Here is a 57,671-nt window from a genome sequence, read left to right as displayed (position 1 = left end):
AGGTCGCTTTCAGATCCCAGACGACATCCTTGCCGCTGGCCTCGCTCACGAACCGTACGGGCACCAGCGTATTGCCGCCCACCAATCGCGGAGCAAGCTCCAATCGGTTCAACTGGTCATTCACATAGGCGTCTGGATCGTCAATGACCAGACTTGATCGCCAGCCCTTCCTTCGCTCCCGTAACGGTTTGCGTGGCACCGTCCCAGCCACCGTCAGCCCCAGCTTCTCGAAGACCGGACGGAACGGGACCAGCGTCGTGCCTTCCTCAGAATCGGCTGCACCTCGAACTGCAGAATCTTTCCGTCTTAGGTTGATGGGCATGTGGCTCTCCCCCTTACACGAGTGCTGGTAATGCTTACTTCGTATATTTTTTATTTTTTTGAGAAACAATTCAGCTACGCCTCCGACGGGTACAACGATTTCAGATACTTTTTTATACTTAGTCTATATACATAACGCAACCAAATATAAATTCCGGTTCCTGCTTAAATCAAAATAAATGCAAAGCTGGATGACTGGCCTTGAAAAAACCATAACAAAGCGAATGTAACAGTTTTTTTGATTGATATTAGTACCTGGTACTAAATGTGTCATAACGCTTTTTACGCTCCGTGTCAAACATTCGTTTGTGTTTTCGAACAGTTGCCCTGTTATCATATTTTTCCACTTGGACGGTTGTTCCTTTCAAATGTTTCAAGTCTTGAATAATCTAAAACACGATGAACGAGATCCCCTGCTCAAATTTAGAATTAGAAAGGGACTGGCTAATGAATAACAATAAGATCATTTTTATATTTTGCGTGAACGATGAAAAAAAATATACCAAGTCTGCAGCTTACATCCAATCGCTTGATTTGCCGGAAGGCATGGAACTGGATGTGTTGTCCGTTACCGGCGCCGAAAGCATGACGTCCGGGTATAACTATGCCATGAACGCTTCCGACGCCAAATATAAAGTGTATCTGCATCAAGATGTATTTATCATAAACAAACACTTCATTTATGACGTACTGGCTTTGTTCCGGGCTCATCCCAAGCTTGGACTGCTAGGAATGGCCGGTGCGGCCCACTTGCCGGTAAACGGAGTTTGGTGGGAATCCAGAAACAAATTCGGCAAAATATATGGAAGCCTTACTGGAAACATTGAGCTGCTTTCTTTCCAAGAGGTGGAGTCTGATTACCGGCAGGTTGTTGCTGTGGATGGCTTTCTTATGGTCACTCAATACGATATCCCTTGGAGAGAGGACATCTTTCAGGGATGGCATTTCTATGATCTGTCTCAATCGATGGAGTTTATTAAGGCGGGATACGAAGTAGGAATACCGCCGCAGGAACAGCCTTGGTGCATTCATGATAGCGGTATCACCGACAACATGGATGGTTTCGAGGAAAATAGACATATTTTTCTGCGAGAATATTCTGCGGTTTACCCGATAGCCGAGCCGAATCCTCCGCAGTTCTCGAAAACTGATCATCAGAATATCTTGCAAAGTATTTCAACCAATCACCGTTTGTTTCAATTGTTGCTGGAACAAATGAAAAAATACTATATCGACAAACAGTTTGCCGAAGCGGTGAGTGTTGCTCAAATTGCCGCAGATTTCGCCTCCGGGAATCATTGCGGAATATTTACATGTCCGGAAATGGAAAACTTACTTATCGAAATTGGAAATTCCACAATCCGTCGCCGAAAGCCGGATAAAGTGACATCCGGGAAGGTTTTGCATATTTTAACGCAAGCCTATGATACAGGCGGACATACACGTTTGGCTTGGCGATGGATCGAACGGGATACGGAGAGAAAACCGGTCGTCGTATTAACGCATCAGCATAACTTACCGATTCCCCAGCCGCTTACCGAAAGTGTGAAGGCCAGAGGAGGGGTCATACACAAATTCCATGTCAACGCATCAACCTTAATGCAGCATGCGCAAATGCTCTATGACATCGCCGCAGAGGCCGATTATGTCGTATGTCATATTCATCCGTGGGATGTCATTCCGGTCCTGGCATTTGGAAATTCAGGCGAAATTCCTATTATTTTCGTTAATCATGCAGATCACATGTTCTTTATTGGTGCAAGTAGTTGCAATGTCGTAGTGAATCTCCGAAAATCGGCGGAACTGTTTTGCATCGAACGTCGCGGTATAGAGAAAATGCAATCAAAAATTTTGCCGATTCCTCTAGACGGGCTGTCCCGACAATATTCCCCGCAGGAAGCGAAGAAAAAATTAGGATTGCCGGAGCAAGAAATTCTGTTATTATCTGTTGCCGCCGGACACAAGTACTCACCGGTTGCAAAAATACATTTTATCGAAACGTTGCTTCCACTTATGATAAAACATCCGAATACAAGACTTCTTATCATCGGAACGAGGTCCATTGACCGTTTGCAGGACGCGCAAGCTTTGACAAACGGCCGCATTCAGGTGATCGATTTGCGACCTGATGTATCCTTATACCGGCAAGCGGCAGATATATATCTGGATTCATTTCCATTTTGTTCGAATACATCTTTACTGGAATCCGCCAGTTATGGAATCCCGGTAATCAGTTATGCACCTGCAATCTTTAATGGTGCAGTGTTATATGGCGACCACCCATCCATCGAAAATCACATGTTTCTTGCTACGAATATTGAAGAATACAAAAATATGGTTGAAAATTTAATTATTAATAATTTCGATTGCCGGGCGACTCTGGGTAAACAGCTGCAAGATAAGGTAGCTCAGGTACATGTGGACCGAACCTATTGGCATGAATGTTTGGAGCAAGTATACCAATCGGCAGAAGCTATAAAACCGCACTCCCTTCATGAGCATGATTACAAAGAACCTCAGGATATCGATATTTTGCTGACTGCCTTGCACGAAAAGGGAGGATTGGCCAAAGGACTTTTTTTTAGTATATGTCACCAGCTTAACTTTTTAAACAATCCTTCTATGTTTTCTTTTCTCTTGGATTTGGTTAAAGCGAATATGGTTAATAGGGATATTTATATCTGGGGGTTTCGCGACACTGTCATGCAGAATTTATTGACGGTTTTAAACTATGTGGAGACGAACGGCGCAAGGTTCAACGGTTTTATCGATGATGATCCGTCCCTTTATAACAAAGCTATATTTGGATTGCCTATCTATCCTCCGGATATTTTAAACGGAACAGCGTATGAACATAAAAAGCCTTTTGTGTTTATTTTTTCAATGAATTGGACTCTTACACGAGAGTATTTATCGAAATCGGGCTTTTCCGAAGTTTTCGATTACTGCATCAATTTTTCAATAAATTAAACGAGGGGTCGCTATGCCTTTGACTTTATTTGTCATGAATCAGAAGGGGTTGACTGTTTTAAAAGTTCTGCAATTTCATTTTGGCAATTCTTTTATATGCCAAGTAATCGGCAGCAGAGATCCGGCCGTTCAGAACGACTACTATGATGAAATTCACTCTTACTGCCGGGAGTGCGAGCTCCCTTTTATAGACCGTTTGGAGTTTGGCAATCGTCAACCGATTAGCGATACCGCGATAGCGGTCGGTTGGCGTTGGCTAATTCGCGGATATCCGTCTTTAATCGTTTTCCACGACTCACTCCTCCCGCGTTACCGGGGATTTGCGCCGCTCGTCTCTTGTTTAATCAATAAGGAACCGCAGATCGGCGTCACAGTTTTATTGGCATCGGAGGAGTACGACAAGGGACCGTTACTTGCGCAAGAAGCTATTGACGTGCAGTATCCCGTTAAAATTGCGGAAATGATTAACAAAATATCCGGGCTGTATGGCGAGCTGGCGCTTCGCATCGGAAGGATGATTATATCCGGAGAAGCATTGCAGGGAGTGCCGCAGGATGAGTCGGCGGCATCATACAGCTTGTGGCGCGATGAAGAGGACTATTGGATTGATTGGAACCAATCCGCTGGGACAATCAGGCGTTTTGTCGACAGTGTCGGCTACCCGTATCAAGGAGCGGCTGCAACAATCGGTGGCAAAAAGGTGGCTGTCCTGGATTGCGAAGTTGTATCTGACGTGCGGATTGAGAATCGTACGCCGGGAAAGATCATTTTTCTTCACGAAGGTATTCCGACAGTGGTTTGTGGGGAAGGGTTACTGAAATTACGGGAAGTTGTGGATTATGAGACACGGGAATCAAGGCTGCTGATAAGGAGACTTCGAAATCGGTTTAAATAATCTGCTGCCGAAAGGAGGCTCGAAAATATGATTAAATTTAATGTGCCTGCCGTGGCAGGAAAGGAAAAAAACTATCTGAAGATGGTCCTTCGGTCAAAGCTATTCGCAGGCGACAACGAATTTACGAAAAAGTGCTGTTCCTGGCTGCAGACCCGTCTCGGTTGTTTTAAAGTGCTTTTGACCCCTTCCTGTACGCATGCCCTGGAGATGAGCGCTATCCTTTCCGATATTCAACCGGGGGACGAGGTTATCATGCCGTCATTCACCTTTGTTTCTACCGCCAATGCGTTTTTGTTGCGGGGAGCCAAAATCGTCTTTGTCGATATCCGGCCGGATACGCAAAATATAGATGAGAAATTAATTGAAGATGCAATTACCGAGCGGACCAAGTGTATCGTTGTCGTGCACTATGCGGGTGTAGCTGCGGAGATGGACGCAATCTTGTCGATTGCCAAGCGATACTCTCTTGTTGTTGTTGAGGATGCAGCACAAGCTATTTTGTCTTCTTATAAAGGGAAACCGCTCGGTACGTTCGGGCAAATGGGTTGTCTGAGTTTTCATGAAACCAAAAACATTCATTGCGGTGAAGGGGGGGCGATTTTGCTCGGTGATCCGGAACTGTCGGAACGGGCAGAAATCATTCGGGAAAAGGGCACAAACCGGTCTTGCTTTTTCCGCGGACAGGTTGATAAATATTCCTGGGTGGATATCGGGTCTTCGTACCTTCTTGGCGAGCTGAGCGCGGCGTTTCTCTATGCACAGATGGAGATGGCGGAAAGGATCGTTCAAAACCGAATGTGTAATTGGAACCATTATTACGATGGACTGGCGGAAATGGAACAGCGAGGGTTTTTGGAGCGTCCGGTCATACCCGACGAATGCATCCAGAATGGCCACTTGTTCTATATAAAGGCGAAGAGCCTCGCAGAACGTACCGCTTTAATCGACTATCTTGCGGAAAAGGGCATCATGACTGTCTTCCATTATGTTCCCCTGCATTCTTCCAAAGCAGGACAATTATATACCTGTTTTCACGGAGAGGACCGTCATACGACAGATATAAGCGAACGGCTCCTGCGGCTTCCTTTGTACTATCAATTGCCGCGGGATCGCATTGAGTACATTGTGGAGGCCGTACGTCAGTTTTATCTTAACAACTAATTTATTCGGATAGGGCGGAATAAACTTACATGAAATACCTTTTGCTCGGTTTTTCGGAATTTACGTCTTAGGTAAAGTAAACTTTATTTTTTCCTCAGCCTTCGGTAAATTGAGAGGAATTCCCAGTTTACTCGCATCCCAGATATCTTTTTCAAACTGGGGTCCCGCCAATGGTTCCCCCCCAAGTCTGCTCAGACGAATATACAATATTCTACAAATTCTTTAGCCACCTTCTTGTACGCAGTCAGGATGAAGAGTGTTTGTTTCCTCAGGAAAGAAGTCCCTTTAACGCGAAAAAAGCCATCCCGATTAGACAGGATGACCTCTCGCCTTCTAGCGAAGCTTAGCCGGCCAAAAATTGCTTCAACCGCTCCTTCTGCTGCAGATGATGCCGGTAATGCATCTCGACGATCGTAAACCATTCAAGCGCATTCAACGCCCCGAAGCCCGGATGGTTCATCGTATAGCGCGGATCGCTGTCTTTCAGGGTTGGCTCGACTTCGGCCATGCGCCGCAGCACGGCATTCAATCCCTGGATGAGCTGCTCCTTGCTTGCCGGCTGCTGCGGCGTATACTGCGGGGACGGCGGGACTTGAATCCGAACGGGCGGGAAGCTGCCCTCGGCAAACGCCCATTTGCCTTTATTCGTTTTCTCTCCCGTCTCAAATACGGCATCCGCACTGTGCGTTACGCATTTGTCGGCATTACCGAGATGTAAATACAGCGCCGAATTGACCAAATGGACATACGGTTGTCCAAGCGACCATTCGTCCGGACCCGGCTGACGGGTTAATTGCTCCATGCTGAACTGATTCAATTCATTGACATAATGAGTCTGGATTTCTTCAAAACGTTTCAGCGTTTCAGTCGTGCTCATATCGGATCAACAGCTCCTTTATCGTTCTTAGCCTAACTATACAAAAACGCTACTGACAGCAGTATGTCAGTAGCGTTTTACTATTTTTTCGGCTTCTTCCCGGACCCGAAGGCGCAGCGATTCCGGCTCCAGCACGACGACTCCGGCCCCCCAGCCGAGGATCCAATGCAGCAGCCCCTCAGGACGGCGGACGCGGAACGTCACCCTCAGATCGCCGTCCGGAAGCTCCTCCATCCCGTCCAGGTAATAATTGTTCGTTTCCTCAATCTTATCGGCTATGCGGCGGTCAGCACGGATGCAGACCATGACGTTCCGGTCATCCGGCGGTACATATTTCTGCAGATCGAAATCCGGCGGATAAAGAAACGTTTCTTCCAGAAGCGCCAGACTATCCATTCGGGATAGCCGGAAATGGCGGAGCTCCCGCCTCAGCTCGCAGTGCGCGATCAGCATCCACGTTCCTTGAACGAGCGCAAGCCCGTAAGGCGCGCCACGCGCTCGCTATGGCGGCTGCCGTCCGTTTCCGGCAAGCTCTTGGAATAGCCGAATCTCACCTTCCGGCGTTCCAATATGGCTTGCCTCAGCAACTTCAGGCGCTCTCTCTCCTTATTCCCGCCCGCAGACCGTTCCACCGTCAGCAGCTTTACAGTCGTTCGCACCCGGGAAGCTTCCCGGCGCACCTCTTCGGGCAAGATCGCCTCGATCTTCCTCCGGGATGCCTGAGCTTGATGGCCGTAGCTACCGTCGAACCGCTGCTCCACGAAATCCGATCCGATCAGCAGCGTCACGGCCTCCTCGGCCGTAAAGCGGACCGGGGGCAGGAAATACCCCTTCGATCAAAGAATAGCCCTGCCCGGGGGCTCCGACGATCGGCACCCCCGCTTCACTAAGCGCCTGCATATCCCGGTATATCGTCCGCACGCTGGTCTCGAAGAGAGCGGCCAAATCCTCCCCCCGCAGCGTTCCCTTGCGCTGAAGCTCCAGCACGATCGCCAGCATCCGGTCGGTCTTGTTCACGTGCCGGGATCACCCCTCTTCGCCTACGATTAGCGCTTCATCGATCCGCTCGAGCAAAGCATCGGCGGTTTCCTCCGCCGTCCACCCGGACGAATCAAGCCACAGGCCGATCCGCGGCGTCTCCTGCCGCAGTACCTGGTCCAGTCCCTCTACGGTCCAGCTCCCGTATCCTTTCTTGGAACGGCCGGCTTCCCTCGCCTCCACCGATGGCACGTTCGGGCACAGCGCCACGACATAGAAGGGGCGGCTCTTGACCATGGAAATAAAATCGTTCAACACCCGGCCGACCACGACATCCTGCACGATGACATTAAAGCCCTCGGCGCAGTACGTATCCGCGGCTTGCGCGGCAAGCCGGTAGCGGAGCCGCAGCTGGCCCTGCTCCGCTTCCCCGGCGTCCGGCTTCACTTCTTTGCGGTCGTTCACGATCATCCTCCGGAACAGATCTCCCCGCAGATGAACCGACTTCTCCAGACGCTCAGCGAGCTGCTGCGCTACGGTCGATTTGCCGCTCGCCATGATACCGGTAATCAAGATAACGGACGGCGATTGTAAATGCATCGGCCGGGTCCTCCCTTCAGGACTGCTTTGCTGAAAATTATAAATCATGAGGAGGATTCAGGAAACGGCTAAAACGTTAAGGTGGCGGAAGCCCGCGAGCATGTGCCCAGCGGCACCACCGCATGGAAGGCTGCAGGCATTGAGGTCGAATCATTCGGGAGAACAGAAAAACCGCCTGGTTAGGCGGCCTTTCTGCTGACATTAATCGATGTAGCCTGCAAGTCCTTGCTCCGTCAAATAGTCCATCTCGGCATCCAAGACCGACTCGACCTTCAGCTCGTCCAGCTTGACGTCAGGACGGCTTACGACATAATCCACCAGCTCGTCGCTGTCGATGTCCACTTCGCCTTTGGCATTCGTCTTGGCGCTGTCAATGAACGCCTGCTCGTGCCTTAGCACCAGCTTAATGCTTGCAGGTTCGACGCCCGTCTTGCTTGCTATGTATTGTACCAGCTCTTGCTCGTTGATTTGCTCGCTCACGAATTGTCAGCTCCTTTATGGGTTCATACCGCCATTGTACCATAAGATCCCCTTTTGCCAGAAACGGGCAAGCCCCCCACTTAGATTGCCGCGCTTTCCTTTACGGAGCCTGCGTTTTGGCGCGACCGCTTGTACCATAGCAGCACGAGCAGGGAGCTCAGGCATACGCCGAGCAGCAGCTCATACACATGCTGATAGGCCATAACCGGCGGCGTATTCCTCTGCACCTCCAGCAGCAGCCCGCAGACGGCAACCGAAACCGAGCCGCCGAAAAACTGAATCAGCTGCAACAAGCCCATGCCGGAGCCAATCAGCGTTCTCGGAAGCAGCAGCGACGTTTCGTTGTTCAGCGACGCCATTGTGGCGGAGAAGGCCGGCGAGAAGATCAGGTACCCGCATAAAATGACAACCGGCGAAGAGGAAAGATTGAGCGAGAAGAAAAGCAATACGGCCGCCAGCAAACCGTGACCGATCAGGAGAAACCGTACATTGCCGTACCGGTCGATCCACTGCCCGACGAATCGCGTCATGATGGCCGAGAAGATGGCGCCCGGAGCGATCATGAGGCCGATATGCATAGCCGATTGGTGAAACAGGTTGGCAAGCACCAGCGGCATAAGAAACAGGTTGCCGAGGTTCAGCACCAGAATGCAAAACCCGACGGTCAGCAGCTTCCCGTAGCCGAACTTCTTCAGCAGCTCGGGGTTAATGAACGGGGCCTTCGCGCGTCTCAGGTGCCAAGCGTGCACGGCGAAGGATACAATGCTGATCGCGAGCCACAGGACCGATCGCTGCGTGACCGCTGTCAGCAAGGAGGCGGCATTGATCACGGTCAACGCCGCTCCCAGGGAATCAAAGCCGGAAGCCTTAGGCTTCTCCCGCGGCAGCAGGCGCAGCAGCACCGGCAGCACGACGAGCACAAGACAAGTGACGGCGAAGAGCCCGTTCCACCCGAAATATTCGCTGATCAAGCCGCCCACGATCGGACCGAGCCCGAACGCCATGGCGCTGCCCGCCGTAATCATCGCGATCGCCCGTCCGCGACGGTCCACTGGAATATACCGGCTGGCCAGAACGAGACCGAGTCCCGCCATCGCCCCTGCACCCGCCGACTGCAGAATTCTGGCAGCCAGCAGCGTATGGAAATCCCGTGCGAAGAGGCCGAGCACCGAGGAAAGCCCGAGGATCGTAAGACCAACGATAAGCAGGCGGCGAATCGATATGGCGTCCGACAGCCTGCTGTAAATCACGGTCGACAGCGCATAACCGATGGAATAGCTCGATATAATCCAAGAGCCGAGATCCGCGGTAATGCTCAGATCCCGAATGATGCTGGGAATGGATACATTAAACATCGTCGTATTCATTACGACAATAAACAAACCGAACGTCCACAAGGGCATCACTATTTTGTCATTCAACTCTGCTCATCCCTATCCGTTACTAGTACTTAAAACGAACTAATGCCCTAAGTATACTGTATTTCGGAACGCGGATAAAATCATTCGCACAATCCGGCGATCCCCTGTTCCACGTGAAACCCCTCCCTTGGCGGCCCAGTCAGCCACGCCATGTGCTTGATGCTCATGGATGCCGAGACATCTCCCATCCCCGCCTCATGCGAGAATAATAGGAAAACTCCTTATCGGAGCCTTTCAAAGCAGCCAGACCTTCGGTTTGCTCAGCAAACCCGCTTCGTAAGCAGGTAGTTTTTCTTAGTACAGAAGTTTCAATCCGCTTTCATGCTTTAGCGAACTTAAACTTCCTACATCGTTAAAAAACAGTCTCATGCCCACAGTATGAGACCTAATCATCTTTCATAAATTCGATAAAGCGTTCCGCGCTGGCCAGCTTTTACCGTCGGCAGCGCTACGGACGCTTCGTCCGATGCAAATTTTGTTAGGGTTCCATGCCCAAATCCACTTCCATCAAATCCCGGCCGACCGTAATCGGACCGTCGTAAATCTCCTTCATGCCCTCGGTATAGGCCGCTTCGGCTTCCGCCGTCTTGGCCGGGGCAGGGATATGGTGCGTCAGCAGCAAATGCTTCACGCCCGCTTTCGCGGCAATCTCCGCCGCCTGCAGCGTCGTCGTATGATATTTGGCCGGGTTGTTCAGGCCTACCGCTTGGTCCGGGTACATGGCGATCAGAGCATCCAGCCACGGCTTGTTATAGGCTTCATGAACGAGCAGGTCTGCACCAGCGGCATACATCGTAATCGGCGGAGATGGCGCCTTCCAGGAACATGTCCCGAGTGATGGCCGGCATCGTCGCCAATCGGGCGCCATGCGCCACCGCTTCCTTGCGCGCTTTCGTATGGGTCAGGGAGTGCTGTGTCGCACAGATGACGATATCCGCCTGCTTCATGGCTTCGGCGACCGGAGCAGGCGGTTCTTGCCCCGATTTCTCCCGCTCCTGCATGACCATCAGCATCGCCTCCGCGCCGAGCTGCTTGCCCGCCTCGTATAACGCCTCGCCGATGTCCTTCTTCCGGTCGTCGGCGACCACCAGAAGCTTCTCCTCCGGCTTCAAGCCCATACACCGCCGCAGCAGATTAGAGCTGATTGCGATCAAATCTGTATCCATAAGCTGATCTTCCTATTCCTGCGAATTTGCCTTGCATGTGCAACGAATTCACATTATATTATTTCCGAAACGATCTTCGCCATAAGCGCGTTGGTCAAGATGACGGGAAGCCCGGTATGGGCCGCGACGAACGCCCTCATCGATTCCGTGTACCCCATGCAGTCGACCGTTCATGTTAGTTAATGTGACACGAATTAATATTTTCCAGACAAATGCAAATAAAGCCTCGCACGTCAGTATGCAGGGCTTTTGGAAATATCCGGTTCATTGCTACGCCCGGGCAGCTCTGCGGCTTGCCGTGCCGTTCGCGTACGCAGGCTGAAGAACATCATTGCAAGACTGAAGGCAAAGCCCGCGCCGATCCCAATCAGCATAATCCACATAGGCCTCATGCCGCGAGGATGTCAATCCGGCCTGGAATTTGCCTGTGGAAGCAATAAGGAGCATGAGCAAGCTCCTGTTTTCTGAAAATGCTGCGGCCTCCTTCGGTATGGGCAAGCTTGCCTTGCAGCCATGATTCGAACGCTTGTTTTTGCCGATTGCCTAGATCTTCGTCTTGATGATACGATATTGCGGCGAGCACATGGAAATCATTGGAGCGGAGTGGTGTTTCATGAAAATGATCGTTTTTCAGCCGAAGCTTGAACAGGAAATGGAACAACTCGAGAACCTGCTGCAGCAGCACTCCTATGTGGATATGGTCCTCTTCCCGGAGGGGTATTTGAATGAACATGTCGAACGAGCGGCGCGATTGGCAAGACGCACAGGCACCATACTCATCGGCGGCTACAGAAACCCTCACGCCAGGCCCAAAGACAGGGCGGTTCTCATAGACCGTGCAGGCACTATTGCGGTGGACCGGATCAAATACAGCCCGACCTCGATTGCCGCAGTAGAGGGCCTAAGCATCGGACACCTTCTGTGCGATGAGCTCATCCTTCAAGGGCTGACAAGCGAAGAAGCGGTCCCTCCGGACTTGCTTGTCCATCCCATCGGCGTCGGCATGTTCAGTGAGGAGCAGTTTGAGGAGTGGATCAATGCGGCCCGGGAAATCGCCATAGCCCATCGCACCATGATCGTCGGAACAAGCCACGCCGACGGTTCTTACCGCGATTCGGACGTATCGATTCCTATCGCCTATTGCTTTGATGAGCGGGGAGAAGCGGTTTTTGTCTCCAAACGGGATGTCCGGGCGCGAATCCTCGATCTTGAAACCAAAGAAGTCACTATACTTGATTGAAGCAGCACGCCAAGCGGGCTCACTTCGAGATATCCAAGAATCCTTTTCCAAACACATCGCGTACGTCATGAATGGTGACGAATGCACCTTTGTCGATCGCTTTTATCATTTTCTTGAGCCGGCTGACTTCCTGCTTGCTTACGACGATATACAAAACCTCTTTGGACGCTTGGCTATAGTGTCCCCGGCCGTATAGGACGGTCACGCCTCTATCCAGGTCTACGTTCACCCGCTCGGCAATTCGGCTCTGCTCGTCGGAAATGATCATGACCGCCTTTTTCGTATCCACGCCCTCGATGATGAAGTCCATCACCTTCGTTGCGACATACAGCATCACGATCGTAAGCATCAGGCTCTGCGCCCCGATAATAAAGTACGAGGAAGCGGCCACGACCAAATCAAGCAGCAGCAGCGCGTAGCTGACATTCCAGTCCAAATATTTACTTGCAATCCGGGCCAGTATGGTCGAGCCCGCTGTCGTGCCTCCGGTCCGGATGATGAGGCCTAAGCCAATCCCGGCGAAGACGCCCCCGAAGATGGCATTAACCAGCAGCTCGCTGGAGGAGATGCGCCAGCCTTCGGTCAAATAGAGAAACAAAGAATTGCAGCATACCGCAATGACCGTGTAGACGATCGTGGTCTTGTCCAGCAGCTTGTAGCCGATAAGGAGCAACAAGGCGTTCAGGACCAGATTCACCAGCCCGGGAGACCACTGAAACAAGTAATAGGCAATGATCGTTATGCCCGTAACGCCGCCTTCGCCGAGATGATTGGGAATGATGAACAAATTGACGGCCAGCGCAAACATCAATGAGCCTGCCGCCAGAAATACGATATCCTTGACCCGTTGTTTCATCGGTCAACCCCCATTACAGCCGATTCTCGCTGCCCCGCCGTCCGAGGCAATAAGAGATAGTATACCACCGGCGGCCGGCCCGCGGGCAACCTTTTCCACCGTTGCGACCAGGCTCGGATCTTGGACGCCTTATTTTTTTGTTCCGAAGAAGTCTCCCGGGCCGATCCCAGGCGCCGACGCCATCCCGGACCCTTCGGGCGGGGGGCACCTGATCGTTCTGAGAATCGTTGTTCCGCCCGATGCGTAGGTACATATATTGTATGGAGCCCCTCGTTCGCGCCTATTGCCGAATGCTGCTCATTCTAACAAAGGAGAGACTTGCCTTGCCAAATGCTCAGAAGACTGTGATCCATTTACCGTTTCCGTCCAGATGGGGCATTAACGCTTATGCCGGCGGCCGGCCCGTCATCTGGGGGACCCTCATCATTACCTCAGTTGCCAATAACCGGGTAACCGGGACGGTGAACTTTCGGGGCACCCCGCTCCCCATTCAAGGTACCTGGGATGAAGGATCAAGACAAATCCGGTTCGATTCGCCCTATGCCCGATTCTCTGGCCGCTTGTCCCTATTCGACGATCGTACGATCCGTATACGGCATTTTACGCTTCAAGGCGATTTAATGATGAAGCCCCCTTCCCTCCAAGCCGGCGAGTACGGAACCTGGATCGCGACAACGGATATTTGCCTGAGCCAGCTCCCCCCCGGTACGGCCTCCTCGCCGTCCAGCAGCGAGCTGCCTCCTGTCGGCGTTTTTGTCACATCGGATTACCAAGGTAAGATATGCCCTTAAGCTCGACGAGAGCTTGAGCGGATGAAGCCGATTTTACAACTTGAACGGCGCGCAATAGCACACAGCAGGCGGCTCCAAGTCGCGGCTGTGTTTTTTGTTTCCGGAAAAGCTTGGGGGACCCCATGTTTGGATGGTGCGGTCATTACCGGGCTTATCATTGCATTGATCTTAAGCCCCGCCACTTCGTGGCTTATCGTTGGAGCCGCCTCGATCCTTTCCATCGTATTCAAGCATTGCTTGTCTACCGCAAAAAACCGATCTTCAATCCCGCGGCTCTGGGACTGCTCCTGTCCGTCCTGTTGTTTCGCGCAGCCTGGCTATTCACCCGAACATACCAATAAACCACTCCGGCTAGGGAGTGGTTTAGGGTAATACGCTTCCTTGACATCAGTTCGCTTTGATCTCGAGCAGCTCATACTGAAGGACGCCCATCGGGGCGTTCACATGAATGATGGCGCCCACCTTCTTGCCCAAAATCTCTTTTCCGAGCGGGCTCTCGTAAGAGATCTTGTTCTCGGCTACGTTCGCCTCGGCGGGACCGACAATCCGGTATTCGATCTTCTCTGCGAACTCGACATCATTCAGGATGACCACGGAGCCTACGCTCACTTGGTCCAGGCTCATGCTCTCCGCATCGACGACGCGGGCGTTCTTCAGCATCCGCTCCAGCGTAAGAATCCTTGTTTCCATAAACGCCTGATCGTCCTTCGCCGAATGATATTCGCTGTTTTCCTTGAGGTCGCCGTAGCTGATCGCCACCTTCAGCCTCTCCGCCAGCTCCTTGCGCTTGACCGTCTTGAGCTCGTGAAGCTCCTCCTCGATCTTCGCCAAACCTTCTTGCGTCAAAATAATGGGATCGTTGCTCATGGTTCCAGCTCCTATTTCATTATCGTTGTACCATTGTACCCTATCCGGCGACAATTCGTAATCGGTTTGATGAAAAAAGGGGTACGAAATACGTTTTTCTTAGTCGAAAGTCAACCCAATGTCAACCATTAGAATGGGGTCTCAACGGTTAGAATTATACATGAGGACTAAGACGCGCTAGAAATAAAGATTCCACCTGCTGCGTTGCAGCAGGTATGTCATGCGTTAAGGCGCGTTCTGTCCGAATGATTCGGAATTTGGTAAAGTAGAGCTAGCAGGGCGAATCATCTGTCATCTCAGAGCATGGAATAACCGGATTTTACGAACCGGCAATGATAAGATGATATCGAAGGAGATGAGGGTGTGGAGTGGCTTGTGAGGATGAAGGATGCGCTTGAGCTGATGGAGAGCCGAATGGACGAACAGCTGGATATCGAAGATATTGCCAAGGCTGCTTATTCCTCCCCGTTTCACTTTCAGCGCATGTTTCATATGTTAACCGGCGTCACGGTCGCGGAGTATATCCGCAAACGCAGGCTAACCTTAGCTGCGCAGGAGCTGGCCGTCTCGCCCGTGAGAGTGCTGGATGTGGCGCTGAAATACGGCTATGACACGCCGGAGGCCTTCTCCAAAGCGTTCCGTAAGGTTCACGGGATTACCCCTTCTGCCGCGCGTGAGCCGGGAGCCCGGCTCAAAGCCTTCCCTCGCATCTCGTTCCATCTATCACTGAAGGGAGACAAGGAGATGGATTACAGAATCGTAGAGAAAGGCCCGTTTACCGTTGTCGGCAAATCCATTCAATTATCGACCAGGGACGGGGAGAATACCCGGCGCATCCCGCAATTCTGGGCGGAATGCCACCAAGACGGCACCGTCGGCAGATTAAGCTCCATCGCGCCGGACAAGGAACTCTTGGGCATCTGTACGGATATGCAGCATGATAAAGAACAGTTCACCTACCTCATTGCCGTTGAAGCCGGTGCCGGAGCCGCGGAAGAGGGCTTGATCTCCAGGAGCATACCTGCCGCGAGCTGGGCTGTGTTCCCATCGGTCGGTCCGTTGCCCGGAGCCATACAGTCGGTTTGGGCGAGGATTTATCAAGAATGGTTTCCCGCCACCGGCTATGAGCATGGCGAAGGCCCCGAGCTGGAGGTTTATCCGCTTGGCGATATCGCTTCCGAGGACTACCGCTGCGAGGTATGGGTTCCGGTTGTGAAGCGATAAGGAAGCTAAGAGGCCGATTCTATCGTAATCGGCCTTTTTTGAATGCTCAGGAAGTATAAGTTTAAACCGGAGGTTCATTTCGCATGCATTAATCCCCTTTCAAAAATGCATGCATCTTCTCCAGCAGCCGATTCCATTCAACCGGTTTGGTATCGAAATCGTCGCAACCCGCTTGAATGGCCTTATCCCGATCGCTTGACATGGCGTGGGCGGTTAACGCAATCACGGGTATATGCTTCGTCTCATGCGATGCTTTCAGCTGCCGCGTGGCATCCCAGCCGTCCAGCACGGGCAAGCTCATATCCATCAGGATGAGATCCGGGGACTCCGCCTTCGCCAGTTCAATGCCTTGCTGTCCATCTGCCGCCATGACCACTTGATAGCCCTTGCGCAATAAACGGCGTGAGAGCATGTCCCTGTTCATCTCGTTATCTTCGACTAATAGAATCTTCTTCATCGTCTGTCCCCTTCTCTCGGGAAGTGGTTGTCTGCTCCATATTGGAGCTGGCAATCAAATGACGGACTTCCTGCAAGAGCGCTTCGCGATGCAGATCTCCCTTTTGCACAATTTTTTTCACATATCCGTTTAACCGCAGCCGGTCCTCTTCCGTTATATTTTTTGCGGTAACCACCACAATCGGAATGGAGCGCCATTCTTCCCGCTTCCGAAGCTCTGTCACAAACTCAAATCCGTCCATCTCCGGCATCATTAAATCGAGCAAAATCAATTGCGGCTTCGCTTGAGCCACATTCTGCAAGGCAAGATGCCCATTCCCGGCTCGGGTAACGCGATTCCCTTCTTTCTCAAGCATTTTGGTCATCATTTGACTTGTCGCCATATCATCCTCGATGACCAATACCGAATTGGATTGACGCTCGTCGATATACTTTTCCAGCACGGAGATGAGCCGCTCGCGATAAATCGGCTTGGTTAAAAATTCCGAAGCTCCCAAGGCATAGCCCAGATTCTTATCGTCGGTCATGGAGATCATCACAACAGGAATGTTTGCAAGTCCCGGATCATTCTTCAGCGTCGTTAATACGTTCCATCCATCCATTCCGGGCATGAGCACATCAAGGGAGATGACGGCAGGATGCAGCTTCTTCGCCAAGCGAATCCCTTCTTGCCCGTTTCTGGCAAGCACCACCGTCCAGTCCTCTTTGCCGAGATAACGCTGCATTAGCTGAAGCATGGCCGGATCGTCATCTATCACCAGAACCGTACTCGATCCCTCAGACCTCACGTCCGGACTTTCCGACAAGAGGGAGGCGCTTCCGGAGGGAGGATGGTCTACGAGCGGAAGCCAAATGGAGAACGTAGCGCCTTGGCCGTATTCGCTGCTGACGGTAATCTTGCCGGCCATGATTTGGCAAAGCCGTTGACTTATCGCCAGACCTAGTCCCGTACCGCCATATTTTCTTGTCGTTGATGAATCGGCCTGTTTAAAGGCTTGAAATAATTGAGCCAACTGCTCGGGAGTCATGCCGATTCCCGTATCTTTCACCCGAAATGAAATGCCATGTATGCCATCTTGGGCTTCATAGGCCGCCGAAACCCATATCGTGCCTTCTTTTGTAAATTTGCTGGCATTGCTAAGCACATTAAAGAGTATCTGCCTAAGCTTCGTTATGTCCGTCTTCATGGAGCCTTCGAGAATATCGACCTCCAAGCGATTCTTGTTGGCCTCTATTAACGGATAAGAGGTTGTCACGACCTCTTGAACGATGCCCGGAATATCGCAGTCCTCCAGATATAGTTCCGTCTTGCCCGCTTCAATCTTGGATAGATCGAGAATGTCGTTAATGAGTGCCAGAAGATGCTTGCCTGCGGCATTAATCTTTTCAAGATCGTCTGCAAACCTGATCTCGCCCAGCTCGTCAGCCTCTTCCTTCAGCATTTCGCTGTAACCGATAATGGCATTCAGCGGAGTGCGAAGCTCATGGCTCATATTGGCCAGGAACTGGCTTTTTATTTGATTGGCTTCCACGGCTTCGTCACGAGCTCTGGATAGTTCAAGGGTTCGCTCCTTGACCAATTCCTCCAGCTGATCGTTCAATTGACGCAGCTCCTGATTCACATGATAGATTTCACGGGTCTTCTGCTCGGCTATTTGCTCGGCTGCTTTGCGCGCCGATTTCTCGCGCTCAAGCTGTCTACGGAGAAGTTCAATTTCATTCACCGAGTTCTCACCCCACTTTCGTCAATGCAAAACGGGCAGACCTTCCATCTGACAAATCTTCTCGCCTGATGTCGATCTTCTCTCCATAATACGCGATGCAGCCGATAATAAGCCCCTCCGCCAAATCAGCAAATGGCCGCGTTGAACGATAGGTCATGACCAACGAATCCGGAGTAGAAATCTCATAATGGAAGGCAGGCAGTTCCGCGTCGGGATACAGCTTGCGTACTTCGACATGGATATAGCTATCCACTTTCTGTAAAAGCCCAAACGCCGAGCTATTCTCTTCCGCGAAATACGGGTGCATTTCGATGAGCTGGGTAAACAAGTATTCGCCAAAAGTTCGTACCAAATCGGATGCGGATATGCCTGTTCGGACGCTGAGCTGCATTACCAGCTTTATGATTTCGGCGTGGTCGTACGTACCGACCGTAGTGTAGCTGCCGCCTGACGGCAGTTCAGAAGTCTCAATGATTTCATCTGCCACTTTCAGAGAAAACTTGTTCTCGACCATCTCAAGAAAAGAAGTAAAAACGATTCCTTTCATAAGCGAATCCCATCCTATCTGATTATTGATTGTTGTTGCTTTGCATGATACTAATAAAAGCATCGACTACTCGCGGATCAAAATGGACTCCGTTCTGCTTCTGAATTTCAGCTACGGCTTCTTCCCTGGTCCAAGCTCGTTTATAAGGACGTTCGTGAGTCAGCGCGTCGAAGAAATCGGCAATGGCCACGATTCGTCCGGCCAGCGGAATATCCTCTCCGCTTAATCCGTTCGGATACCCGGTACCGTCCCATTTTTCATGGTGCGATAAAGCGATCGTCCTAGCCAAATGCAGTACCGGAAACAAACTCCCTTCGAGGATATTCGCCCCAATCTTGGTATGCATCTTCATTTGCTCAAATTCTTCGGGAGTAAATTTCCCCGGCTTCAATAAAATTCCGTCAGATATTCCAATTTTCCCTATATCATGCAAGGGGGATGCCTGTTGAATGAGGTCTGCTTCATGCTGCGGAAACCCCAGGGCATAAGCAATTTTCCCGGCCAACTGGGCCACCCGCTGCGTATGCTGGCCCGTCTCGTCATCACGGTATTCCGAGGTGCGTCCGAGCAGCTGCAGAATTTCAAGCTTGGCCTGTTCAAGCTCCTTGGTACGCTCTCTTACCCGCCGCTCCAAATGATCATTGTGGTCCTGAATCTGCAGATGGTAGTACCTCGTTCTCAGTAAATTATGTATGCGCAGGATCACTTCCGTTCGGTCGAACGGCTTCGTCAGGAAATCGTTGGCTCCCTCATGAAGCACCCTTTTCTTCGCGTCCGGAGTAACATCTGCAGTAAGCACCAGAATCGGAAGGTATTCTTCTTCCCGTTTCAGTTCCCTTAAACATTTTAGAGCCGTAAATCCGTCCATTGCCGGCATATGTAAATCCAACAAAATAATATCAGGCTGAATTTCATGATAGCGCGCTTCTAACTGAAGCGGCTCCGTGGTGCTCATTACATTGGAATAGCCCGCGCGGCGCAAGATGCGTTCTAACAGACTGATATTGTATTCCTGATCATCCACGATAAGAAACTTGGCTTGTTTAATCCACATCTCATGCATCGTTTTGCCTCATTCGATCACTGATTTGGATTGCTAATTGTTGACTGTCGGATACTTCGGAACGCTGATCTTACCAAATATATGTTTCTACAACATTTGACAATATTCCTTCAAAAACTGCGATTATTATTCATCCCCCGGAACGCGACTCATCACTCGACCGTTATGCAAAACGGTACCGGCTGCTGCCGTAGTCAGCCAAAAATAATAAGCGGTTGAGCAGGAAAGGAAATATCGCCTGTTCAACCGCTAATTTTATTACCGCCACATCCCATCGAAGGATAATCCTCCAGATCAACAAACCGATTTAGTGGATTTTCGTGAAAGCCTTGCTTCACTTCGGGTTTTCGTTAAGCTCCTGCTTGAGAAATTGATACAGCTTTGCGCTTGCCAGCTTCAAGGGATAATCTGAAGCTTTGCAGACAATTCCGAAGGTCATGTTGATCAGACTGCCGCTCATCATCCGTACAATCGTTCCCGGAGGTACAGGGTTTAGGACGATCCTCGGAACTAGCGTGATCCCTAATCCGCTTTGGACATAATGCTTCAAAGCGGTCATGCTCCCAATCTCCATCGTATCCAGCTGAATATTGCCCGATTCCTGTAGTAGCAGCTCCAGTTTTTTGCGGTAAGGACAGGTCGCAGATGTAATGAGCAGACGATACCCCCGGAAATCCTCCGGTGCAATCACGGCTTTGTCGGCAAGAGGATGATTGTCCGGCATCAGCACTGCAAACTCTTCCGTAAATAATGGTTCAAAATAGAGCTCGGAGCCCAGATGCGGTGCCGAACATAGGGCCATATCCAATTCTCCGCCTAGAAGGCGATGGCTCAATACCGGCGTGTTCGCAATGTCCAGGGAAATTCGTACTTTTGCATACTCGGATAAAAAACGCCCTAAAATGTCCGGCAGCCGGTAACTTGCGGTCGGCTCCGTCACCCCTAGACGGATATGGCCCGACACGCCCAGCTGCATATCCGACAAGTCGGTTTGCATCCGATCTATTCTTTGCACAATATCCATGCTTTGATCGTAAAACAGTCTTCCGGCGTCGGTTAACCGAATCTTTTTCCCTCGTTCAATGAGCTGCATCCCCAAATCCGTTTCTAGCTTCTGAATTTGCATCGTGACGGTGGATTGCGCATAATTCATCTCTTCGGCCGCACGGTGAAAGCTTCCGTATCTCACGATCCGATGAAAGGTTTTTAATGTTTTTAAATCCATCGCAGTTCTCCTCTATTTTGTTCAAAATTATTGAACGAACTAATCAATATATTCAATTATACAAATATTGATGGAGGATATACACTAATAAATATCAAGCTGCACCGAGGAGGATTACGATGGATTTAAAAAATAAAGCGGCTCTTGTGACAGGCGGCGGCACGGGAATCGGCAGGGCTGCATGCCTTGCGCTTGCTCGGCGAGGCGCATCCGTTGCGGTGAACTATTCGCGCTCGAAAGCCGATGCGGAAGAAACCGTACACTTCATCAATGACAACGGGGGGCATGCAATTGCCATACAAGCCGATGTTTCCCGGGACAATGAAGTCAAGAACATGGTAGATGACATCGTGCAGCGATTCGGCACGATAGATGTGCTTGTAAACAATGCCAGCATTACACGGCATATCCCTTTAAACGATTTGGAGTCGGTGACGGAGGACATATGGAATGAGCTTTATGATGTCAATGTCAAAGGCATGTTTTACTGTGCGCGGGCTGCTTCGGTCTTCATGAAAAAGAATAACCAAGCGGCGATCGTAAATGTCGGAAGCATAGCGGGACAAACCGGACTCGGCTCGTCGCTTCCATACGCGGTATCCAAAGCGGCGGTTCACGCCCTTACGAAATCGTTAGCACGCGCCTTAGCTCCGAAGATTAGAGTCAACTGCGTCGTGCCGGGAGCCGTGGCGACAAGATGGTGGGCCGGCAGGGAAGAACAAATGAACAAGCTGGCCCCTAATCTCCTTTTGCAGCATATTTCAACACCCGAAGATATTGCTCAAATGATCTGTGCAGCCTTGGAGCAAGAAGCAATGACGGGACAGATCATTACGGTAGACAGCGGTCAAACGTTGTAATTTTGTTTCCCCGAAAAAAATTCAGGGCACCCTCGGCGGGTGCCCCGCCGAATGCCTAGCCCGCGGAAATTACAGGACTCTCGCTGCGTTTCATTTTCCGCAAAGCCAGAGGCTGACGATCCAGCATACACGCATAAAGGAGCGGAATCACCACCAGGCTGATCAAGGTCGAGCTGATCATACCGCATACCACAACAATGCCTAGTGTCTGGGAAAAGACCGTATCCCCGCCTCCGGTCACACATAAGGGGAGCAGCGTCATAATGGTGGTTATGGCCGTCATCAGAACCGGACGCACTCTCGTGACGGTCCCTTGAAGGATCGCATCCTTCGGGCTGATTCCTGCATTCAAATTCCGTTCGATCTTGTCCACAAGTACGATCCCGTTGGTCGCTACGATACCGGAGAGCATCAACAGCCCGACCAGGGAGGCCAGGTTCCATTCCCCGCCCCAAACCAGCATGCCGAGTATGGAGCCGATAAACGCAAGTGGAATGCAGAGCAGAACCGTCAGCGGTGCTCTCCAGCCCCGGAAGACGATACTCAGGATGAAGAGCACGAGGATAATGGAAACGGACAAAGCGATTCCCATTTCCAGTATCATCTGATCCACTTGAGCGGAAATGCCGTTCATCGTGTAATGAACCCCGGGCGGCAATACCAATTCATCGAGGACCTTATTCACCTGGCCCGTCACCTTCTCCACATCTCTGGAAACGATGTTAGCCGTCACAACGGTGAAGGGACGTCCTTCCCGTTCCCGGATCACACTCGGCCCGCTGCTCGGATTTAAAGAAGCCAGCTCCTCCAGACGAACGGTCTTGCCGTCCAGGCCTTTGAAGGTTTCTTTGCCCAGCAGCGTAAGAATCCCTGTCTGAGGCTCGGCCATGACCGATGTGCCTCCGACATGGGCCAGCAGGTCCGTATGGATCGTGAAAGGAACTTTCTCTTGGCCCCGCGTCCTGACGTCGATCCTCATGCCTTCGGATAAATAGTCCCGGACACGGCCGAACACCTCCTCCGGAGAGACGCCGGTCCGCTCCAACGCCTCACGGTTTAAAACAAGTTGGAACCTTTGAGCCCCTTCCTTATCGTCCGCGGACCCGGCTACGCCGAGTCCTTGAATCAGCCCGAGCTTGCTGCGGATAAGCCGGGCCGCTTGATCCAGCGTTAAGGCGTCCGCTCCGGAGAGATCGATTCTCAGCTGGGAATCGTCGCCGGCAATATTTTGGTTCGACACCGTATAGACCGCACCGCCAGACAAACCGGCCAGCCGCTGCTGCAGTTCGGCCGCCACCCGATCCACATTCCGCAGCTCCTTTACGGAAACGGCGATATTCGCGATATTGCTGCCTTGAATCCAACCGCCCCCGGCGTCGAACACATCATCGAATTGAGGCGTGAAAGATGACCCCAGCACGGAGGAGAACGAAGCGACGGCCGCATCCGATTGCAGTGCCTGCTCCATCCGCTTCACTGCCGCATCGACTTGGGTTAGCGTTGTCCCTTGAGGAAATTCCAGCTGTACATTGATTTGACCGGACTTATTCGCGGGCAGAAAGTTTACTGGCAGGAAGAAGACGCCTGCGACCGCTATGACAAGCAGCCCTGCGCAAACGGCCGCAATCCATCCCTTTCTCCGGAAGGCCCAGCTCAGGACCCGAAGGGAGCCTGGTTCAATCGAAGGCGTTCGTGCGCCTGCCCGAACGCCCTGCCATAGATGGTACAGCGAGGGTACGACCAGCGCGGCGACTAGAAGGGAAGTTACGATCGCAATGACAACGGACCAGGCGAATCCGGAGAAGGCCGAGCTGATCATGCCCCCGACCAGGGCAATGGGAATGTAGACGGCTGCCGTAGTCGCAGTAGAAGAAACGATCGCGGGAACCATTTCCTTGACCGCTTCGACCAACAGCCGGGTATTCAGCTTCTCCTTCCACTCCTCTGCCTTTCGGTGCATGTTGTCCAGAACTACAATGGTGTCGTCAATCGCTCTCCCCATGGCTACGATCATACCGGAAACGGTAAGAAGATTCAGGGAGAAGCCCATCGTTTTGAGCAGTCCGGCAGCGGTCATGAGACAAATCGGCAGAGATAGAGCGATCAGCACAGTCGACCGAATATTGCGGAAGAATAGAAATACGCAAACCATCGACAGCAGGCATCCGAGCAGGCCTTCCTTCACCAAACCGTTCAAGGAGGACTGTACCTGCTGCCCTTGATCGAAAAGTACGGTGAGCTGAAGCTCGCCTGCCTGTACTCCCGGCATATTCTGAATTCGGCTGCGGATGCGCTCCGAAACCTCGGTAATGTCGGATGAGGTTGTCTTCAGAACGTCCATGACAACGCTGGGCTTGCCGTCGGTGCGGGTAACGGTCTGCAGATCAACGATCGATTTGGACAAATCCCCGATCGCGGCGAGCGGAACGTGATGTCCGTCCGCCCCGCGGATCGGCAGCTGCTTCAGCTCCCGCTCGCCCGGCGTGGGTCCCGTTGCCTGAAGCGGAATTGATACTTGGCTGTTCGTAATTTTCCCCTGCACGCCGTCCAAATGAACCTCAGCCAGCGAGCTTTTGACATCTTCTATCGTTAGTCCGGCTTTACTCAGATCGGCCATCCGAAGCGTCAAGGCGTAGCCGTTATTTCCCCCGCCGGTGACGCGCACATCGCTTACGCCAGACAAGCTCTTGAGCTCCGCTGCGATTTGGGTTTGTGCCGATGTGCGCAGCGTGTTCTCATCCATCTTCCCTGACGGGCTGGTCAGACTGATTCTCATAATCGGGAAGGAGCTCGTGCTTACACGGGTTACCGAAGGCTTGTCAACGCCGGCCGGGAGAAAGGCATGGTCCAGGGCATAGCTCACGTCGTTCTCTGCGCGGTTCATATCGTAGCCCACCCTAAAATAAAGACTGACGAGCAGCCCGCCGTCAAAGCTATTTGTCTCCAGCGTCTCAAGGCCGCTTACCTTCCGTACCGCCCGTTCAATGGGCTCTGTTACGGCGGATTTGATTTGCCCCGCTTGATAATCCGGCGCATGCACCGCAACCATCAAGGTCGGATTGTCGATTGACGGTAAATAATCCCGCTTCATCCGGTAAGCGGATATGCCGCCCCATACGAGAAGAATGACAAGAGCCATTATGATAAACATGCTCCGCTTCATGACCGCTTCCAGGATTCGGTTCATCGTTGGTTCTCCACTCCTTGCTATAAACGAATACTAAAGGAAATCCCCATGCCCCTCAGCCGAAGCTGCAGGAGCACGGGGAAGACATTGAAAAGCGATCAGTTCTTCGCAGGGGACGGTGCGCTGCTCTCCGGCAGCTGAGCCGCTTCATCCGGTGTGAGCACCTTCGAATCGCCGGGATACGGCTGATCGAAGCCTTTCGTCGCGTACCAAATGACATGATTCAGCATATTGGCATTAACTTTATCCGGAGATGCGTTCTTTCCGCTAAAGTGATCCTTGTTCGTATCGGACCAGTCCGACCAGAGCTTCTCCAGCTCGCTCATCGGCTTATGATCCTGATTGTCTTTGGTTTCCTGAGCAGGCGCCGATGCGGGCTGCGGCTGCGGTGCCGTCTGCGCCGGTGCAGGCGTGATCGGAACGGCCGGTTGATCGGAGCCGGGTGTGCCGTTCATCGTATCGAGCGCAATGCGGTTCGGCTCGAACGTATACGGCGTGAAGTCCGGCTTGTCCGTGAACAGCTCGCTCATCGGCGAGGCTGCAGCATCGTTCTGATTCATCGGCTGAAGACCAAGAATCTGCTCGATCGTGCGCACCATATTGATAACCGTCCAATAATGGCTGTCCGTTATGCCTTTCTTGATCCAAGGACTGATCAGGTAAGCAGGTGCGCGGTGGCCGTCCACGTGATCCAATCCGTTCTGCGCATCGTCTTCCGTAACGACAATGAGAGAGTCTTTCCAATAAGGGCTGTGCGAGATAAGGTCCACGATTTTTCCGAGAGCCAAATCATTGTCCGCCACCTGGGCTTGAGGCGTCGGGAAATTTTTGGCCGTACCGGCGGTATGGTCGTTCATAATCCACATTTGGACAAGGTTCGGGAGATTATCGTTTTTCACGTACTCCTCGAACTTTTGTTTGAAAATTTCATAGCGGTACTGATCCGGAATCGACGAATCGAAGGTCGGGAACGGCTTGTACGTAATCGGATCCAAGGAAGGAATATCCGTCTTGGCCTCATAGTGTCCGATCGGCACATGAAGGCTGCCCTGCTTTTGACCCGACAGGATCAAGTAGTCGTTGTACCAATCCGTCCAGTTGCCTTTATTCTCCGGACCTGTGAACGAAGTGGTATCTTCACCGAAGTTCACAACCGTTTTGTTATGCTTTAAAACATTATCCCACAAGTGCCCGGTTGAGGCGTAAGCAAGGGAATCCCCCGCACCGCCAGGGTAGCTTCGAACGTTGGCAACATCCGTTTCTTTATCCTCATAATCGGTATTCGTCGCCTGCATTACCCATTGGTGGCCGCTTGCCGACTGAATCCCCGATATGTAGAAGTTGTCGAGTAGTGGGAACGTATTCGCGATTTTGTGGAAGTTAGGAGTGACGTTCTCGCCGAACTGGGTCAGTGCCGGTTCGGAATTGCCCCGTCCCATGTCGCCATGCAGTTGGTCGTAAGTTCGGTTTTCTTTGACGATATAGAAGACATGCTTGATATGGGAAGGCTCGCCGATCCGTTCAGGCATGGCGACCGGCTTTTTATTGTGGCGCGGCTTATCATTCTGACTCAAAGCATTGAACCAGTTGTTGTTTTTGTAAACCTCTTCCGTACCGCGTACCAGATCTTTGACCGTCGGGGAAGGAATCAAGGAAATGGAACCCTGCTGCGCGTAAGCAGAGTGGCCGGTCACGCTGATGCCTTGGATCGTCAATTTGCGTTCCGGACCCAGCGAGCCTAAGCCGTCTGCATTGGCTACCAGCAGTCGATTGCTTGAATCCATATCAATATCGACCGGGAACCATGCGGTCGGAATAAGTCCTGCGAGGCGGGGTTCAGCTTTCGGACCCTTCCAATCGTAAACGGCAAGCGCATTGTTGCGGCCCAAGCTTACCGCCAGCTGATGATCGTTGATCATCTTCACGGCGTTAGGCGCAGAGCCCTTCGGCGCATTCGGGTAAGGCTCGACGTTAATGGTTTGAACGACTTCATCCGTTTTGGAGTCAATCACCGATACAGTATCGCTGTTCGTATTGGCAACAAACACATATCCGCCGGATACGGTCATTCGCGCTGGCTGAAGGCCTACCGTAACGGTTTTCTTAAGAGTATTGTTAGTTAAATCGATTACCGATACCGTCCCCGTCGCGGAGCTTCCCGTAGGCTCGGCCACAATCGGCGTACCCGAGGAATTCACAGTGAGGTCTCCCGGCTGTGCGGCTCTTCCGCCGACGTTCGTTACGTAGGCCGTTGTGCCGTTCAGGATGACGCTGGTCGGAGCGTTCCCTACCGGAATCTGCGAAGTCAATTGACCTGTAGCCAGGTCCACCACTCCAAGACTGTTGTCGCGGTTCAGTACGACCAGAAGCGTCTTGCCGTCCGGGCCCATGACGATATCTTGTGGATTGATATTGCCGCCGACTTGAGCAAGAGGCAGATTAATCGTGTTCTTGACGGTAACAACCCCATTGTCGGCGACCGTCATAACTACGATCTTGCCGGTTGAGCCTGAGGAGCCCGTAGCATAAAGCTCTTTGCCGTCAGGAGAATAAGCCAGCCCCCACATATGGGAGAGCTTCAGAGTGACATTCGTATTGATCAATGTTCCAGTGCTGAGGTCTACGATGTTGATTCCATCTCCGCCGTAATTGTTCCGGCCGATGATGACCGCTGCGGTTTTCCCGTCCGGGTGGACCTTCATGGACATCGGATTGCCGCCGAACTCCACTTGCTGTCCTGCCGGAGTAACGAACTGGTTCACCGGTGTCAAGACCGCATCGCTGCCGGCCTGGCGTCCGACCAGATAACTTCCGAACGGATTCCACACATTCGCATAAACACTGCTTGTCCCGAGAAGCACGGTTCCCAATGAAAGTAAGGCCGCCAGTTTTTTCCTACTGATCTTTCCTATCCGTTTCATTAATTCTCCTTCTTTCTCGTTAAATTTGGAACAATGATAAACCGCTGCCCTCCTATCCTATTGTTCACATCTGATTCTAAACGAGAAGAGTAAAATAATGGTCAAATAGGAGTAAAAATTATGTAAATAATTATGAAAATATTACCTTATTAGTCATTTTTTGATAGGTTCATAATTACCCCTCAGCTGTACCCTGCCGCGGAATGCTACTATTTTGGCGCCCCGCAACATAGCTTAAGGTAAAACCTGCCAAGGATGTGTTTTCATGAATGATACGTCGCCTTCTTCCCGATATTTCGAAAAACCTAACTTTCTCGTATTCCTCGTGGATGAGGAAAGCTACCCTCCCGTTTACGAGAACGAAGAAATTCGAGACTGGCGCAGACACAACCTTATTGCACAACAGCTCTTGAAATCTCACGGGATGGAGTTCCACAGGCATTATATAGGGAGCGCCGCATGCTGCCCTAGCCGGGCCACGCTGCTCACCGGTCAATATCCTTCGCTCCATGGCGTCAGCCAGACGGACGGAATCGCCAAAGAGGCTTTCGACTCCGATATGTTTTGGCTGGACCGGAACACCGTGCCTACAATGGGGGATTACTTTCGGGCAGCCGGGTACCAAACCTACTATAAAGGGAAATGGCATATATCCCATGAAGATATTATCATTCCCGGCACGCACCTAAGCTTCTCCAGCTATCATCCATTCACAGGCGTACCGGACAAAAAACGGAACGAATTATATGATCGCGCCAATCGTTTGGACAGCTTCGGTTTTTCCGGTTGGATCGGCCCGGAACCTCACGGGAAAGATCCTCGAAACTCCGGTTCTTCCTCTGCTGCCGCCGTAAGCGGCAGAGATGAAATTTATGCTGCGGAAGCAGTAGAGCTTATCGAGTCTCTCGATAACCAGATAAAACATGACAAGCATGCCAAGCCCTGGCTCTTCGTCGCTTCCTTTGTGAACCCGCACGATATTGTTTTATATGGCGCTCTTACTGCACATCTGCCTATGTTTAAGTTTGAGGTAGAGTCCATGCCGGAGGTTCCCCCGCCTCCCTCTTTTCGCGAATCACTGCTTACGAAACCGCGCTGCCAAGCGAGCTATCGGGATATTTATCCGAATGCCTTGCAGCCTATACTCGATCAGCCATTTTACCGTAAGCTTTACTTCCAGCTGCAAAAAAATGCCGACCGGCAAATGCTTAAAGTATTGGAAGCTCTTACCCTCTCTTCTTTCTATGACAATACGATTATTATATTTACATCCGATCATGGTGAATTGCTCGGCGCTCATGGCAACCTTCATCAAAAATGGTACTGTGCCTACGAAGAAGTTCTGCATGTTCCTTTCCTCATTCATAATCAACAGCTTTTCCCGCAGCCTAAACAGGTTCATACGCTTACAAGCCATGTAGATCTCCTGCCGACCATGCTTGGACTTGCAAACGTCGACATGAAAGAGGTGCTGGACCGATTGCAAAACAAATTTAGCGAAGTTCGTCCCTTGGTGGGACGGGATCTCACTCCTATGATCTTAGAACAAAACCAATCTGTGACCGCCGATGATGGGCCGATTTATTTCATGACCGACGATGATATTACCCGCGGCCAACACCAAATCAATCCGCTTGGGCAGCCCTATCCGTCCGTTATTCAACCAAACCATGTCGAGTCCGTAATAACGGCCCTGCATCGAAATGGGAAAAAAGAATTATGGAAATTTTCCCGTTATTTTGATAACGTCCAATTCTGGAGCCATCCTGGAAAAAAAGATGTAACCGATCAGGTCAAAACGAACCCGGTTCCTGACGAATACGAGCTTTATAATTTAACCGAGGATCCCTTGGAAATATGCAACCTTGCGCATCATTGCTATGCAACGCAGCATTCAAGAAGCATTCTAGCTTGGATGATGCGTTTACTGGAGGAGCAGCGGAAGCAAAAGCGTTTATACCCCGTTCAATCGGGCATGTAATGAAGCTTAGTTGGTCACCATCCGGAAGCAAACACGCTCCTCACCATGACATTGCCGTCTCCGGCTAATGAATTTAAACCCGCTGCATTGAAACCATTTCGTATAAATCAAAAATGCTTCTTACTTTGTAGTCAGAGACATAATGCTGAGAAGAGAACACTTCTTGAACTTTATTTTCAATCCATACCGTCTTCATTCCTACTCTTCTGCCACCCAGGATATCTGTTTCCAGGTTATCACCAATCATGACATAGGAGTCCGGCTTCGCTCCATACATTTGCAGCCCGTACAGAAAAAGATACGGTGCCGGCTTCCCTATACATTCTACAGTTATACCTGTAACGGCTTGAATTTTCAATTGAGGCATAAAAAAAGAGAAAGCCAAACAATAAACAAAGGCATTTTCCTGCCTGTTCATTGTTTAGAGCTTTCTCTTAGTCCCCACTCCAAACTTGGATTATGAAATTATGCAAAATAAAGGGTGTGCCACAGGTCTTGAAACGTAAGGTTCCAAAGAGCCGTATCGCTGACTGACAGAGACGTCGCACCTGCATACAGAGCTTCGATGGCTTCTTCTTTCGTATGAATCAGACGACAATGGGAAATGACTTGGATTTTCGATCCTTTATATCCTCTTATATTTCTTATTATGTTCCGAAATGTTTTACGAGTATAAACTATATGTTAATCTATTGTTAAAAAGTTGTTAATGTGTTCACATTTGCAACGTTGCAGACGTTACTTAGTTGAGGAAACGTCCCAAGAGACGCGTCTCAAAGGCATTGGCAGCAGCAATGGGCCCGCCCGCTGCTGCGAATCCTTCGGATACTCTGCGGGCGCCTTCGACGCATGCCATCGCCTCGCGTACCTTGGCACGCAGGCGTTCTGGGCTGAGTTGGCTGGCGGGCAGTCGTGTGCCGGCTCCGGCTACCTCAACGCGTCGCGCTACCTCCATTTGATCACGTCCGAAAGGCACCGCGCACACAGGTACGCCGTGTACCAGCGCCTTCTGGGTGGCCCCCATTCCGCCATGGGTAATTGCACAAACTGCGCGCTCAAGCACGAGTCCATGTGGGAGAAATGGCAATATGCTGGCATTGGCTGATGTTCGCAATGCGGCTGAATCTTGTGCGGGAAGTGTTGCGATGATATGGACATTCTCTTCCGAAAGAGCTTCCAGCGCTGCTTCGATGAGGCGACCGTCATTCTGAAACTCTGAGGAGGTTGTGACAAGCACGATTGGGCGTTCGATCATAGCTAACCAATCAGGAGGTTCGGCTGGAGGATCCCAAGCGCAGGGGCCGACCATGACGATGTTTGACGGCCAATCTGAACGTGGATACTCGAACGGCTCGGCTGTAAGGTAGAGTATAAGCGGCGGGCGGCCAAACATATCGTCGGCGCTGCTTAACGGGTCAAGCCCAAAGCTATCGCGTACTTCGTTGAGCGGCGGCAGCATAATGTGCTCGAAAGTACCTACAAACAATGGCTTCAGAGCGCGATCGCGCATCCGGCCTAAAAATCCGCGCGCAGGTGAAAGCCCGGGACCAAAAGGCGGCACATCACGTGAGGTCAACGCGAGCGGATAGGGGCAGAATGTCGCCCATGGTCCGCCCCAAGCCTCAGCAGCCGCGACAGCACCCCAACAGTTCACGTCGACGATTATAGCGTCGGGGCGAGTGCTCACGATCGCTTGCTGCAGATCAGGGCCGTCATATTCTGCACGCGCGCTGAACATGCTTACAGCACGTTGCAGCCCTCCCCGAGCTGTGCGCGCCTTGTAATCATCATGGGGCATTGCTTCAATCCGGCTATCGATTGGAGCAGCGTCGAAACCATGTGATAGTGCAAGTTCCATCTGCGAGGCCAGTGTGCGCAGTACTATGTCGTGGCCTCGTTTGCAAAGCTCATCCAGGATCGAAGTCAACGGAAACAAGTGTCCACGAGCAGGCGAGGTATAGGCAAGGATACGAGCCATCTAATTACCTCCTGTTGGGGGATGAAGTAGCTCGCCCAGAGCGAGCTCCGTTTGGTTGCGGCTCAAACCGTAATCGCGACGTAGAAATTTCCAAGTATAGATATCCGTCACAGCTTTCAACTGAGCGAGGCGTCTCTCCCTCTTGGTCCCTTCTCGTCCGGTTAGCTTCGGGGTGAAGACTCGTCGCATCATTAAGTCCAGCGTCGTATACGACAGGCCGGTTATCGCATGCCCCAAATCATATCTATGCAAACCTTACGCCGGTTATCATCGAGACACTTCTGCTTAGGCATTGGGAGATCGCCTCCCTAAATATCGCCACATATACAAAGAAGGCAATCCCTTATCGGGATAGCCTATATCAAACGCCTTCTTCAGATTTCTTTTATTTCCGCCCTCTGCTATTCCTATATTCTGTAGTCGTCTTCTCTCCAATTCCGGATAGACCTTTTAATGGCATCGGGAGACAACTGATCTTCTGCTGCTTTCTTGCAAAGGGAAGGAAATTCGTCATCGGAGGCAAACCGCAAAGCCACAATTTGCTGTACGCTAAGCCTTGGATCCAGCAGCTTCTGAGTTAATACATAGTGCCGGAGATTTTCTTCGGCTCGGATCGCGCGATCCTGTGCTTTTAAAGGATAAGAGCGAACTAATAAGAAAACAATGATAAACATGATAGAAATAATTAGAAAGAGGACTGCAGGAAAAACTTGATTCCCCGCTTGGAATGATCTCACTAGCCCTACTACAGCGGAGATAAACAAGATCGCTGTCAGCAGTGTGAGCGCAACATGAAAAAGAGGATGCAGCCTTCGATGATTTTTATAGTTTTGATGTGGATTACTCATTTCTTACCCCCAATTTATGGAATTATCCTTGCCCCCCTATTTTATCAATTTTCTTTCAAAGTCGGTAGTGCAAAAATTGAACCTTCGCTTGTCGCTTGACAATCGCATTCGCAATAACAAGCTTTCCAATATTGCGCTAAGATCGGTTTGAACGGACAGCTAGCGTTTTGTAGTGTTGTTCTCCGATTCGATGCGGGAAACCTTCGAAGACTCGCTCATACGCCAGTAGATGATCAAGCTTACGGCAATACAGGCAGCTACGTAGTAATAGAAGAGCGACTCATAGCCTATGCTCTTGCACCATAACGCGATAAACTCCGCCGTGCCGCCGAACACCGCCACGGTGACTCCGTAGGGGAAACCGACGCCAAGGGCACGGACTTCCGCCGGGAAGAGCTCGGCTTTCACGATGGCGTTAATGGATGTGTAACCGGTGACAATGATGAGCCCTACCATCATGAGCGCAAAAGCACCGATCGGACTCTTCGTTTGCTCCAATATCAGGAATAGCGGAACCGTCAACAGCGTTCCGAGAATACCGAAACTAATCAATAGCGGACGCCGTCCGATGCGGTCGGACAATTGACCGGCAAGAGGTTGGAGGACTACGAATACCAGCAGGGCGACAAAGTTAATCCAGCTGACAATCTCCTTGGGAAGTCCCTCCGTATTCACCATGAACTTCTGTAAATACGTTGTGTAGGTATAGAAGGCGACGGTTCCGCCGAGCGTAAGTCCGACTACGGTCAGCACCGCCTTCGGGTGCTTCATCAATTCCCGTATCGTACCGGCGCCGGCCCGGCTTTCGGAACCCATCTTTGAGAACTGCTCCGATTCGTCCATCGTGCGGCGCAGCCATAATACGGCCAATGCCCCCAACGCTCCTATTACAAAAGGAATGCGCCAGCCCCAAGACTTCATATCCGGTTCGCTGAGTATTTGTTGGAGGATGATCTGAACCCCCAGTGCCACCAGCTGTCCGGCAACAAGCGTGACGTACTGGAAGCTTGAGTAGAAGCCCCGGCGGCCGCTGCTGGCCATCTCGGACAGGTACGTCGCTGAGGTTCCATATTCACCGCCTAGCGATAACCCTTGGATCAGGCGGGCGAGAACCAGAATAATAGGAGCCAACACGCCAATCGTGCCATAGCCGGGTGTGCAAGCAATGATCAGAGAACCACCGGCCATGACGGAAATGGAGAGCGTCAGCGCGGCACGGCGGCCATGACGATCGGCGTATCGGCCCAGCAGCAGGCTCCCTATCGGGCGCATCAGGAAACCGACGGCGAAGACGGCCGCTGTATTCAGCAGTTGGCTTGTCACGTTTCCCTTAGGGAAGAACTCGGCCGAGAAATACACCGCAAAGGCGGTATAAACGTACCAATCATACCATTCGATCAGATTTCCTACCGAGCCTTTAAAGATGTTGCCTGTGATGCGCCGCGTGTTTAAGCGATCAACGGATTGAGTCATTATTCATTCCTCCCTTCAATTACCGATGCTTTAATATGAAGAAATCGCTTTCAACAATACAATCATATTATAACTTGTTGGACATTATTTGTGTTGTAAATTATTTCCATTCCATGAAGAAGAGCTGTCTCCCCAGTAGTTACTCCCTACTTGAAAGACAGCTCACCCGCTTTGTAATATATGAATATCGCGTTACTCGTGAAAATCAAGTCCCGAATAAACTTTTTTCACGTACCCTGCGCGAATAACGAAGTCTCCGAAATGCTCGCCTTCCTCGCGTTCCTTCGCATACCGGTTCAAGATCGGCCGCAGCTCCTCAAGAATTTGCGTCTCGCCAATATTTTCGCGGTACAATTTATTCAGCCGATTTCCGGAAAAACCGCCGCCCAAATACATGTTGTATTTACCCGGGGCCTTGCCGATAAAGGATAGCTCCGCAAGCGCAGGACGAGCGCATCCGTTCGGGCAGCCGGTCATGCGGATGACAATCTCCTCTTCGCGCAATCCCGCCTCATCCAAGATGACTTCGATCTTTTCCAGCAGCGTGGGCAAATAGCGCTCCGATTCGGCCATCGCCAAGCCGCAAGTAGGCAATGCAACACAAGCCATGGAATTTCTGCGCAGCGCAGAATATTGAATTCCGTCGGTCAGCCCGTATTCCTTAATTAGCTCCTCGATTTTTTTCTTCTTCTGGCTGGACACGTTGCCTATGATAAGGTTCTGATTCGGCGTCAGACGGAAATCCCCGTTATGCACCTTGGCAATTTCCCGTAAACCGGACATCAACGGGTAGTTGTCATCGTCCTTCACCCGGCCGTTCTGAATAAAGAGGGTGAAATGCCATTTACCGTTGCTTCCCTTCACCCAACCGTAACGGTCGCCATTGTGATCGAAATGATAAGGGCGTGCTTCCTCCAGCTTCCACCCTAAGCGCTGGTGAAGTTCGTTGATAAACCATTCGATGCCGCGGTCGTCAATCGTGTACTTGAACCGGGCGTGCTTTCTTACCGAACGGTCTCCGTAATCCCTTTGGATCGTGACTGTTTTTTCGGCCACGTCGACGAGCTGCTCCGGCGAGACAAAACCGATCACCCGTGCCAGCTGCGGATACGTTTGCGGATCGCCATGCGTCATACCCATGCCTCCGCCGACCGCAACGTTGAAGCCCAGCAGCTGATCTTTCTCATGAATCGCAATGAAGCCAAGATCTTGAGAGAAGACATCTACGTCGTTGGAAGGCGGTACAGCAATGCCGATCTTGAACTTACGCGGCAAATAAACAGGTCCGTAAATCGGTTCTTGCTTTTCTCCGTCCCGGCTGTCGACAACCTTCTCTTCATTAAGCCAAATTTCATGATAGGCTCTGGTTCGCGGATCAAGATGCGCGCTCACCTTCTTGGCCCATTCATGAACCTGCCCGTGTATTTCCGAAAGGTACGGGTTCGGATTGCACATGACGTTACGATTGACGTCCCCGCATGCCGCAAGCGTGCTTAACAGCGCTTCGTTGACTTCCTTGATGAGATTTTTCATGTTCCACTTGATCACGCCGTGAAGCTGGAAGGACTGACGGGTCGTAAGACGAATTGTTCCGTTCGCATATTGCTGTGCGATGCGATCCATCATCAGCCATTGCTCCGGCGTAACGACCCCACCGGCAGCCCTCACGCGCACCATGAACTGATAGGCCGGCTCCAGCTTCTGTTTATTCCGCTCGTTGCGAAGATCACGGTCATCCTGCATATAGCTTCCGTGAAATTTCATTAACCGGTTATCGTCCTCGGGAATGGATCCCGTAATGTTGTCGTTAAGCGTGTCTGCAAGAGATCCCCGCAAGTAGTCGCTTCGCCGCTTGATCTCCTCTACATCGCTATGAGGCGCACTATTCGATGAAATTAAATTGTTTTCGCTCACTTCGCTATCTCCTCTCGCTATCCTTGAGCCTAATCTCAGTAGACATCTCGCTGATAACGTTTTTCCTGCTGCAACCGTGCCAAATATTCCGCCGCTGCTTCCGGGCTAAGTCCGCCCTCCCGCTCGATAATGGTTGCGAGAGCGGCATGAACGTCATGAGCCATCTGCTTTTCATCTCCGCACACGTAGATGCTGGCTCCTTCTTGAAGCCATTGATACAATTCCTTGCCATGTTCAAGAATTCGGTGCTGCACGTAGACCTTCTTATCCGTATCGCGTGAGAACGCTACATCCATTCGTGTCAGTACGCCTTCTTTCAGCCAACGCTGCCACTCGATCTGATAGAGGAAATCCGTGGAGAAATGGCGGTCGCCAAAAATTAACCACGTCTTGCCTTGTGCCCCGATCTCTTCCCGTTCCCCCAGGAAAGCCCGGAACGGAGCAACGCCTGTGCCGGGTCCGATCATGATAATCGGCGTATCCGGATTTTGTGAAAGCTTGAAGTTCGGGTTATGCTGTATAAATACCGGCAGCGCATCGCCCAGCTCCAAATGTTCAGCGATAAAGGTCGAGCATACGCCGTATCGGTTTCGTCCGTGTGCTTCGTACTCTACCTTTCGGACCGTGAGATGTACCTCGTCAGGGTACGCCTTCGGACTGCTGGAAATGGAATATAGACGCGGCGGAAGCTTACGAAGAATCGATACAAATGGTTTGCCGGATACTCCTTTAAGACTATAATCCTGCACCAAATCGATCAAATCCCGATTTTTGATATACGCTCTAAGCTCCTGCTCGTTTCCTGGCGCAAGCAGCTGCTGCAAGCCTTTACCCGGGAAAAGATTTGCGGCTTGCTCCAAAAGCGGCTTTGTCAATACCGTAATTTCATAATGGCTGGTCAAAGCCTCAAGCAATGGGCGCTCTTCCCCGTTTTTATTAATCGGAACAAGCTCTTCCCGTTCCCAACCCATTGCCCTGATCAGTTCATCGACAAGTCCAGAATGATTCCGGGGATAAACGCCCAAGCTGTCGCCCGGTTCATACTGGAGATTGGACCCTTCAAGTGAAATCTCGAGGTGACGGGTTTCCCGGTCCGAGCCGCGCCCGTTCAGATTCAAATTTTCAACGACGACGGCTTGAAACGGGTTCGTCCTCGAATATTCCGTTTGCGTCTCGCTCCGGACGATGGCGCCGCCGCCGTTTACCAAGGACGGGGCTGCTGAGGCCTCATTGAGAGAGGCAAGGACACGATCCATCCACTCCGCGGCAGAATCATCGAAATCCACGTCGCAGTCGACGCGTGCGGTAAGCCGTTTGCCTCCGAGCTCCTCAAGACGCTGATCAAAGTCCTTTCCCGTCTTGCAGAAAAATTCATATGAAGTGTCCCCTAAAGCCAGTACGGAAAACCTCAAACCTTCTAATTTCGGTGCTCTCTTGCTGTGCAGAAATTCATAGAAAGTCAGAGCATTATCCGGCGGTTCGCCTTCCCCGTGCGTGCTCACCAGAACAAGCAAATTTTCAACCTGCTTTAACGTATTCGGCTTGAAGTCGTTCATGGAGGAAAGCGTTGTCTGGAAACCCTGCTCCTTAAGCTTTTCAATCAGCTTCTTGGCCAGCTTCTGACTATTCCCGGTCTGGGATCCATACAGCACCGTTACCTCCTTGGATAGGACCGGTTGGTTCACAGCCGAAGCATCCGTCGGAGCTTCCATTTTGTGTAGAGCCGTTAAATAACCGCTCAGCCAAGCCTTCTGCATTTCCGTAAGCGTAGGCAGCAAGCGATTGAGAAGCTCCGTTTGCTCTTGATTAAAAGGACTGTTCGTTACCTGTAATAACAACGATATACACCTCACATCGCAAGAAATAATTCCGAGTATTCTTATTAAATTTATATTACCTTCAAACTATCACAGCTGGATCAACGAATCAACTAAAATGATTTGATTGTTTTAATTAGTTTTTCTGATAAACAAAATAGATGAGGCACGGCTTAGTCTATCTAGAGGGAACGTTGATTTCTGGAAATGAACCGCCGTTAAGTAAATACACGATTTACCGGCTGTGTATGGATTTGCATGTTTGGAGGAGGTTGCGGCGCTATGGTTTCCATGCTATAAATTGGCTGAACTCTTCAAGCATTCGGATCGAGGCATGATCTTCTTAAATTTGAAATACAAAAAGGGATCGTCCTGTTACAGGACGATCCCTTCTTGTAAGCTTTTTTATCTTCATGAATGTCTATCTATTCTTTTATGTAAATCGATTCGCTTCGGGATCGTCCGTATCAAATCCAATGGCATCTAGCACATGCCATAGCTCGGAAGGAATGGGGTAGCTAGCGAGCTCCAGAGTCTGGGCGACTCGTTCCGGCTTGGTCATGCCAACAACGGTACTCGTAACACGGGGATCACGCATGGAGAATTGAAGTGCCGCGGCGGCTAGGGGCACATCGTGCTCCTGGCAGACTTTTGCAAACGATCGCGCGCGTTCGAGCAGCAACGGCGGTGCATCGCTATAAGCATAGCGGGCGTAGGCATCCGGACCTTTGGCCAGCATGCCGCTCCCATAAGGCGCTGCGTTGATGACCGCAACGCCCAATCGACTTGCGACATCAAGCAAAGGCTCAGCAGATCGATTGAGCAGCGTGTAACGGTTATGGGTCTCAACGGCGCTAAATTCCCCCGTTTCCACATAACGAATGAGCATCTGGATCGGCCCGCCGGATATGCCAATGTGATCGATGACTCCCTGATCCTTGAAGTTTTTCAGCATCTCAAGCGGACCACCCGGTCCCATGACATTCTCAAAGGTGGTATGTTCCGGATCATGGATGTAAACATATTGCAGGCGATCCAGCCCTAAGCGAAGGAGACTTCCTTCGATGGAACGTTTGATTTGTTCACCGCTGAAGTCACCCGTCTGTAAGCAGCGGTCCGCTTTGGTAGCGAGCACAAAGCCCGATGGGAGTCCGCCGTTCTCTTTAATGACCTTGCCAATACGGCGCTCGCTCTCACCGTCGCCATAGGCCGCAGCCGTATCGAGGAAATTGATCGTGCTTGCAAAGGCGGCACGAATCGTTGCCAGCGCGTTCTCTTCCGGTGCGCTAAAGGCAAAGGTTTCAGGCATATCGCCGAGCGGTGCGCCGCCAACACAAAGCGGTGAGATAAACAGGCCAGTCCTGCCAAGCGGCCGATGGGATAGCAAAGGTTCAGACATCCAATGATCCTCGCTTTCATTTCAAAATTTGTATTGCTTTACAAATAATGAATATAATCATAGATTACCTAATCCTATCTTGTTTCGTCAAATCTTAAAAGCTTGCCGTTACTTATGATACGGTTCTCCGCACTGTCTGTAACGGCAAGTTTTTGGGCCATCCTTTTCCGGGGTGGCCCTTTCTTTTATTTCGCTTAGTTCGACTTTCGTGCCCGTTAGCGCAACTAGGCAACCAATTGATCGCTCGCAACAATTGCGCTGTTGCTTACTTTAATATTCTCCTTTAATTACAAAAAACGAGCCCCGAATTGTTCCAGCTAGTGCAGACTTCTGCCTAGCAAACTTAAACTTCCCTTCTAACTCCTGTGGTATTTCCATCCCCTCAGAAAGCTTAAAACCAACGGCCCGCTTCTTAGGGTCATCAACCGTATACATGATATTTACCGCAAGCCCGTCCTCATAAAAGACGTAGGCAAATTTAATATTTTCCACTTGAAAACGCGATGTCTCTAAAGGTTTGGCCGCAAACTCAATATCACGCTCTTTCAAAATTCGGTTCACATAATCAAGGGTCTCCTGACTTTCACTAGCTGGTACAACCGTAAATTCATGCTTGTATTTATTCATAAAGTAACGGGCTTCATTGGCACGTAAACCAGCAAGCGCTTCTACTACAGGTGAAGTCTCCAAACCAACCGTAGACACATTTTTAAAATCAACGATATAGGACATTTTCATCTCTCCTTAATCTCTTTATTTCCTAACAACATTACAAATCTTACAACTACTGTATCATAACACACTCCACAAAAAAACTTGCCGTTACTTGTGATAATATTTACCAAGTTGTCTGTAACGGCAAGTTTAAAGGCCATCCTTTACCGGTGGCCCTTTTTTGATCTCGTCTTATAAGTTTACTTTTGAGAATCAAGAATAAACATAGATGCATCATGTCCCATGAATATTTTACTTCCCGTATAAAAAGTTTTTGATTGAATATCCCTATACCCTATTTTAGTCATAATGTCAGTCAGCTCTACTTGATTAAATCCGTTATGAACCATATCTGAAACTATTTTTTCGTTTTTATTAAAATCTACGATTAGTAAATGTCCTCCTTCATTCAGAACATCAAATAATCTTGATAAAACGAATTCGACATCATGAATATGGAGGAGAACCTGAGCAATGAAAATATAGTCAGCATGTAAATCCGATAGATTTTCCTTTTCAAAATCAAAGCACAATGTATCTACATTCTGAATATTAAAATCAGAAATTTTTTGCTTTATTTGATTAATCATGTTTTGTGACGTATCCAGAAAAAGCATAGAATTAAAATCGTCTAACAAGTTCATTCCGACAAGACCAGTTCCACAACCAAAATCAATAGCATTTTTACTTTTAGCGTCAACTAAATAATTACGAATGGCATCTGATGATACCTTTGCAATTTGGATTCTTTCAGGAGTGTCATACATTTTAGCTATCATTTCAAACTTATCCGTATTTCCCATTAGTATCTCTCCTATCTACCTTAATATAAAACCTGAACACTAAAAAAACTTGCCCTTATTTATGGTACGGTTCACCTTATCGGTCATAACAGCGAAAAATGCAAATGGAGCTATTCGCGGCAGCTCCTTTTTTGTAGGAAATCTACTTCAATCGGATCAATGGCCTAGGGTACGTCCTCTATCGGCTGTGAGCTGGCAGGGGACGTTTTTTCGTTGAAGGGATGATGCAAGTAACGCAGCCGGCGATTATGGTAAGCTATTTCGGGATGACATGCGCGTACTTTTTCCGCAATGCCTGCAGCCGCTCCAGATTCGCAAGAGCCCGATGCTCGATACGGAGGCCGATGGCGATTACGAGGCTCTCGACGACAGCGGTCGGCGCCACCATCGAATGAAATTCCCACAATTGGCCGCGGCACGTGTAGAGAACGACATCGGCTTGAATGTTCAAGTCGGATACGAGCCGGTCCGTGATCACGATCGACGCGCATGGCAGCTCAGCGGCATAGTCGAGGATGACTTTGGTTTCCGGCAAAATCTTGAAAAAGCTGAACACGACAACGACATCGTCCGGCGTGAAGTTGACGAGCGATTCAAACAGCAGATGCCCGCTTTGCGGCAACGTCTGCACACGGACGCCGAATCGGTTCAGCCGGAATTGAAGCAGCGCGCCGAGTCCTTCAGAAGGGCCGGGTGCAAATACATATATGGTTTTCGCTTCAACCATCTTGTCTACGGCCAGGTCGAACTGCTCCCGCGCCAGATTGTAAGAGGTATCTTGCAAATATTCGGCAGTTCGTTCCAGCATATCGCATAGAAGATCGTCGGCCGCAATTTTGTTGAACATATTTTTCATTTTCTTGGCCGGAGTGATTGTTTCCGATTCGCGGATGCTGTGTTTAAAATCTTTCAGGTTCGCATAACCGACAGCCTGCCAAAAACGGGAGACGGAGGCGATGCTGGTCGGCACTTCGGCCGCGATGTCGCTCTCGGTCAAGTAAGGCAGCCGGTCGGCGTTTTTTTCGATAAAATCGGCAATATTTTTTTGCGTAGGGGATAAGCTGCCCAGGTCCCAGTTGAAAACGTTCGACACTACGGATCTCCTCTCTTGAACCTTGGAATACAACTATTATAATTCATTTTTTTACTAAAGAATATCTGTATGTAAAAAAAATATCACATTCATAAATATGTATGTTTATTTACATTAATTCAAAATTGCGTTGACACTGCGAAAAAACTTCCTGACTATACTGAAGATGTCTCCGTAATAGAAGCGGAGAAAATTAGTATAAGGGAGAGGAAATCATTGCACGATCTTTTGTATTCGACGGTTAAAGTGCCGATTCAAGTCTCTGCCCCCCTTTATGTCGCCATTTGGATCATGTGTCTCGGAGGATTGTTTTTAATTCGAAGACAATCGAAGAAAAAAGGCTCCAGCAGCAAATGGACGACCCAGGACATTCTTTCCCTTGCCATTATCGGCGTCATGCTGATGCTTTACAACAGCCTTATCGCCGATCGATTCATTGATCCGCTCGCCAAGTCGATCCCGGTAGTCGGCAGCTTCCTGAACTTCTGGGGCATCAAGTCGCTTCCTTACCAATTTATCCTCATCACCGGCATCGCCATTATCCGCAAGCCCGGCGTCGCCACAGGCCTGATCTTTATCAAATATTTGCTGGAACAGCTCATCTTCAGCTCGTCCGGCGTGGATCCGTTGAAATGGCCCGGATTTATCTATCAAGGATTGTTCATCGATTTGTATATTTTGGCACGCGGAGAAAAATTGCTGAATCCAAGATCGCTCGTGATTGACGCCTTCATTATCGGATTTATTAAAGATATGCCCCGTACCCAGTTTGACGATTTTATCATGGGCCCGTTCTTGGGCAGCAAAACCACAACACTTGCCAAAGATCTTCTGCAAACCGTCCATGATGCTGTAAGCCATGCCATTTATACGGCACTGTTTGTCCACCTGGGGGTCAGAGTGGCCAAATCCGTCACGCAAATGGGCGGCAGAGCTCAGATCAACGTGCCGGCGGAAACGAAAAATTGATGCAGGAACGGGAATGGGAGCTGGCGATGAATACACATAATCTTCAAATAAAAAATTTGTCGTTCAAATATCCCAACGAACAAACATACGCGTTACATAACCTGCAGTTGGACATCCCGGCTGGCCAGTTTGTACTGGTCGCCGGGCCGTCCGGATGCGGAAAGTCGACTTTGGGCTTGGCGCTGGCCGGATTGATTCCGCTTAGAATGTCCGGCATCATGGACGGCGCCGTTTACTTGGGAGAAAAAAATTTATCTCATATGGAGATTGACGAAATATCCCAGCGTGTAGGCATGGTGTTTCAAAATCCCGACAATCAGCTCATACAGTTCAAAGTGGAACTCGAAGCGGCCTTCGGCCCCGAAAATCTCAATTTGCCCCACGAAGAAATCGAACGCCGGGTTAATGAGGCGCTCCATTACACCGGATCCGACAAATACCGCAAAGCGCTAATCGAAACGCTTTCCGGCGGACAAAAGCAGCGAGTGGCGATTTCCGCCGCCTTATCCATGCGGCCGAGCGTTCTGGTTCTGGATGAACCGACATCCGACCTGGATCCGCGCGGAACGCAAGAGGTCCTTAAAGTGCTGCGGCGTCTGAACGAAGAACTCGGCATGACGATCGTCCTGATCGAACATAAAATCGATGAGGTCATTCCATGGGTAGACCGCGTGCTGCTTATGGACCAAGGCCGAATTGTCGTGGACAGCTCCCCCCGTAAGGCGTTTTGCAATACGCTGCTTTGGAACGAATTGGGCGTTTCGATTCCCGAAATGGTTCAGCTAAGCTATGCGCTGCCCAAAGTATTTGCGGGACGCGTGGCTCTGACGGCGGCTGAGGCAGCCGACGCGCTGCAGGGAACTCGGTACGCCGCCGCATTGTCTACAGCTGCATCGGTTGGAAGGCCTCGCCCGCAGACCGGAAGCGCGCTGCTTCAATGGAAAAATATCGAGTTGACTTATGGAAATAACCGCGTGCTGCAGGACTTGAATTTTGAAGTGCGGGAACATGAATGGGTAGCCGTAGCCGGGGCCAACGGCTCGGGAAAGACGTCCTTGGCCGCGCTGGCAATGGGCTTCAGCAGCGCGACGGCAGGGCAGATGATTTGCTACGACCGTCCCGTCAAAGCGGGTGATATATCCAAGCAGTCCGAGAAGATCGGCTACTTGTTCCAGTCCGCCGATCATATGTTGTTTTCACCGACCGTCATCAAAGAGCTTGGCTTCGCCAAATCTTACGGCCGCCGGACACGTTCCCGAGGCCAGTATTCCGAAGAACAACTGGCGGAGCTTATTGATTTGTCCGATCGGCTCGAGCATAATCCTTACCAATTAAGTCATGGCCAAAGGCAGCGGCTCGCTCTTGCGTCGCTTCTGACTTCGGCTCCAAAGACATTAATCCTGGATGAGCCTACTACCGGACAGGATGAAGGACACGCGAGCGCTTTCCTTGAATTTTTGAATGCATTGCGTGAAACACAAGGACTTACCTATCTCATGATCTCGCACGATATGCGCGCTGTGGCCAAATATGCCGACCGCTTAGCTGTGCTCGATAATGGACGAATTGTTCTGAACGACCGCCCGGAGAGGGTGTTTGCCCATGTGGACCGATTGGCGGAATGCCAAGTGGTTCCGCCGCCGATCGCTCATCTTCATGGATTGCTGACCGGCGGGAACACCGGCTGGGTGTCGCTGAATATAGAACAATTTCTGAAGGCTGCAGGAGCTACGTTATCAGTCGATCCGGAAAAGGAAGTGGCCTTCACATGACCGACTTACTCTTTCATACGTTGATCGGACAAACGATAATCGGATATTTTCTGATGTTCACGATTCCGGCGCTCATTCCCATATCCTTCTACAAATTGGTAGGGCTCAAAGGGCTTCGCAATGCGCTTACTTTCGAGCCTAAGGATACGATCATCCACCGCCTTGATCCGCGTCTCAAGGTTGTGTATCCGGCCATTATGGGAACTCTATCGGTATTTCTTAGCTGGAACTGGGTCTATGCCTTGCTGCTTTTTTGCATCGTCCCTTGGATCATGTTAAAGCCTTCCCGGACACGGCTGCGCTTTCTGCTCGTCATGACTGTTGTACCCGCCCTTGGCGAAGTGTGGTCGCAGGGGATTGTGTACAACTTTGACAATCAGTATTTGTTCCGTTTCCCTTGGACGCTTAGTTGGACCGGAGTGAACGGGTTGTCTGTTCAAGGGCTTGAATACGGCTTGCAGCAGGCGGGACGATTTCTGATTACAGTGCTGTCTTCGCTTCTGCTGGTTTTTACAACAGAGCCCTCCGACATTATTTGGGCTTGCATGAAATTGAAGTTGCCCGTCAAATTGGGTTTCGCCCTCTCTGCCGGACTGCGCTTCATGCCGCTTATGTTTGAACGGTTAAGTATATTGCTGCAAGCGATGGAAGTTAGAGGCTACGATTTCAGCCGCCCCGATCGCTGGTGGAATTTTAGAGAATGGGCGGACTATTTCAAACGCGTGATCGTCGCTTTGCCTCTTATCACTGTTCCTTTGCTGATTAACTCCTTGCGCGGAACCCATATTATGGCCATGGTTGCCGATGCCCGCGCGTTCGGAGCACATCCATACCGAGGATCGTTCAAAAACCATGAACATACATGGGAAGACAGAGCCGCTTTGGGGTATTACGCCTTTTTAATCGCCGGGGTATGCTTACTATTATCACTAGGCATCGGTTTACGCAGCAACTACGGATGATCCCATATCGAAAAGGAGCTCACACATGAACATTGATTTACATACACACGTGAAATTTACGAGTAAGGAACGGAAGTGATCTGTACGCCTATGGCATCGAACAGATGAAGCAGGAGGTTGGCGAATTTGCCTCCAAGCTGGGCAAACCTGTCGTCACGGGAAGCGATTCGCACCATCCGCTGCAATATGGATGTGTATATAATACATTTGCGCAAGATTGCCTAACGATCAATGAATTGAAGCAAGCTATCCTTTCAGGGAGCTATACCATTCATATTTCCGACAGCTTGCCATTAAGAGTGAAGGCAGCCAAAGCTATCAAAAAAGTGCTGAAAGAAAATTTACAAATGTCTTTACAAACAGTTTCCTTATAACTTGTCGAACGGGAAACAGCTTTGCAGACAACTAAGAAGGAGCTGACCAACCGTGAAATATCGGATGCTGGGAAAAACAAAATTAAAGGTTTCCATTGTTGGAGTAGGAACGTGGCAATTTGGCGGAGCATGGGGCAAAGACTTTACTCAAGATGAAGTGAATGCAATTCTCGATAAAGCCGCGGACCTGGGCATTAATCTGCTTGACACTGCGGAATGTTATGGCCACCATCTATCCGAGAGCTTTATCGGAAACTATATGGAGAGCCGCAGAAACCGAACAAATTGGATTGTCGCTACCAAATTCGGCCATAATCACTTGGACAAGAAGAATCCTTCCAAAAATTATTGGTCGGCGGAAGAAGTCCAGAACCAATTGGAGGAGTCCCTAAAAGCTCTCAAAACCGATTATGTAGACTTATATCAATTCCACTCGGGACCGAATGAAGTGTTCGATAATGACGACTTGTGGACGATGCTGGATAAACAAGTTCAGGCAGGCAAAGTCAGAAACCTGGCAATTTCCATAAATAAAGACGGCAAGGATAATTTGCATCAGACGGACTCCGCTTCGAATATCAACGCAAAAGCAATCCAAGTCGTCTACAATCGTCTCGATCAAAGGGCGGAAAGCGAAGTATTCCCTTCTTGTCAACGTCAAGATCTCGGAGTGCTTGCCCGTGTCCCGCTCGCTAGCGGTTACTTGAGCGGAAAGTATAGGCCGGATGCGGTTTTCCCGGAAAACGACGTCCGTTCCAGGCATGACAAGGAAGAAACGGCGCTTAAGCTTAAGCAAGTTGAGGAAATTCTGCGCAATGAGGTGCCTCAAGGCGCCAGCATGGCGGAATGGGCGCTGGCATGGTGTTTTAAGCATCCGGCCGTAACCTGCGTCATTCCCGGCAGCAAGAGTCCGGAACAGATTGAAATCAATGCAAAAGCAGCCTCCTTTGATTTTATAAACGATAGTCATCCGCAAGCATGGAAATAACGATCAATGCACGTCCAAGAGCAGCTTGTCCACACAACATAAACAGAGGAGACTGTATCATGTCGGTGAAATCGATCACCTTTGTTCGTCACGGTAATACGGACTGGAACAACGAGAAACGGTCACAGGGCCATCTCAATAATCCGCTTAGCGTCTATGGGAGGGAGCAGGCGCAACTTGTAGCGCTTCGTCTAGCTGAGGAGCGCTGGGATGTGCTGTTTTCCAGTGACTTGCTGCGGGCGAGAGAGACAGCGGAGGCGATCTCTGCGAAAACCGTTCCTATCAACGGATATGACGTCAGACTGAGGGAAATCGATCGCGGTAAGCTACAAGGAACGACTGAGGCGGAAAGAATTGCGATATGGGGAGAGGGCTGGAAAGAGCTCGATTGGGGCGAGGAAAGCGCCGAATCCGTACGTGCGCGAGTCCTTCACTTCATCGACGATATGATGCGCTTGTATCCGGGTAAACGCATCTTAGTCGTTAGCCATGGTTTTCTCATGGGACAGGCGCTGAAGGGACTCCTCAAAGATGAATCTACTGGCGATCAACTAGGAAACACATCCGTAACGACAGTAGTTTGCAATAACGGTCAATGGGAATACGAATTATATAACTGTCAACGGCATTTGAGCCACGATTTGCGCGGTCCCTTTTGACCGCGAACATTTCCCCCCTGCACCACGTCGCTCATTTAGAACCCAAAGACGGGCACGATGATAAACATTCACATCCGATATTCCCTCAAAATCCGCTTCTGCAGCCGTTTTAGTTTCCGTGGAACAATGATGAAAAACGGCTCTGTTCGCATATTTTGCGACAGGGCCGTTTTTTGGATTTCTCTGGATATCGTTGCTTTAACCAATAGTCCGGGAAAAACGATCGATATCGGATACGTCGGTTATAAGATACAGGAAGGCGATCCGATACATACAGCAATCGGCGCGCCTTTTAATAGGGGTCTACATTCCCTTATTCCATGATTCCGGCGATGTGATGGGATTGATCGGATTGGGATTTAGCAAGGAAATCCAGTTTGAATTATCCACCATCGCCAAAAGTATTGTAGCTGCCTTTGAACAAATCGGAACCGAGGCGAGTCATGTTGCTCAATCGGCCCAAGAAGTCGCAAGGACCCACCAATTGGTGGCGGGCTCTTCAGAACTAGCGGTGAAACATGCCCAGTCGGCTAGGAATATTACGAATTTTATCAAAGAGGGTCCGAACAATCGAATCTGCTCGGATTGAATGCGGCCATCGAGGCGGCCGATGCCAAAGAATACGCCAGAGGGTTTACCGTGGTGGCCCAAGAAATACGCAAACTGTCGGCGAAAAGCCGGGAAGCGGTCGTTGACATTGAGACCACCCTCGCAACGATGGTCGCGTCGTTCAGCAAAATCCAACAATAAATAAGCACTTATTAGCTGAAGATGTCCGGAAAACGACCTATAGAAATGAAGAACGGCTCTTTCGCAACATGATGCGAAACAGAGCCGTTTTTGTGCTTTTTCCCACGGAAGTATATTCGGCTTGATATTGCTGCAATTTGTAATGATGGAACTATCACTTTGAATCAATTGCATTGAAAATGTCCTTGTTGATTTTTTTAGTAATCATCTTGATCTCCGTCGTACTTCTACTGTTTATCATATCAAAAAATATATTATTAATATCCTTTTTATAAGATACCTTAAAAAATTACTTTTCGCCTCACTTATGATACGGTTCACCGTATCACTCTAAGGGCGAAATTTTCGTCACCGCGACGCAAATGTTTTCCTACACAAACGTCAAGTAATTTGTAAAGTTAACTGGTATAATAAGATAATACTGGAGGGAATCTTATGGATCCATTTTTAAAGGCATTAAACGAAGTAATTCAATCATGGGCGGAACTTTCTAAGGAATGGGAGCTTATTGAACCTGACTATTCAGATGAGTTATCGGAAGGCTACCCCTTCAACAAAGACTTTAATGAAATTGTACACGAATTAATTGAATGAAGAGAGAAGATACGCAACATTGTTAAGGCCCAGGAATAATAGAATCAAAAGATACCGTCATTACAATTTCGACGGTACCTTTTGATTTTACTTTTATTGAGAAGCATAAATCTATTGAAAAGTCAAAGTGATGTGTGGAATCTTATCCAAAAGTCGACTTGCATTTCGAGGGATAACGCTTACAATATGAATGTATCGAGGCGACAAACTGAACTTGAAATCTATCGACGAGAATGAAAGGAGTGTGAACTTATGAAATTGAAAAAGCCGCTGACGCTCAGGCTGAAAATTAATCTGCTCGTTTTTTTAAATATTACTTTTGTATTATTTTTGGTTTTATCTGCATTCATATACATTATCGTTGAAAGGAAGTTCAGCGAAACTAGCGATCACGCACTTTTTCTGGCAAGGACAGTAGCAACATTGCCGCAAGTAGATGAAGCATTCCAGGCACCGGATCCTTCTGCCATCATTCAGCCTCTTGCGGAAAGGTTTCGCCAAAACACACAGGCGGAATTTGTTGTAGTGGCGAATATGAACTTGATTCGATATAGCCATCCTAACCCGGAGGAAATAGGCAAGCCGTTGGATGGGGAAGATAGCTTCAACGATAAAAATGTGCTTCAAGGGCAAGAAATACGCGCTACGGCAGTTGGCAGTCTGGGACTTACAGTCAGAGCAAAAACCCCTATATACGATTCCAATCATCGCCAGATCGGATTAGTATCTGTCGGCTTTCTTGCTCAAGACATATGGAAGCAAATTTATGAGGTCGTCATCAAAATTGCTGGAATCGGCATAGGGGCTCTCATTTTCGGGCTTGTCGGGGCTTATCTTTTATCCGGCCATATTAAAAGACAAATCTTTAATATGGAGCCTAGCGAAATCGCGTATATCAGTCAAGAGCAGTCCGCCATTTTGGATTCCATCCGGGAAGGGATTATCGCTGTCAATAGCGAGGGGGAAATTACCACCTGTAACATGGAAGCCAAAAAAATACTGGGAATGGAAAAAATGGACTTTAAAGGGAAAACCATCACCTCGATTCTCCCTACATCCCGCTTAATGGAGGTGCTTCAAAACGGAGTCATTCAGAGGGATGAGCCCATGATTATAGGGAATACTCTTGTTATTACCAATCGAGTGCCGGTTTATGTACAGGGCAAAGAAATAGGCGCTGTCGCTTCTTTTCGCGATAAGCTGCAACTGGACAAAATCGATCGGCATCTTGCCGACATAGGGCAATTCGTGGATTCTTTGCGAAGCCAGCGTCATGAGTTTATGAACAAGCTGCATTTGATATCGGGTTTAATCAAACTGAAGGAATACGACATGGTAAACGAGTTAATCGGGCAAGTCAACGAGGAGCAGCAAGGGGTCATGAAATATTTTCTAAGCAGAATTCATGATCCGGCGGTCGTAGGGGTGCTCGTCGGAAAAATGCATCGGGCTAAGGAGCTGAACATCCAACTGACAGTCGACTCAGAATCGGTCATTCTGGATCCATGCCCGCACAGGGAAATCGTGATTACACTGTTGGGAAATGCGATTGAAAATGCTCTTGAAGCCATATCAAGAAATAACAGCAGCACCGCACCAAGAAAAATAGAGGTTATTCTCAGCTATGAACCTGATCGTCTCTCTATTTCCGTGCAGGATACGGGGCCGGGAATCGATCCCAGATTGGGAGACGATATTTTTAGGGATGGAGTCACTACAAAAGGGGACGGACGAGGGTTCGGGTTGGCGCTGCTTTCCCGGCTGGTGTCCAACGTTAGAGGCGATTTGTCGATCGTCAGCACTCCTGCCGGAGCCACATTAAAAGCTGATTTACCGATTCAGGGAGGGGAAAACGATGACTAATTCTCCTGTGTGCGTTCTAATTATTGACGATGACTTTATGATTGCCAGAATGCATGGCAAATATATCGAATCGGAGGAAGGGTACGATTTGGCCGGCATCGCATTAAATGGGGAGCAGGCTCTTTCCATGATCGACGAGAAGAAACCCGATCTTCTGCTGCTCGATGTTTATATGCCCGATTGCTCCGGGATCGAACTGCTGCGCACGATTCGAACACAGCAAATGCGCTGCGATATTATTCTCATCACAGCCGCCAAAGAACTTGAAATCGTGGAAGAAGGATTCCGGCTAGGAATTTTTGATTATTTAGTGAAACCATTTGATTTGGAGCACCTTAGAAACACGCTTACCAAATACATGCAATTCAGAAATCGACTATCTTCTGCAGGACAAATCAATCAAGAAATTGTAAATGATTTAAAGAATCTCCGCGTTTCCCGTACGCAGCCGCAACAATTTCATAAAGGAATCGATGACAAAACATTGAATCGAATTAAGAAGTATTTGATCGACGCAAAAAATTTTCAAACGGTGGATGAAATCGCACTGCGTGCGGGAGTGAGTAAAACTACAGTGCGGAATTATATCAATTATCTTCTCGATGAAGAAATTGTCGAGGAACTGCTGCAATACGGTACAATCGGCCGTCCCCAAAAATTATATCGTCTGAGAAAATAACCAATTGTTTCACATCGCTCCGGCCGTACAAGGTCGGGGTTTTTCCTTGCGATGTAATTATCGTGTAAAGTGTGTTTATTGTTTTTAAATGACTTAATGTCAAAATATTTAATTTTTCTTGGAGTATTGTATACTTCGTTTGTAAGCGCTGTTGAAGATTAAAAACAGAAATGAGGGAATCATATGGGTGCACTGGAGCAAAAGGTTTATACCCCCATGACACACTCCACTCCAGCCATGATGGAATTGCAGGGAGTAACGAAGGAGTTTATAAAGCCATCGGGAGAGATTCATACCGTTCTGCGGAATATTAACATAAGGATCCCTAAAGGCGAATTCGTATCGATCGTTGGGCCCACAGGCTGTGGAAAATCTACTACGTTAAGCTTAATCGCCGGATTTGAGGCGCCGTCCATGGGCCAAGTTCTTATTTCGGGCGAAAAATTGGAGGGGGTTAATTCGCGTGCGGCATGCGTTTTCCAAACCGAGAACGCTTTCCCGTGGAAAACCGTGATTGACAACGTTTCGTTAGGATTGCGCTTAAGAGGGGTGAAAAAAGCGGATGCGTATGACGAAGCCAGGAAATGGATCACTCGGGTGGGGTTAAAAGGGTTCGAAGGACATTATCCATCCCAGCTGTCGGGCGGAATGAGAAAGAGGGTTGCTCTAGCACAATGCTTGATCGTGCAGCCGGAAATTCTTCTCATGGACGAATCGTTCTCCGCTTTGGACGTCCATACTCGTCATTTAATGGAAGATGAGCTGCTGCGGATTTGGGAGGAAACGTCGGCTTCCGTATTTTTTATCACGCATGATCTGGAAGAGGCCATTTCCTTAAGCGATCGGGTAATTGTTCTTACTGCCGGACCAGGTGCTACGATCAAAGGGGATTATCGGATTGATTTGCCAAGACCGCGGAACGTGTCTGAAATTCGGTTTGATCCCGCATTTATGAAGCTCCACGAACAAATTTGGAACGATCTAAGAAACGAGGTCATGATCAGCTATGCAAGCGCAAACAAAACCAACCATTAATTCATCGCATGCCGAAGTTTTAGCGCGAAGAACTGAGATGCGCACCAAGAGGCTGAAACGCAAATTCCGTGATTTAAGTTTGCAGATCATCGTGTTTATCATCGTGGTCGGGACTTGGCAAGTATTGGCCAACCAAAAAATTATCGATCCTTTCTTCTTCTCAAGTCCATTCGATATCGTGAAACATATTGTACAATGGGCTGTGCATGGAACGAGTCAGGGACCTCTTTATATCCACTTCGTTTATACGTTCGAGGAAACGATTCTCTCGTTCTTACTGGGGGGGGTTGCCGGCATCCTGTTCGGCTATGCTTTGGGCGTGAACGATCTCTTATCCGTTATTTTAGGACCGTATATCAAGATGTTGAATGCAATTCCGCGCGTAGTTCTGGTTCCAATCTTCATCTTGTGGTTCGGTTTGGGCATGTCGTCGAAAGTTGCTTCCGGATTTGTGCTCACTTTCTTCATCGTATTTTTCAACGCTTTCCAAGGCGTGAGAGAAGTGGATCGCAACTTATTGAACAACGCTCGCTTGCTTGGGGCAAGCAAGCGTCAACTGGCGCAGCATGTCATCATTCCTTCTGCTCTGACCTGGATTTTATCCAGTTTGCATTCGAGCTTTGGTTTCGCTTTAATCGGTGCAGTAGTGGGAGAATTCATCGGCGCCACTCAAGGACTTGGCTATCTAATCGCTCAAGCGCAAGGATCGTTTGATACTACGGGGGTCTTTGCCGGAATGGTCATCCTTTCCATCACAGCTTTGGCTGCCGATTGGGCAGTTTCCAAACTGGAAAAACGGTTTATCGCTTGGCGAAACATTCGCCAATGATGATAAAAAAACTAAGGGAGGAAATAACAAATGAAAAGAAACATTAGTCTGGGAGTTGCCGGCGCAACTATGCTGGCTCTGCTTGTAACAGGTTGCGCGCAAACGGCACAAAAAACGGCGCCAAGCCAAAGCACCGGGAACACGCAGCCTGCTGCAGCATCTCAAGGAACGCCCAGAGTTGCGATTATGGTCGGCGGATTGGAGAAAATCATCTACCTTCCTTATATGTTGGCGGAGAATCTTGGCTACTATAAAGAAGCGGGCGTTACGGTAACATTAGTTGAGGAGAGCGCCGGTCAAGATGCGGAAGTGGCATTGCTTGCCGGACAGGTTGACGGCGCAGGCGGATTTTACGATCACACCTTGGACTTGCAGACAAAGGGCAAATACGTAGAGTCTGTAGTTACGATGGCGGACGTTCCCGGCGAACAACTTATGGTATCTAACAGATTAAAAGACAAAGTGAAAACTTTGGCTGACTTGAAAGGGCTCACGATCGGTGTAACCGGGTTGGGATCTTCAACCAACATGTTGGCCAGCTATAATGTGGTAAAAGGCGGCAACAAAGAAAGCGATTACAAGCCGCTGCCTGTTGGCGCCGGCCAAACGTTGATCGCATCGATGCAAAATAATCGCATCGATGCGGCTGTAACGAGCGAGCCGACCGCTTCCTTGCTCAAGAACAAAAATCTGGCGTTCACTTTCGTAGATATGAATTCGAAGGATGGAACACAGCAAGCACTCGGCGGAAAATATGCGTCCACCAGTCTTTATATGACGACAGATTATGTAAAAGCGCATCCGGACGTAGTGCAAAAATTGGCTAATGCCTACGTGAAGACTTTGAAATGGATGAGCACGCATACTCCGGAAGAAATCGCAGACAAGATGCCGGAAGAGTACTTGGCTGGGGACAAGGCTCTGTATATTCAAGCGCTCAAAGGACAACTGCCCATGTTTACAACTGACGGTAAAATGCCGCAAGGCGACCCGGAAAACGTGCAAAAGATTCTTTCCGCTTTCAAACCGGACATTAAAAGTGTAAAACTTGATCAAACCTATACGAATGAGTTTGTCGATAAAGCAAACGCGGATTCCAAGTAAAGCGATGTAGAGGAAAAGAAGATCAGGTTCATTTTAAGGAACTTGATCTTCTTTTTTCAAAATCCTCCGAGGACAGGACAGGTAACTATGGCACAAACAAGTATCATTTTGCGGGTTGAGTTAATTCATGACAAGGTTACTTTCGGCGATGTTGCTGCTCTAATAAGCAAGTCCGGCGGCGATATAACCTCGATCGACGTCATTCGTCCGGGCAAAGAATCGTCCGTAAGAGATATTACCGTCGATGTAACGGAGTCGGCCGAAGGGCCGATCGTAGATTCGTTGAAACAACATGAGGGAATCAACGTAATCAATGTTTCGGATCGCACGTTTCTTGTTCATCTGGGTGGGAAAATTGAAATTAACCCGCGTTTACCCATTAAGAATCGCGATGATTTGTCTCGGGTTTATACGCCGGGAGTGGCGCGGATTTGCAAAGCGATTCACGAACAGCCGGAAAAGGCATTCTCTTTAAGCATTAAACGAAATACGGTGGCAGTTATTTCCGATGGAACGGCCGTACTTGGACTCGGCGATATTGGGCCGCATGCGGCTGCACCCGTAATGGAAGGAAAGGCGATGCTTTTCAAGCAGCTCGCCGGTGTCGATGCCTTCCCCATTTGTCTGGACACCAAAGATACAGAAGAAATCATTCGTACCATTAAAACGATCAGCCCTATGTTCGGCGGTATTAATTTGGAAGATATCAGCTCACCGCGTTGTTTTGAAATTGAGACAAGACTTATAAACGAACTGGACATTCCTGTGTTTCACGACGACCAGCACGGTACGGCTGTTGTGGTGGTTGCAGGACTTCTCAATGCCCTCAAAGTAGTGAATAAGAACATCGCATCCATTCGTGTGGTTGTTAATGGAATAGGTGCAGCAGGCGTATCGATTTGCAAAATGTTGCTCAATGCCGGAGTCACTCGCTTGGTTCCGATAGACCGCGATGGAGCCATAGTCAGGGGCGGGTCGTATTCGCAGCCCATGTGGCAATGGCTTGCCAAACAGCCGCAAGTGGAAGCAAACGAGGGAACCTTACATGATTTGGTTCAAGGTGCGGATGTGTTCATAGGCGTCTCGCGCGGAGGCGTGCTAGGCGTAGAGGCGGTAAAACAAATGGCTCCGGACCGTATCGTATTCGCAATGGCGAACCCGAATCCGGAAGTCGATCCGGATGAAGCATTGCCGCACGTACGGGTACTTGCGACGGGGCGCAGCGACTATCCGAATCAAATCAATAATGTGCTCGTATTTCCAGGCATCTTCAGGGGAGCTCTTGACTGCCGGGCGCGGCAAATCAACGAGCCGATGAAGCTAGCCGCTGCAAGGGCGATAGCATCGGTTGTATCCGAGTCCGAACTTAACGAAAACTATATCATTCCAAGTATTTTCAACGAACAAGTTGTACTTAAAGTGCGCCATGCTGTCATAGAAGCTGCGATACTTACAGGCTCTGCGCGCAGAATCCCCAAAGATTTTCGGTGAAATATAGTAACTGCGGCCTCGAGAGGGGGGGAGCATAAATGAGATTGGGGTTCATGCAAAAAATATTGCTGGCATTTACCGCGTTGATGTTCATTATTGCCATTCTCATTGTTTCCAATTTGAATGTTTCAGTCAAAGCTCGAAACAACATGACCGTATTGCGCAACTCGGATTTGCAAATTGAGCAATTAAGCCAGCAAGCCTACCAGAGCTTTATTAAGATGGACGAACATGCGAACGAATGGGTTGGTCTTGGAGTAGGGAGTGATAGATTCGGCGACCAGCAGCTGTACAACGACACTTTCAATCAGGCGCAAATTGGACAATTGGAAGTGGATTCGGCATTGGCCAAATTGCAAACGATAGTCGGCACGAATCAGGAACCGATCGTACAACAAGCGATGCAGAATGCACAAGCATACAAAACTTATTTTCAACAAGTGCAAACTTTAAATGAAATAGACCATAAGATTGCTGAGCAAATCCAATTTGTCGATAGTAGAAAAGCAAGCAATGCTTTAACAAACAGTCTGGATCAATTGAAACAAAATGCGGAAACCCGGTTCAACCAACACGCAGACCAGATTCTATCCATCGCCAAAGCGAATGACTTGCAAATGATAGTTGAAGGAATTGCGGCTGTTTTGTTGGGGGCATTACTAACGTTGTGGGTTTGGATATCGACAAGACCTATTGGCATAATTGCCAAACAAGCGCATGCCATCGCAAGCGGCGACCTGACGGTCGAAAGCATCGTTGTGAGCAGCAAAGATGAAATTGGTCAGTTGGCCGCTTCTTTTGGTCATATGACAATGAACTTAAAAACGGTATTGGGGCATATTTCAAATTATTCCAGGCAGATTGCCAGCTTCTCGCAGCAATTTGCTTTAAGCGCCGAGAATGCGACACATGATACGCTGCAGATTTCAAACGCTTTGCAAGCAATTGCCAAAGGGTCGGAACATCAGGTTCGAAGTATGATGGAAACAGAAAACGCCATGAAGGAAGTGTCTGTCGGGAGCCAGCGTGTCGCCGAACATGCCTTAGATGTGTCGGGGTCGTCTGTGGAAACTTTAACGCAAGCGCAAAACGGTTCGACAGCTATTCAAAGTATAATTTCCGGCATGCATGGCATTAACGATTCCGTAGGGAAGGTTGACGAAACAATTGTAAACCTGGTATCGCATTCGCAAAATATCGGTCAACTTATAGGAATGATAAAACATTTAGCTGTGCAGACAAATCTATTGGCGTTGAATGCGTCTATTGAAGCGGCCAGGACCGGGGAACATGGGAAAGGATTTGCCGTCGTTGCAGCTGAAGTAAGAAAATTATCGGCACAAACTGCGGAATTCACCGAGAAAATTACCGAGTTGATAGATCAGGTGGATACCGTTATTCAAATTGCGGCGGAAGCAATGCGAGAAGCTATGCATGAAGTGGAATCCGGGATTGCTTCGGTTAACCATGCAGGGCAGGCTTTTCATGAAATCGTGAGGTCGGCGGAAGGAGTTTCCATCGACATTCGGGAAGTGGCTGTTCGCCGCCTAAATATATGTCGGGAAAAAGTCATGGTTTCGCCATTCGGTTTGGCGGAGCCAAACCGAATATACTGCCGACAATAGCCTAATCCCTTCTGTACAATGACGGAGGATTAGGCTATTCTTGTGGATAAAAAGAAAATGCCCCCGACCTTTGGCGAGGCACTCGGGAGCATACAATAACGTTCTGTGAATAAAATACTATCTTTTG

General features: G+C 49.7%; 51 protein-coding genes and 3 pseudogenes (1 of these 54 running past the window's edge). 25 read left to right on the top strand and 29 right to left on the bottom strand.

From position 1 onward, the window contains the following. Nucleotides 1-322 carry the 5' portion of a copper amine oxidase N-terminal domain-containing protein gene (locus O9H85_RS18820; protein WP_269882964.1) on the bottom strand. It extends 137 nt beyond the left edge of the window, so 322 of the gene's 459 nt are visible here — the first part of the coding sequence; the start codon lies at nt 320-322; its stop codon lies beyond the left edge, outside the window. A 446-nt stretch (nt 323-768) separates the two neighbouring features. Here O9H85_RS18820 and O9H85_RS18815 point away from each other — a divergent pair, with 446 nt between their 5' ends. The 3 genes from O9H85_RS18815 to rffA are packed head-to-tail and all read left to right on the top strand — an operon-like array spanning nt 769 to nt 5,347. Next, nucleotides 769-3,291 (top strand): glycosyltransferase, encoded by a 2,523-nt coding sequence (locus tag O9H85_RS18815; RefSeq protein ID WP_269882963.1) that lies wholly within the window; start codon nt 769-771, stop codon nt 3,289-3,291. 13 nt (nt 3,292-3,304) lie between these two features. Next, nucleotides 3,305-4,186 carry a methionyl-tRNA formyltransferase gene (locus O9H85_RS18810; protein WP_269882962.1) on the top strand — a complete coding sequence of 294 codons (882 nt, stop codon included), beginning with the start codon at nt 3,305-3,307 and terminating at the stop codon, nt 4,184-4,186. A 27-nt stretch (nt 4,187-4,213) separates the two neighbouring features. Next, entirely contained in the window at nt 4,214-5,347 is a 1,134-nt protein-coding gene (gene rffA, locus O9H85_RS18805) for a dTDP-4-amino-4,6-dideoxygalactose transaminase (protein ID WP_269882961.1), read from the top strand. 343 nt (nt 5,348-5,690) lie between these two features. On the opposite strand, the gene O9H85_RS18800 is transcribed toward rffA, so the two are convergent. The 9 genes and pseudogenes from O9H85_RS18800 to O9H85_RS18760 all read right to left on the bottom strand — a co-directional run bounded on the left by O9H85_RS18800 (nt 5,691) and on the right by O9H85_RS18760 (nt 11,316). After that, nucleotides 5,691-6,224, bottom strand: a complete 534-nt coding sequence (locus tag O9H85_RS18800; protein WP_269882960.1) for a DinB family protein — start codon at nt 6,222-6,224, stop codon at nt 5,691-5,693. Nucleotides 6,225-6,290: 66 nt separating this feature from the next. After that, nucleotides 6,291-7,241 (bottom strand): annotated as a pseudogene (locus O9H85_RS18795) (helix-turn-helix transcriptional regulator). Between the two features lie 9 nt (nt 7,242-7,250). Continuing rightward, nucleotides 7,251-7,802: an AAA family ATPase gene (locus tag O9H85_RS18790; protein WP_269882959.1), complete on the bottom strand. Its 552-nt coding sequence runs from the start codon at nt 7,800-7,802 to the stop codon at nt 7,251-7,253. Nucleotides 7,803-8,003: 201 nt separating this feature from the next. Then, nucleotides 8,004-8,282 (bottom strand): hypothetical protein, encoded by a 279-nt coding sequence (locus O9H85_RS18785; protein WP_269882958.1) that lies wholly within the window; start codon nt 8,280-8,282, stop codon nt 8,004-8,006. A gap of 80 nt (nt 8,283-8,362) precedes the next feature. Then, a complete protein-coding gene (locus O9H85_RS18780; protein ID WP_269882957.1) occupies nt 8,363-9,703 on the bottom strand; it encodes an MFS transporter in 1,341 nt (446 codons plus the stop codon). A 478-nt stretch (nt 9,704-10,181) separates the two neighbouring features. After that, nucleotides 10,182-10,496 (bottom strand): MBL fold metallo-hydrolase, encoded by a 315-nt coding sequence (locus tag O9H85_RS18775; protein WP_269882956.1) that lies wholly within the window; start codon nt 10,494-10,496, stop codon nt 10,182-10,184. 1 nt (nt 10,497) lies between these two features. Continuing rightward, nucleotides 10,498-10,821 (bottom strand): annotated as a pseudogene (locus tag O9H85_RS18770) (aminopeptidase); the annotation flags it as partial. 101 nt (nt 10,822-10,922) lie between these two features. After that, entirely contained in the window at nt 10,923-11,027 is a 105-nt protein-coding gene (locus tag O9H85_RS18765; protein ID WP_269882955.1) for an AroM family protein, read from the bottom strand. 112 nt (nt 11,028-11,139) lie between these two features. Next, entirely contained in the window at nt 11,140-11,316 is a 177-nt protein-coding gene (locus O9H85_RS18760; protein ID WP_269883135.1) for a hypothetical protein, read from the bottom strand. A gap of 166 nt (nt 11,317-11,482) precedes the next feature. Between O9H85_RS18760 and O9H85_RS18755 the strand changes: the two genes are divergently transcribed. Then, nucleotides 11,483-12,109 carry a hypothetical protein gene (locus O9H85_RS18755; protein WP_269882954.1) on the top strand — a complete coding sequence of 209 codons (627 nt, stop codon included), beginning with the start codon at nt 11,483-11,485 and terminating at the stop codon, nt 12,107-12,109. A 19-nt stretch (nt 12,110-12,128) separates the two neighbouring features. On the opposite strand, the gene O9H85_RS18750 is transcribed toward O9H85_RS18755, so the two are convergent. Continuing rightward, nucleotides 12,129-12,965, bottom strand: a complete 837-nt coding sequence (locus O9H85_RS18750; protein WP_269882953.1) for a YitT family protein — start codon at nt 12,963-12,965, stop codon at nt 12,129-12,131. A 323-nt stretch (nt 12,966-13,288) separates the two neighbouring features. Here O9H85_RS18750 and O9H85_RS18745 point away from each other — a divergent pair, with 323 nt between their 5' ends. Next, nucleotides 13,289-13,756 (top strand): hypothetical protein, encoded by a 468-nt coding sequence (locus tag O9H85_RS18745; RefSeq protein WP_269882952.1) that lies wholly within the window; start codon nt 13,289-13,291, stop codon nt 13,754-13,756. Nucleotides 13,757-13,878: 122 nt separating this feature from the next. Continuing rightward, the gene (locus tag O9H85_RS18740) at nt 13,879-14,097 is read left to right on the top strand and encodes a hypothetical protein (RefSeq protein WP_269882951.1); all 219 of its coding nucleotides are present in this window, start codon (nt 13,879-13,881) and stop codon (nt 14,095-14,097) included. A 46-nt stretch (nt 14,098-14,143) separates the two neighbouring features. Here the strand turns inward: O9H85_RS18740 and greA are convergent, their stop codons facing one another. Next, entirely contained in the window at nt 14,144-14,623 is a 480-nt protein-coding gene (gene greA / locus O9H85_RS18735) for a transcription elongation factor GreA (RefSeq protein ID WP_269882950.1), read from the bottom strand. Between the two features lie 363 nt (nt 14,624-14,986). On the opposite strand from greA, the gene O9H85_RS18730 reads away from it, so the two are divergent. Next, nucleotides 14,987-15,847: an AraC family transcriptional regulator gene (locus O9H85_RS18730; RefSeq protein ID WP_269882949.1), complete on the top strand. Its 861-nt coding sequence runs from the start codon at nt 14,987-14,989 to the stop codon at nt 15,845-15,847. Nucleotides 15,848-15,935: 88 nt separating this feature from the next. Here O9H85_RS18730 and O9H85_RS18725 read toward each other — a convergent pair whose 3' ends face one another. The 5 genes from O9H85_RS18725 to O9H85_RS18705 all read right to left on the bottom strand — a co-directional run bounded on the left by O9H85_RS18725 (nt 15,936) and on the right by O9H85_RS18705 (nt 20,862). Next, entirely contained in the window at nt 15,936-16,304 is a 369-nt protein-coding gene (locus O9H85_RS18725) for a response regulator (protein WP_269882948.1), read from the bottom strand. Beyond that, nucleotides 16,276-18,027, bottom strand: a complete 1,752-nt coding sequence (locus O9H85_RS18720) for a hybrid sensor histidine kinase/response regulator (protein WP_269882947.1) — start codon at nt 18,025-18,027, stop codon at nt 16,276-16,278. The genes O9H85_RS18725 and O9H85_RS18720 overlap by 29 nt, the downstream gene beginning before the upstream one ends. A gap of 7 nt (nt 18,028-18,034) precedes the next feature. Then, the gene (locus O9H85_RS18715; protein WP_269882946.1) at nt 18,035-18,574 is read right to left on the bottom strand and encodes a heme NO-binding domain-containing protein; all 540 of its coding nucleotides are present in this window, start codon (nt 18,572-18,574) and stop codon (nt 18,035-18,037) included. A gap of 22 nt (nt 18,575-18,596) precedes the next feature. After that, on the bottom strand, nt 18,597-19,637 hold the full coding sequence (locus tag O9H85_RS18710) for an HD domain-containing phosphohydrolase (protein ID WP_269882945.1): 1,041 nt from the start codon (nt 19,635-19,637) through the stop codon (nt 18,597-18,599). A 334-nt stretch (nt 19,638-19,971) separates the two neighbouring features. After that, a complete protein-coding gene (locus O9H85_RS18705; RefSeq protein ID WP_269882944.1) occupies nt 19,972-20,862 on the bottom strand; it encodes a LysR family transcriptional regulator in 891 nt (296 codons plus the stop codon). Nucleotides 20,863-20,981: 119 nt separating this feature from the next. Between O9H85_RS18705 and O9H85_RS18700 the strand changes: the two genes are divergently transcribed. Then, on the top strand, nt 20,982-21,722 hold the full coding sequence (locus O9H85_RS18700) for an SDR family NAD(P)-dependent oxidoreductase (RefSeq protein ID WP_269882943.1): 741 nt from the start codon (nt 20,982-20,984) through the stop codon (nt 21,720-21,722). A gap of 55 nt (nt 21,723-21,777) precedes the next feature. Here the strand turns inward: O9H85_RS18700 and O9H85_RS18695 are convergent, their stop codons facing one another. Next, complete coding sequence (locus O9H85_RS18695; RefSeq protein WP_269882942.1) at nt 21,778-24,909, bottom strand: efflux RND transporter permease subunit; 3,132 nt, start codon at nt 24,907-24,909, stop codon at nt 21,778-21,780. Between the two features lie 98 nt (nt 24,910-25,007). Continuing rightward, nucleotides 25,008-27,830, bottom strand: coding sequence for an alkaline phosphatase family protein (locus tag O9H85_RS18690; protein WP_269882941.1), 2,823 nt, complete (start codon nt 27,828-27,830; stop codon nt 25,008-25,010). A 265-nt stretch (nt 27,831-28,095) separates the two neighbouring features. Between O9H85_RS18690 and O9H85_RS18685 the strand changes: the two genes are divergently transcribed. Further along, nucleotides 28,096-29,811 carry a sulfatase-like hydrolase/transferase gene (locus O9H85_RS18685; protein ID WP_269882940.1) on the top strand — a complete coding sequence of 572 codons (1,716 nt, stop codon included), beginning with the start codon at nt 28,096-28,098 and terminating at the stop codon, nt 29,809-29,811. Between the two features lie 73 nt (nt 29,812-29,884). Here the strand turns inward: O9H85_RS18685 and O9H85_RS18680 are convergent, their stop codons facing one another. The 10 genes from O9H85_RS18680 to O9H85_RS18635 all read right to left on the bottom strand — a co-directional run bounded on the left by O9H85_RS18680 (nt 29,885) and on the right by O9H85_RS18635 (nt 41,850). Beyond that, nucleotides 29,885-30,229 carry an HAD family hydrolase gene (locus O9H85_RS18680; protein ID WP_269882939.1) on the bottom strand — a complete coding sequence of 115 codons (345 nt, stop codon included), beginning with the start codon at nt 30,227-30,229 and terminating at the stop codon, nt 29,885-29,887. Between the two features lie 324 nt (nt 30,230-30,553). Continuing rightward, complete coding sequence (locus O9H85_RS18675; RefSeq protein ID WP_269882938.1) at nt 30,554-31,789, bottom strand: glycosyltransferase; 1,236 nt, start codon at nt 31,787-31,789, stop codon at nt 30,554-30,556. Nucleotides 31,790-32,196: 407 nt separating this feature from the next. Then, on the bottom strand, nt 32,197-32,637 hold the full coding sequence (locus tag O9H85_RS18670) for a DUF6526 family protein (RefSeq protein WP_269882937.1): 441 nt from the start codon (nt 32,635-32,637) through the stop codon (nt 32,197-32,199). A 159-nt stretch (nt 32,638-32,796) separates the two neighbouring features. Then, nucleotides 32,797-34,110, bottom strand: a complete 1,314-nt coding sequence (locus O9H85_RS18665; RefSeq protein ID WP_269882936.1) for an MFS transporter — start codon at nt 34,108-34,110, stop codon at nt 32,797-32,799. A gap of 192 nt (nt 34,111-34,302) precedes the next feature. Next, complete coding sequence (gene cysI / locus O9H85_RS18660; RefSeq protein ID WP_269882935.1) at nt 34,303-36,024, bottom strand: assimilatory sulfite reductase (NADPH) hemoprotein subunit; 1,722 nt, start codon at nt 36,022-36,024, stop codon at nt 34,303-34,305. A gap of 35 nt (nt 36,025-36,059) precedes the next feature. Next, nucleotides 36,060-37,862 carry an assimilatory sulfite reductase (NADPH) flavoprotein subunit gene (locus O9H85_RS18655; RefSeq protein ID WP_269882934.1) on the bottom strand — a complete coding sequence of 601 codons (1,803 nt, stop codon included), beginning with the start codon at nt 37,860-37,862 and terminating at the stop codon, nt 36,060-36,062. 412 nt (nt 37,863-38,274) lie between these two features. Then, entirely contained in the window at nt 38,275-39,240 is a 966-nt protein-coding gene (locus O9H85_RS18650; RefSeq protein WP_269882933.1) for an aldo/keto reductase, read from the bottom strand. A gap of 270 nt (nt 39,241-39,510) precedes the next feature. After that, entirely contained in the window at nt 39,511-39,972 is a 462-nt protein-coding gene (locus tag O9H85_RS18645) for a phage tail protein (RefSeq protein ID WP_269882932.1), read from the bottom strand. A gap of 182 nt (nt 39,973-40,154) precedes the next feature. Next, entirely contained in the window at nt 40,155-40,757 is a 603-nt protein-coding gene (locus O9H85_RS18640; protein ID WP_269882931.1) for a class I SAM-dependent methyltransferase, read from the bottom strand. 256 nt (nt 40,758-41,013) lie between these two features. Continuing rightward, the gene (locus tag O9H85_RS18635) at nt 41,014-41,850 is read right to left on the bottom strand and encodes a MurR/RpiR family transcriptional regulator (RefSeq protein WP_269882930.1); all 837 of its coding nucleotides are present in this window, start codon (nt 41,848-41,850) and stop codon (nt 41,014-41,016) included. A gap of 216 nt (nt 41,851-42,066) precedes the next feature. Here O9H85_RS18635 and O9H85_RS18630 point away from each other — a divergent pair, with 216 nt between their 5' ends. The 16 genes and pseudogenes from O9H85_RS18630 (at nt 42,067) to O9H85_RS18555 (ending at nt 57,544) form a co-directional block, all read left to right on the top strand. Continuing rightward, nucleotides 42,067-42,819: a hypothetical protein gene (locus O9H85_RS18630; RefSeq protein ID WP_269882929.1), complete on the top strand. Its 753-nt coding sequence runs from the start codon at nt 42,067-42,069 to the stop codon at nt 42,817-42,819. Between the two features lie 26 nt (nt 42,820-42,845). Continuing rightward, complete coding sequence (locus O9H85_RS18625; protein ID WP_269882928.1) at nt 42,846-44,591, top strand: ABC transporter ATP-binding protein; 1,746 nt, start codon at nt 42,846-42,848, stop codon at nt 44,589-44,591. Further along, nucleotides 44,588-45,553, top strand: coding sequence for an energy-coupling factor transporter transmembrane component T family protein (locus O9H85_RS18620; RefSeq protein WP_269882927.1), 966 nt, complete (start codon nt 44,588-44,590; stop codon nt 45,551-45,553). The genes O9H85_RS18625 and O9H85_RS18620 overlap by 4 nt, the downstream gene beginning before the upstream one ends. Nucleotides 45,554-45,657: 104 nt before the next feature. Further along, on the top strand, nt 45,658-45,927 hold the full coding sequence (locus tag O9H85_RS18615; RefSeq protein ID WP_269882926.1) for a PHP-associated domain-containing protein: 270 nt from the start codon (nt 45,658-45,660) through the stop codon (nt 45,925-45,927). Between the two features lie 52 nt (nt 45,928-45,979). Then, on the top strand, nt 45,980-46,915 hold the full coding sequence (locus tag O9H85_RS18610; protein ID WP_269882925.1) for an aldo/keto reductase: 936 nt from the start codon (nt 45,980-45,982) through the stop codon (nt 46,913-46,915). Between the two features lie 59 nt (nt 46,916-46,974). Beyond that, complete coding sequence (locus tag O9H85_RS18605) at nt 46,975-47,574, top strand: histidine phosphatase family protein (RefSeq protein ID WP_269882924.1); 600 nt, start codon at nt 46,975-46,977, stop codon at nt 47,572-47,574. 343 nt (nt 47,575-47,917) lie between these two features. Further along, nucleotides 47,918-48,163, top strand: a complete 246-nt coding sequence (locus O9H85_RS18600) for a hypothetical protein (protein WP_269882923.1) — start codon at nt 47,918-47,920, stop codon at nt 48,161-48,163. Then, complete coding sequence (locus tag O9H85_RS18595; protein ID WP_269882922.1) at nt 48,160-48,324, top strand: methyl-accepting chemotaxis protein; 165 nt, start codon at nt 48,160-48,162, stop codon at nt 48,322-48,324. Before O9H85_RS18600 ends, O9H85_RS18595 begins: the two co-directional genes overlap by 4 nt. Nucleotides 48,325-48,759: 435 nt before the next feature. Continuing rightward, nucleotides 48,760-48,918, top strand: a complete 159-nt coding sequence (locus tag O9H85_RS18590; protein ID WP_269882921.1) for a hypothetical protein — start codon at nt 48,760-48,762, stop codon at nt 48,916-48,918. Between the two features lie 252 nt (nt 48,919-49,170). After that, entirely contained in the window at nt 49,171-50,781 is a 1,611-nt protein-coding gene (locus O9H85_RS18585) for an ATP-binding protein (protein WP_269882920.1), read from the top strand. Beyond that, a pseudogene (locus tag O9H85_RS37815) lies at nt 50,774-51,118 on the top strand (response regulator); the annotation flags it as partial. The gene O9H85_RS18585 and the pseudogene O9H85_RS37815, both read left to right, overlap by 8 nt. A 525-nt stretch (nt 51,119-51,643) precedes the next feature. After that, nucleotides 51,644-52,495, top strand: a complete 852-nt coding sequence (locus O9H85_RS18575) for an ABC transporter ATP-binding protein (RefSeq protein ID WP_269882918.1) — start codon at nt 51,644-51,646, stop codon at nt 52,493-52,495. Next, entirely contained in the window at nt 52,467-53,324 is an 858-nt protein-coding gene (locus tag O9H85_RS18570; RefSeq protein ID WP_269882917.1) for an ABC transporter permease, read from the top strand. Before O9H85_RS18575 ends, O9H85_RS18570 begins: the two co-directional genes overlap by 29 nt. Nucleotides 53,325-53,354: 30 nt before the next feature. Then, nucleotides 53,355-54,428: an ABC transporter substrate-binding protein gene (locus O9H85_RS18565; protein ID WP_269882916.1), complete on the top strand. Its 1,074-nt coding sequence runs from the start codon at nt 53,355-53,357 to the stop codon at nt 54,426-54,428. An 87-nt stretch (nt 54,429-54,515) separates the two neighbouring features. Then, complete coding sequence (locus O9H85_RS18560) at nt 54,516-55,919, top strand: NAD-dependent malic enzyme (protein ID WP_269883122.1); 1,404 nt, start codon at nt 54,516-54,518, stop codon at nt 55,917-55,919. Between the two features lie 38 nt (nt 55,920-55,957). Next, nucleotides 55,958-57,544, top strand: a complete 1,587-nt coding sequence (locus tag O9H85_RS18555) for a methyl-accepting chemotaxis protein (RefSeq protein ID WP_269882915.1) — start codon at nt 55,958-55,960, stop codon at nt 57,542-57,544. Nucleotides 57,545-57,671: the final 127 nt, after the last annotated feature.

Origin of the sequence: Paenibacillus gyeongsangnamensis (assembly GCF_027533625.1) — a bacterium.
Taxonomy (GTDB): domain Bacteria; phylum Bacillota; class Bacilli; order Paenibacillales; family NBRC-103111; genus Paenibacillus_G; species Paenibacillus_G gyeongsangnamensis.
This window is presented reverse-complemented; position numbering and strand designations above follow the sequence as displayed.

Bases quoted from the DNA above. Each gene is read 5' to 3' on its own strand.
- O9H85_RS18620 (WP_269882927.1), top strand. From the start codon at position 44,588: ATGACCGACTTACTCTTTCATACGTTGATCGGACAAACGATAATCGGA.
- O9H85_RS18725 (WP_269882948.1), bottom strand. From the start codon at position 16,304: ATGAAGAAGATTCTATTAGTCGAAGATAACGAGATGAACAGGGACATG.
- O9H85_RS18695 (WP_269882942.1), bottom strand. From the start codon at position 24,909: ATGAACCGAATCCTGGAAGCGGTCATGAAGCGGAGCATGTTTATCATA.
- O9H85_RS18710 (WP_269882945.1), bottom strand. From the start codon at position 19,637: ATGCATGAGATGTGGATTAAACAAGCCAAGTTTCTTATCGTGGATGAT.
- O9H85_RS18645 (WP_269882932.1), bottom strand. From the start codon at position 39,972: ATGTCCTATATCGTTGATTTTAAAAATGTGTCTACGGTTGGTTTGGAG.
- O9H85_RS18755 (WP_269882954.1), top strand. From the start codon at position 11,483: ATGAAAATGATCGTTTTTCAGCCGAAGCTTGAACAGGAAATGGAACAA.
- O9H85_RS18810 (WP_269882962.1), top strand. From the start codon at position 3,305: ATGCCTTTGACTTTATTTGTCATGAATCAGAAGGGGTTGACTGTTTTA.
- O9H85_RS18675 (WP_269882938.1), bottom strand. From the start codon at position 31,789: ATGGCTCGTATCCTTGCCTATACCTCGCCTGCTCGTGGACACTTGTTT.
- greA (WP_269882950.1), bottom strand. From the start codon at position 14,623: ATGAGCAACGATCCCATTATTTTGACGCAAGAAGGTTTGGCGAAGATC.
- O9H85_RS18605 (WP_269882924.1), top strand. From the start codon at position 46,975: ATGTCGGTGAAATCGATCACCTTTGTTCGTCACGGTAATACGGACTGG.
- O9H85_RS18585 (WP_269882920.1), top strand. From the start codon at position 49,171: ATGAAATTGAAAAAGCCGCTGACGCTCAGGCTGAAAATTAATCTGCTC.
- O9H85_RS18690 (WP_269882941.1), bottom strand. From the start codon at position 27,830: ATGAAACGGATAGGAAAGATCAGTAGGAAAAAACTGGCGGCCTTACTT.
- O9H85_RS18590 (WP_269882921.1), top strand. From the start codon at position 48,760: ATGGATCCATTTTTAAAGGCATTAAACGAAGTAATTCAATCATGGGCG.
- O9H85_RS18680 (WP_269882939.1), bottom strand. From the start codon at position 30,229: ATGAACAGGCAGGAAAATGCCTTTGTTTATTGTTTGGCTTTCTCTTTT.
- O9H85_RS18640 (WP_269882931.1), bottom strand. From the start codon at position 40,757: ATGGGAAATACGGATAAGTTTGAAATGATAGCTAAAATGTATGACACT.
- O9H85_RS18575 (WP_269882918.1), top strand. From the start codon at position 51,644: ATGGGTGCACTGGAGCAAAAGGTTTATACCCCCATGACACACTCCACT.
- O9H85_RS18775 (WP_269882956.1), bottom strand. From the start codon at position 10,496: ATGTATGCCGCTGGTGCAGACCTGCTCGTTCATGAAGCCTATAACAAG.
- rffA (WP_269882961.1), top strand. From the start codon at position 4,214: ATGATTAAATTTAATGTGCCTGCCGTGGCAGGAAAGGAAAAAAACTAT.
- O9H85_RS18750 (WP_269882953.1), bottom strand. From the start codon at position 12,965: ATGAAACAACGGGTCAAGGATATCGTATTTCTGGCGGCAGGCTCATTG.
- O9H85_RS18815 (WP_269882963.1), top strand. From the start codon at position 769: ATGAATAACAATAAGATCATTTTTATATTTTGCGTGAACGATGAAAAA.
- O9H85_RS18570 (WP_269882917.1), top strand. From the start codon at position 52,467: ATGCAAGCGCAAACAAAACCAACCATTAATTCATCGCATGCCGAAGTT.
- O9H85_RS18740 (WP_269882951.1), top strand. From the start codon at position 13,879: ATGTTTGGATGGTGCGGTCATTACCGGGCTTATCATTGCATTGATCTT.
- O9H85_RS18650 (WP_269882933.1), bottom strand. From the start codon at position 39,240: ATGTCTGAACCTTTGCTATCCCATCGGCCGCTTGGCAGGACTGGCCTG.
- O9H85_RS18800 (WP_269882960.1), bottom strand. From the start codon at position 6,224: ATGAGCACGACTGAAACGCTGAAACGTTTTGAAGAAATCCAGACTCAT.
- O9H85_RS18705 (WP_269882944.1), bottom strand. From the start codon at position 20,862: ATGGATTTAAAAACATTAAAAACCTTTCATCGGATCGTGAGATACGGA.
- O9H85_RS18615 (WP_269882926.1), top strand. From the start codon at position 45,658: ATGAAGCAGGAGGTTGGCGAATTTGCCTCCAAGCTGGGCAAACCTGTC.
- O9H85_RS18625 (WP_269882928.1), top strand. From the start codon at position 42,846: ATGAATACACATAATCTTCAAATAAAAAATTTGTCGTTCAAATATCCC.
- O9H85_RS18670 (WP_269882937.1), bottom strand. From the start codon at position 32,637: ATGAGTAATCCACATCAAAACTATAAAAATCATCGAAGGCTGCATCCT.
- O9H85_RS18790 (WP_269882959.1), bottom strand. From the start codon at position 7,802: ATGCATTTACAATCGCCGTCCGTTATCTTGATTACCGGTATCATGGCG.
- O9H85_RS18565 (WP_269882916.1), top strand. From the start codon at position 53,355: ATGAAAAGAAACATTAGTCTGGGAGTTGCCGGCGCAACTATGCTGGCT.
- O9H85_RS18715 (WP_269882946.1), bottom strand. From the start codon at position 18,574: ATGAAAGGAATCGTTTTTACTTCTTTTCTTGAGATGGTCGAGAACAAG.
- O9H85_RS18700 (WP_269882943.1), top strand. From the start codon at position 20,982: ATGGATTTAAAAAATAAAGCGGCTCTTGTGACAGGCGGCGGCACGGGA.
- O9H85_RS18685 (WP_269882940.1), top strand. From the start codon at position 28,096: ATGAATGATACGTCGCCTTCTTCCCGATATTTCGAAAAACCTAACTTT.
- O9H85_RS18760 (WP_269883135.1), bottom strand. From the start codon at position 11,316: ATGCTCCTTATTGCTTCCACAGGCAAATTCCAGGCCGGATTGACATCC.
- O9H85_RS18665 (WP_269882936.1), bottom strand. From the start codon at position 34,110: ATGACTCAATCCGTTGATCGCTTAAACACGCGGCGCATCACAGGCAAC.
- O9H85_RS18560 (WP_269883122.1), top strand. From the start codon at position 54,516: ATGGCACAAACAAGTATCATTTTGCGGGTTGAGTTAATTCATGACAAG.
- O9H85_RS18765 (WP_269882955.1), bottom strand. From the start codon at position 11,027: ATGGGGTACACGGAATCGATGAGGGCGTTCGTCGCGGCCCATACCGGG.
- O9H85_RS18555 (WP_269882915.1), top strand. From the start codon at position 55,958: ATGAGATTGGGGTTCATGCAAAAAATATTGCTGGCATTTACCGCGTTG.